57 protein-coding genes (2 of these 57 only partly in view) are annotated in these 55,222 nt (G+C 63.0%); 37 read left to right on the forward strand and 20 right to left on the reverse strand.

Going from position 1 to position 55,222, the window contains the following annotated elements; genetic code table 11:
• From MJ639_RS05345 to MJ639_RS05375, 7 genes are all read left to right on the forward strand, one after another.
• Positions 1–11: the 3' portion of an ABC transporter ATP-binding protein gene (locus MJ639_RS05345; protein ID WP_243369258.1), read on the forward strand. The gene continues 1,078 nt to the left of window position 1, outside the view; the window shows 11 of its 1,089 coding nt (coding positions 1,079–1,089); its start codon lies off the left edge, out of view; it ends in the stop codon at positions 9–11.
• 11 nt (positions 12–22) lie between these two features.
• On the forward strand, positions 23–1,123 hold the full coding sequence (locus MJ639_RS05350) for an ABC transporter ATP-binding protein (RefSeq protein WP_243369259.1): 1,101 nt from the start codon (positions 23–25) through the stop codon (positions 1,121–1,123).
• On the forward strand, positions 1,120–2,016 hold the full coding sequence (locus MJ639_RS05355; protein WP_243369260.1) for a carbohydrate ABC transporter permease: 897 nt from the start codon (positions 1,120–1,122) through the stop codon (positions 2,014–2,016). Before MJ639_RS05350 ends, MJ639_RS05355 begins: the two co-directional genes overlap by 4 nt.
• 104 nt (positions 2,017–2,120) lie before the next feature.
• The gene (locus tag MJ639_RS05360) at positions 2,121–2,897 is read left to right on the forward strand and encodes a carbohydrate ABC transporter permease (RefSeq protein WP_243369732.1); all 777 of its coding nucleotides are present in this window, start codon (positions 2,121–2,123) and stop codon (positions 2,895–2,897) included.
• 10 nt (positions 2,898–2,907) lie between these two features.
• Positions 2,908–3,189 carry a DUF2160 domain-containing protein gene (locus tag MJ639_RS05365; protein ID WP_243369261.1) on the forward strand — a complete coding sequence of 94 codons (282 nt, stop codon included), beginning with the start codon at positions 2,908–2,910 and terminating at the stop codon, positions 3,187–3,189.
• 149 nt (positions 3,190–3,338) lie between these two features.
• Positions 3,339–5,042, forward strand: coding sequence for an ABC transporter substrate-binding protein (locus tag MJ639_RS05370; protein ID WP_243369734.1), 1,704 nt, complete (start codon positions 3,339–3,341; stop codon positions 5,040–5,042).
• Positions 5,043–5,109: 67 nt separating this feature from the next.
• Entirely contained in the window at positions 5,110–5,448 is a 339-nt protein-coding gene (locus MJ639_RS05375) for an antibiotic biosynthesis monooxygenase family protein (RefSeq protein WP_243369262.1), read from the forward strand.
• A 2-nt stretch (positions 5,449–5,450) separates the two neighbouring features.
• On the opposite strand, the gene MJ639_RS05380 is transcribed toward MJ639_RS05375, so the two are convergent.
• From MJ639_RS05380 to hemP, 4 genes are read right to left on the reverse strand one after another with little or no spacing between them, the layout of a single operon-like run.
• Positions 5,451–6,236 carry a heme ABC transporter ATP-binding protein gene (locus tag MJ639_RS05380; RefSeq protein WP_243369263.1) on the reverse strand — a complete coding sequence of 262 codons (786 nt, stop codon included), beginning with the start codon at positions 6,234–6,236 and terminating at the stop codon, positions 5,451–5,453.
• Positions 6,233–7,303 (reverse strand): FecCD family ABC transporter permease, encoded by a 1,071-nt coding sequence (locus MJ639_RS05385; RefSeq protein ID WP_243369264.1) that lies wholly within the window; start codon positions 7,301–7,303, stop codon positions 6,233–6,235. Before MJ639_RS05385 ends, MJ639_RS05380 begins: the two co-directional genes overlap by 4 nt.
• Positions 7,304–7,308: 5 nt before the next feature.
• Positions 7,309–8,172, reverse strand: a complete 864-nt coding sequence (locus tag MJ639_RS05390; RefSeq protein ID WP_243369265.1) for a heme/hemin ABC transporter substrate-binding protein — start codon at positions 8,170–8,172, stop codon at positions 7,309–7,311.
• Positions 8,173–8,182: 10 nt separating this feature from the next.
• A complete protein-coding gene (hemP, locus tag MJ639_RS05395; RefSeq protein ID WP_243369266.1) occupies positions 8,183–8,353 on the reverse strand; it encodes a hemin uptake protein HemP in 171 nt (56 codons plus the stop codon).
• Between the two features lie 243 nt (positions 8,354–8,596).
• Between hemP and MJ639_RS05400 the strand changes: the two genes are divergently transcribed.
• The 5 genes from MJ639_RS05400 to MJ639_RS05420 are packed head-to-tail and all read left to right on the forward strand — an operon-like array spanning position 8,597 to position 13,614.
• Positions 8,597–10,846, forward strand: coding sequence for a TonB-dependent hemoglobin/transferrin/lactoferrin family receptor (locus MJ639_RS05400; RefSeq protein ID WP_243369267.1), 2,250 nt, complete (start codon positions 8,597–8,599; stop codon positions 10,844–10,846).
• Positions 10,847–10,867: 21 nt separating this feature from the next.
• Positions 10,868–11,947, forward strand: coding sequence for a TonB family protein (locus MJ639_RS05405; RefSeq protein ID WP_243369268.1), 1,080 nt, complete (start codon positions 10,868–10,870; stop codon positions 11,945–11,947).
• A gap of 13 nt (positions 11,948–11,960) precedes the next feature.
• Positions 11,961–12,296, forward strand: a complete 336-nt coding sequence (gene hmuQ, locus MJ639_RS05410; RefSeq protein ID WP_243369269.1) for a heme-degrading protein HmuQ — start codon at positions 11,961–11,963, stop codon at positions 12,294–12,296.
• Positions 12,296–12,826 (forward strand): heme utilization cystosolic carrier protein HutX, encoded by a 531-nt coding sequence (gene hutX, locus MJ639_RS05415; RefSeq protein WP_243369270.1) that lies wholly within the window; start codon positions 12,296–12,298, stop codon positions 12,824–12,826. The genes hmuQ and hutX overlap by 1 nt, the downstream gene beginning before the upstream one ends.
• A 20-nt stretch (positions 12,827–12,846) precedes the next feature.
• The gene (locus tag MJ639_RS05420; protein WP_243369271.1) at positions 12,847–13,614 is read left to right on the forward strand and encodes a HugZ family pyridoxamine 5'-phosphate oxidase; all 768 of its coding nucleotides are present in this window, start codon (positions 12,847–12,849) and stop codon (positions 13,612–13,614) included.
• 15 nt (positions 13,615–13,629) lie between these two features.
• On the opposite strand, the gene MJ639_RS05425 is transcribed toward MJ639_RS05420, so the two are convergent.
• Entirely contained in the window at positions 13,630–14,016 is a 387-nt protein-coding gene (locus tag MJ639_RS05425) for a response regulator (protein WP_243369272.1), read from the reverse strand.
• Between the two features lie 137 nt (positions 14,017–14,153).
• On the opposite strand from MJ639_RS05425, the gene MJ639_RS05430 reads away from it, so the two are divergent.
• The 3 genes from MJ639_RS05430 to MJ639_RS05440 all read left to right on the forward strand — a co-directional run bounded on the left by MJ639_RS05430 (position 14,154) and on the right by MJ639_RS05440 (position 17,515).
• Positions 14,154–14,894: a Crp/Fnr family transcriptional regulator gene (locus MJ639_RS05430; protein WP_243369273.1), complete on the forward strand. Its 741-nt coding sequence runs from the start codon at positions 14,154–14,156 to the stop codon at positions 14,892–14,894.
• Between the two features lie 110 nt (positions 14,895–15,004).
• A complete protein-coding gene (locus tag MJ639_RS05435) occupies positions 15,005–16,498 on the forward strand; it encodes a sensor histidine kinase (protein WP_243369274.1) in 1,494 nt (497 codons plus the stop codon).
• Between the two features lie 78 nt (positions 16,499–16,576).
• Complete coding sequence (locus tag MJ639_RS05440) at positions 16,577–17,515, forward strand: YihY/virulence factor BrkB family protein (RefSeq protein WP_243369275.1); 939 nt, start codon at positions 16,577–16,579, stop codon at positions 17,513–17,515.
• Here MJ639_RS05440 and MJ639_RS05445 read toward each other — a convergent pair.
• Both MJ639_RS05445 and MJ639_RS05450 read right to left on the reverse strand, forming a co-directional pair.
• On the reverse strand, positions 17,508–17,669 hold the full coding sequence (locus MJ639_RS05445; protein WP_243369276.1) for a hypothetical protein: 162 nt from the start codon (positions 17,667–17,669) through the stop codon (positions 17,508–17,510). The two genes, MJ639_RS05440 and MJ639_RS05445, sit on opposite strands and share 8 nt — an antisense overlap.
• Positions 17,670–17,779: 110 nt before the next feature.
• A complete protein-coding gene (locus MJ639_RS05450; protein WP_243369277.1) occupies positions 17,780–18,331 on the reverse strand; it encodes a sigma-70 family RNA polymerase sigma factor in 552 nt (183 codons plus the stop codon).
• Between the two features lie 380 nt (positions 18,332–18,711).
• On the opposite strand from MJ639_RS05450, the gene MJ639_RS05455 reads away from it, so the two are divergent.
• From MJ639_RS05455 to MJ639_RS05500, 10 genes are all read left to right on the forward strand, one after another.
• Positions 18,712–19,125: a response regulator gene (locus tag MJ639_RS05455; RefSeq protein WP_243369278.1), complete on the forward strand. Its 414-nt coding sequence runs from the start codon at positions 18,712–18,714 to the stop codon at positions 19,123–19,125.
• A gap of 260 nt (positions 19,126–19,385) precedes the next feature.
• On the forward strand, positions 19,386–19,730 hold the full coding sequence (locus tag MJ639_RS05460) for a hypothetical protein (RefSeq protein ID WP_243369279.1): 345 nt from the start codon (positions 19,386–19,388) through the stop codon (positions 19,728–19,730).
• Between the two features lie 116 nt (positions 19,731–19,846).
• Positions 19,847–20,461 carry a ribonuclease D gene (locus tag MJ639_RS05465; protein WP_243369280.1) on the forward strand — a complete coding sequence of 205 codons (615 nt, stop codon included), beginning with the start codon at positions 19,847–19,849 and terminating at the stop codon, positions 20,459–20,461.
• Positions 20,462–20,565: 104 nt separating this feature from the next.
• Positions 20,566–21,294 carry an LPS export ABC transporter periplasmic protein LptC gene (gene lptC / locus MJ639_RS05470; RefSeq protein WP_243369281.1) on the forward strand — a complete coding sequence of 243 codons (729 nt, stop codon included), beginning with the start codon at positions 20,566–20,568 and terminating at the stop codon, positions 21,292–21,294.
• Positions 21,291–21,914 carry an LptA/OstA family protein gene (locus tag MJ639_RS05475; RefSeq protein WP_243369282.1) on the forward strand — a complete coding sequence of 208 codons (624 nt, stop codon included), beginning with the start codon at positions 21,291–21,293 and terminating at the stop codon, positions 21,912–21,914. Before lptC ends, MJ639_RS05475 begins: the two co-directional genes overlap by 4 nt.
• A gap of 66 nt (positions 21,915–21,980) precedes the next feature.
• Positions 21,981–22,826, forward strand: coding sequence for an LPS export ABC transporter ATP-binding protein (lptB, locus tag MJ639_RS05480; RefSeq protein ID WP_243369283.1), 846 nt, complete (start codon positions 21,981–21,983; stop codon positions 22,824–22,826).
• A gap of 102 nt (positions 22,827–22,928) precedes the next feature.
• Positions 22,929–24,353 (forward strand): RNA polymerase factor sigma-54, encoded by a 1,425-nt coding sequence (rpoN, locus tag MJ639_RS05485; RefSeq protein ID WP_243369284.1) that lies wholly within the window; start codon positions 22,929–22,931, stop codon positions 24,351–24,353.
• 91 nt (positions 24,354–24,444) lie between these two features.
• Positions 24,445–25,020 (forward strand): ribosome hibernation-promoting factor, HPF/YfiA family, encoded by a 576-nt coding sequence (gene hpf / locus MJ639_RS05490; RefSeq protein ID WP_243369285.1) that lies wholly within the window; start codon positions 24,445–24,447, stop codon positions 25,018–25,020.
• 82 nt (positions 25,021–25,102) lie between these two features.
• Complete coding sequence (ptsN, locus tag MJ639_RS05495) at positions 25,103–25,561, forward strand: PTS IIA-like nitrogen regulatory protein PtsN (protein WP_243369286.1); 459 nt, start codon at positions 25,103–25,105, stop codon at positions 25,559–25,561.
• A gap of 78 nt (positions 25,562–25,639) precedes the next feature.
• Positions 25,640–27,631, forward strand: coding sequence for a methyl-accepting chemotaxis protein (locus MJ639_RS05500; RefSeq protein ID WP_243369287.1), 1,992 nt, complete (start codon positions 25,640–25,642; stop codon positions 27,629–27,631).
• Positions 27,632–27,662: 31 nt separating this feature from the next.
• Here the strand turns inward: MJ639_RS05500 and MJ639_RS05505 are convergent, their stop codons facing one another.
• From MJ639_RS05505 to MJ639_RS05515, 3 genes are all read right to left on the reverse strand, one after another.
• Positions 27,663–28,046, reverse strand: coding sequence for a hypothetical protein (locus MJ639_RS05505; RefSeq protein WP_243369288.1), 384 nt, complete (start codon positions 28,044–28,046; stop codon positions 27,663–27,665).
• 181 nt (positions 28,047–28,227) lie between these two features.
• A complete protein-coding gene (locus tag MJ639_RS05510) occupies positions 28,228–28,947 on the reverse strand; it encodes an SIMPL domain-containing protein (RefSeq protein WP_243369289.1) in 720 nt (239 codons plus the stop codon).
• A 91-nt stretch (positions 28,948–29,038) separates the two neighbouring features.
• The gene (locus tag MJ639_RS05515; protein ID WP_243369290.1) at positions 29,039–30,124 is read right to left on the reverse strand and encodes a polyamine ABC transporter substrate-binding protein; all 1,086 of its coding nucleotides are present in this window, start codon (positions 30,122–30,124) and stop codon (positions 29,039–29,041) included.
• Between the two features lie 88 nt (positions 30,125–30,212).
• Here MJ639_RS05515 and MJ639_RS05520 point away from each other — a divergent pair, with 88 nt between their 5' ends.
• Positions 30,213–30,470, forward strand: coding sequence for a hypothetical protein (locus MJ639_RS05520; RefSeq protein WP_243369291.1), 258 nt, complete (start codon positions 30,213–30,215; stop codon positions 30,468–30,470).
• Between the two features lie 4 nt (positions 30,471–30,474).
• Here the strand turns inward: MJ639_RS05520 and MJ639_RS05525 are convergent, their stop codons facing one another.
• Complete coding sequence (locus MJ639_RS05525) at positions 30,475–31,629, reverse strand: aminotransferase (RefSeq protein WP_243369292.1); 1,155 nt, start codon at positions 31,627–31,629, stop codon at positions 30,475–30,477.
• 890 nt (positions 31,630–32,519) lie between these two features.
• On the opposite strand from MJ639_RS05525, the gene MJ639_RS05530 reads away from it, so the two are divergent.
• From MJ639_RS05530 to MJ639_RS05540, 3 genes are all read left to right on the forward strand, one after another.
• Positions 32,520–33,524: a FecCD family ABC transporter permease gene (locus MJ639_RS05530; RefSeq protein WP_243369293.1), complete on the forward strand. Its 1,005-nt coding sequence runs from the start codon at positions 32,520–32,522 to the stop codon at positions 33,522–33,524.
• The gene (locus MJ639_RS05535; protein ID WP_243369294.1) at positions 33,521–34,312 is read left to right on the forward strand and encodes an ABC transporter ATP-binding protein; all 792 of its coding nucleotides are present in this window, start codon (positions 33,521–33,523) and stop codon (positions 34,310–34,312) included. The genes MJ639_RS05530 and MJ639_RS05535 overlap by 4 nt, the downstream gene beginning before the upstream one ends.
• 80 nt (positions 34,313–34,392) lie before the next feature.
• Positions 34,393–36,357, forward strand: coding sequence for a nucleoside-diphosphate sugar epimerase/dehydratase (locus tag MJ639_RS05540; protein WP_243369295.1), 1,965 nt, complete (start codon positions 34,393–34,395; stop codon positions 36,355–36,357).
• Here the strand turns inward: MJ639_RS05540 and MJ639_RS05545 are convergent.
• The 5 genes from MJ639_RS05545 to MJ639_RS05565 all read right to left on the reverse strand — a co-directional run bounded on the left by MJ639_RS05545 (position 36,290) and on the right by MJ639_RS05565 (position 42,876).
• The gene (locus tag MJ639_RS05545) at positions 36,290–37,231 is read right to left on the reverse strand and encodes an NAD-dependent epimerase/dehydratase family protein (RefSeq protein ID WP_243369296.1); all 942 of its coding nucleotides are present in this window, start codon (positions 37,229–37,231) and stop codon (positions 36,290–36,292) included. The two genes, MJ639_RS05540 and MJ639_RS05545, sit on opposite strands and share 68 nt — an antisense overlap.
• The gene (locus MJ639_RS05550) at positions 37,228–38,265 is read right to left on the reverse strand and encodes an MraY family glycosyltransferase (protein ID WP_423790758.1); all 1,038 of its coding nucleotides are present in this window, start codon (positions 38,263–38,265) and stop codon (positions 37,228–37,230) included. The genes MJ639_RS05545 and MJ639_RS05550 overlap by 4 nt, the downstream gene beginning before the upstream one ends.
• Before the next feature lies 1 nt (position 38,266).
• A complete protein-coding gene (locus MJ639_RS05555; RefSeq protein ID WP_243369297.1) occupies positions 38,267–39,274 on the reverse strand; it encodes an NAD-dependent epimerase in 1,008 nt (335 codons plus the stop codon).
• Between the two features lie 76 nt (positions 39,275–39,350).
• On the reverse strand, positions 39,351–40,253 hold the full coding sequence (locus MJ639_RS05560) for an MBL fold metallo-hydrolase (RefSeq protein ID WP_243369298.1): 903 nt from the start codon (positions 40,251–40,253) through the stop codon (positions 39,351–39,353).
• 103 nt (positions 40,254–40,356) lie between these two features.
• Complete coding sequence (locus tag MJ639_RS05565; protein WP_243369299.1) at positions 40,357–42,876, reverse strand: ABC transporter ATP-binding protein; 2,520 nt, start codon at positions 42,874–42,876, stop codon at positions 40,357–40,359.
• 166 nt (positions 42,877–43,042) lie between these two features.
• Here MJ639_RS05565 and MJ639_RS05570 point away from each other — a divergent pair, with 166 nt between their 5' ends.
• The 3 genes from MJ639_RS05570 (at position 43,043) to MJ639_RS05580 (ending at position 44,559) form a co-directional block, all read left to right on the forward strand.
• Positions 43,043–43,597, forward strand: a complete 555-nt coding sequence (locus MJ639_RS05570; RefSeq protein ID WP_243369300.1) for a hypothetical protein — start codon at positions 43,043–43,045, stop codon at positions 43,595–43,597.
• A 13-nt stretch (positions 43,598–43,610) separates the two neighbouring features.
• Entirely contained in the window at positions 43,611–43,997 is a 387-nt protein-coding gene (locus MJ639_RS05575) for a YkvA family protein (RefSeq protein WP_243369301.1), read from the forward strand.
• Between the two features lie 64 nt (positions 43,998–44,061).
• Entirely contained in the window at positions 44,062–44,559 is a 498-nt protein-coding gene (locus MJ639_RS05580) for an MmcB family DNA repair protein (protein WP_243369304.1), read from the forward strand.
• A 6-nt stretch (positions 44,560–44,565) separates the two neighbouring features.
• Here MJ639_RS05580 and MJ639_RS05585 read toward each other — a convergent pair whose 3' ends face one another.
• A complete protein-coding gene (locus tag MJ639_RS05585) occupies positions 44,566–45,123 on the reverse strand; it encodes an ActR/PrrA/RegA family redox response regulator transcription factor (RefSeq protein ID WP_243369306.1) in 558 nt (185 codons plus the stop codon).
• Between the two features lie 48 nt (positions 45,124–45,171).
• The gene (locus tag MJ639_RS05590; RefSeq protein ID WP_243369308.1) at positions 45,172–46,563 is read right to left on the reverse strand and encodes an ActS/PrrB/RegB family redox-sensitive histidine kinase; all 1,392 of its coding nucleotides are present in this window, start codon (positions 46,561–46,563) and stop codon (positions 45,172–45,174) included.
• A gap of 235 nt (positions 46,564–46,798) precedes the next feature.
• On the opposite strand from MJ639_RS05590, the gene MJ639_RS05595 reads away from it, so the two are divergent.
• From MJ639_RS05595 to MJ639_RS05610, 4 genes are all read left to right on the forward strand, one after another.
• A complete protein-coding gene (locus MJ639_RS05595) occupies positions 46,799–48,028 on the forward strand; it encodes a polyhydroxyalkanoate depolymerase (RefSeq protein WP_243369309.1) in 1,230 nt (409 codons plus the stop codon).
• A gap of 109 nt (positions 48,029–48,137) precedes the next feature.
• Complete coding sequence (locus tag MJ639_RS05600) at positions 48,138–48,881, forward strand: M48 family metallopeptidase (protein WP_243369310.1); 744 nt, start codon at positions 48,138–48,140, stop codon at positions 48,879–48,881.
• Between the two features lie 81 nt (positions 48,882–48,962).
• Positions 48,963–50,150 carry a multidrug effflux MFS transporter gene (locus tag MJ639_RS05605; RefSeq protein WP_243369312.1) on the forward strand — a complete coding sequence of 396 codons (1,188 nt, stop codon included), beginning with the start codon at positions 48,963–48,965 and terminating at the stop codon, positions 50,148–50,150.
• Positions 50,151–50,240: 90 nt separating this feature from the next.
• Positions 50,241–50,600: a hypothetical protein gene (locus MJ639_RS05610; protein WP_243369313.1), complete on the forward strand. Its 360-nt coding sequence runs from the start codon at positions 50,241–50,243 to the stop codon at positions 50,598–50,600.
• Here MJ639_RS05610 and MJ639_RS05615 read toward each other — a convergent pair.
• Positions 50,586–52,724: a transglycosylase domain-containing protein gene (locus MJ639_RS05615; RefSeq protein ID WP_243369315.1), complete on the reverse strand. Its 2,139-nt coding sequence runs from the start codon at positions 52,722–52,724 to the stop codon at positions 50,586–50,588. The two genes, MJ639_RS05610 and MJ639_RS05615, sit on opposite strands and share 15 nt — an antisense overlap.
• Positions 52,725–52,860: 136 nt before the next feature.
• On the opposite strand from MJ639_RS05615, the gene MJ639_RS05620 reads away from it, so the two are divergent.
• Positions 52,861–54,102, forward strand: coding sequence for a cation:proton antiporter (locus MJ639_RS05620; RefSeq protein WP_243369317.1), 1,242 nt, complete (start codon positions 52,861–52,863; stop codon positions 54,100–54,102).
• 3 nt (positions 54,103–54,105) lie between these two features.
• Here the strand turns inward: MJ639_RS05620 and MJ639_RS05625 are convergent, their stop codons facing one another.
• Positions 54,106–55,222 carry the 3' portion of a UdgX family uracil-DNA binding protein gene (locus MJ639_RS05625; protein ID WP_243369321.1) on the reverse strand. The gene runs 323 nt beyond the window's last position, so only the last 1,117 of its 1,440 coding nucleotides appear in the window; its start codon lies off the right edge, out of view — the gene reads right to left on this strand; the stop codon is at positions 54,106–54,108.

Consider the following 55,222-nt stretch of genomic DNA (forward strand, 5'->3'; position numbering starts at 1 on the left):
AAGCCGCGTGAGGAGAGATTGAATGGCCCGCATCACCCTCGACCATCTCGCCCACGCCTACAAGCCGAACCCGCAAGGCCCGCATGACTACGCCTTGAAGGAGATCAACCACGTATGGAGCCAGGGCGGCGCCTATGCGCTGCTCGGTCCCTCGGGCTGCGGCAAGACCACGCTTCTCAACATCATCTCGGGATTGGTGCGCCCGACGCGTGGACGCATCCTGTTCGACGACAGGGACGTGACGGATCTGCCCACGGAAGCCCGCAACATCGCCCAGGTGTTCCAGTTCCCTGTGGTCTACGACACCATGACGGTGCGCGAGAATCTCGCCTTCCCGCTCAAGAACCGACACGTGCCGCGAGATAAGACGGCGCAGCGGGTGGAGGAGATTGCACGGCTTCTCGATCTCACCTCCGTTCTCGACCGCAAGGCGAGCAACCTGACGGCGGACATGAAGCAGAAGATTTCCCTCGGGCGCGGTCTCGTGCGGCCCGACGTGGCGGCGATCCTCTTCGACGAGCCGCTCACCGTGATCGATCCGCATCTCAAGTGGCAATTGCGCTCGACCCTCAAGGAGATTCACCGGGCACTCGACATCACCATGATCTACGTGACGCACGACCAGACCGAGGCGCTGACCTTTGCCGACAAGGTGGTGGTCATGCATGACGGCGCGGTGGTGCAGACCGGCACGCCCGACGAGCTCTTCGAGCGCCCGGCCCATACCTTCGTCGGCCATTTCATCGGCTCGCCGGGCATGAACATCCTGCCGTGCCAGGTCGAGGGAGCGACAGCCTTTCTCGGCAGCGAGACAATCTCCCTGCAGCGCCGCTACCGCACCTTGAACCACAAGGAGCAGGTGGAACTCGGCATCAGGCCCGAATTCGTGCAGATACAGCCGAAAGGAGCGGGCCTGCCGGTGCGCATCCGGCGCATCGACGATATCGGGCGCGCGCGCATCGCGAGGGTGGAGATGAACGGGCGCATGATGGCCGCAAGCGTTCCCGAGAACCTCTCCGTCAGCGGCGACGAGGCTTCGCTTCGGCTCGATCCGCGCCACATTCATATCTATGCCGACGGGCATCTGGTCGCCGGCGAGGCTTTGGGAGGGCAGGCGGCATGACGAAAACCCTCAACAACAAGGCCTGGCTCCTGGTCCTGCCGGTGTTTCTCATCGTGGCCTTCTCGGCGGTGCTGCCGCTGATGACCGTGGTGAACTATTCCGTGCAGGATACCTTCGGCAACAACCAGTTCTTCTGGAACGGCGTCGGCTGGTTCCAGGAGCTGCTCGATCCCTCGACCGATCTCGGCGGGCGCTTCTTCGATTCGTTGTGGCGCACGCTTCTGTTCTCTGCGATCATCCTTCTCATCGAGGTGCCGCTTGGCATCGCCGTGGCACTCGCCATGCCGCGCGAGGGTTGGACCGTGGCATTGAGCCTCGTGCTGATGGCCCTGCCGCTGCTGATTCCGTGGAACGTGGTCGGCACGATCTGGCAGGTTTTCGCCCGTGGCGATATCGGCCTGCTCGGCTGGGTCGTGAACCATCTCGGCATCGACTACAATTACACCGGCGATCCGCTGGATGCGTGGATTACCATCGTTGTCATGGATGTGTGGCACTGGACGAGCCTTGTCGCGCTCCTGTGCTATGCAGGCCTGAAGTCGATTCCGGACGCATATTACCAGGCGGCCCGCATCGACGGCGCCTCGCGCTGGGCGGTGTTCCGCACCATCCAGCTGCCGAAGATGCGCCGTGTCCTGCTCATCGCCGTGCTCCTGCGCTTCATGGACTCGTTCATGATCTACACGGAGCCCTTCGTGCTCACCGGCGGCGGGCCGGGCAATGCCACCACGTTCCTGTCCATCGATCTGGTGAAACTGGCGCTCGGACAGTTCGATCTCGGCAAGGCGGCCGCCATGTCACTGGTCTACAACCTGATCATCCTCGCCATCTGCTGGGTCTTCTACACCATCATGACCCATGGAGACGCGCGCAAAGAGGGAGTTGAGGCATGACCGATTCCGTCGCCATCCGGCCCTCCGACGTCAAGGCATCGGCTGCGCCCCTTGCCGCCAACAAGGCTGTGGCGGGCCCACGTGTGAACGGGCGCGTGATCGTCATGACGCTCTATCTTCTGTTCCTGATGCTGCCGATCTATTGGCTCGTGAACATGAGCCTGAAGACGAACACGGAGATCACGTCGGGCCTTACCCTCTGGCCGCAGAACATCACCTTCGATAATTACATCACCATCTTCACGGACCGAAGCTGGTATTCCGGCTACATCAACTCGCTCACCTACGTGCTGATCAACACGGTGCTGTCAATCTCCTTCGCTTTGCCAGCGGCCTATGCGTTCTCGCGCTACCGTTTCCTGGGCGACAAGCACCTGTTCTTCTGGCTGCTCACCAATCGCATGGCGCCGCCGGCTGTGTTCGCGCTGCCTTTCTTCAATCTCTACTCGGCCATCGGTCTCTTCGACACGCCCTGGGCGGTCGCTCTGGCGCATTGCCTCTTCAACGTGCCGCTCGCCGTGTGGATTCTCGAAGGCTTCATGTCGGGCGTGCCGCGCGAGATCGACGAGACGGCGGCCATCGACGGCTATTCGTTCCCGCGCTTCTTCGTGAAGATCTTCATGCCGCTGATCGCATCGGGCGTGGGTGTCGCAGCCTTCTTCTGCTTCATGTTCTCCTGGGTCGAGCTGCTTCTCGCACGCACGCTCACGTCGGTGGCCGCAAAGCCGATTTCCGCCACCATGACACGCACCGTGTCGGCGTCGGGCATGGATTGGGGACTGCTCGCGGCTGCGGGCGTGCTCACCATCATCCCCGGTGCGCTCGTGATCTGGTTCGTCCGCAACTACATCGCCAAGGGCTTTGCCCTGGGCCGCGTTTAAGGAGGACCGCATGCCTGATCTCGCTTGGATGGCCTGGACCTGGCAGACGGGGCTGTTCTTCGTCGGCATCGCGAGCCTGCTCGTCGTCATGACCCTGCTTGCGATCTATCGCCCGGAAACGGAGCGGGTCGGGATCTTGCGTATTCCGACCACGCGCGGCGACCGAATTTTCATTTCTCTGTTGGGCTCGGCCTTCATCCACCTTGCGTGGCTGGGTCTTGTCGGGCCCGACCTGTGGTGGGCCTCGGGCCTGTCTCTCCTTTACGCCGCGTTGGTGTTCCGCACGGTGTGAGGGAGGGACAGACTCCAAAATTCCTCGGATTGCCCAGGCCGAGGAAGACAAGGGCGAAAAGCCTCAAGGGCATCATTCGGGAGGAAGCAATGAAGCACACCCAATCTCACCGGCGCCTGAAGCTCTTCGTCACGACGAGCGTCCTTGCCATGGCGCTCGGCTCCAGCGCCGCTCTCGCGGGCATGGAGGAAGCCCGCCGCTGGATCGACAGCGAATTCCAGCCCTCGACGCTCTCCAAGGACGATCAGCTGAAGGAGATGGAATGGTTCGTGAATGCGGCGAAGCCCTTCGCCGGCATGGAGATCAACGTGGTCTCCGAGACCATCACGACCCATGAATACGAGGCCAAGACGCTCGCCAAGGCGTTCTCCGAAATCACCGGCATCAAGCTCACCCACGACCTGATCCAGGAAGGCGACGTGGTGGAGAAGATCCAGACGCAGATGCAGTCCGGCCGCAACATCTACGATGCCTGGGTCAACGATTCCGATCTCATCGGCACCCATTTCCGCTACAAGCAGGCCATCGCCCTCGACGACTGGATGGCAGGCGAAGGCAAGGACGTGACCTCGCCGACGCTGGACATCGCCGATTTCATCGGCAAGTCCTTCACCACCGCGCCCGACGGCAAGATGTATCAGCTGCCGGACCAGCAATTCGCGAATGTCTATTGGTTCCGCTATGATTGGTTCCAGCGCCCCGACCTGAAGGAGAAGTTCAAGGCCAAGTACGGCTACGATCTCGGCGTGCCGGTGAACTGGTCGGCCTATGAGGACATCGCCGAATTCTTCACCAACGACGTGAAGGAGATCGACGGCGTCAAGGTCTATGGCCACATGGATTACGGCAAGAAGGACCCGTCGCTCGGCTGGCGCTTCACCGATGCCTGGCTCTCCATGGCCGGCAACGGCGACAAGGGCATTCCGAACGGCCTGCCGGTGGACGAATGGGGCATCCGCATGGAAGGCTGCCGTCCGGTCGGATCGTCGGTGGACCGTGGCGGTGACACCAACGGAGCCGCCGCCGTCTACTCGATCACGAAATATCTCGACTGGATGAAGAAATATGCCCCGCCCCAGGCGAACGGCATGAACTTCTCCGAGTCGGGTCCTGTTCCGGCTCAAGGAAACATCGCCCAGCAGATCTTCTGGTACACGGCGTTTACCGCCGACATGGTGAAGCCCGGCCTGCCGGTCATGAACCAGGATGGCACGCCGAAATGGCGCATGGCTCCTTCGCCGCATGGCTCCTACTGGAAGGAGGGCATGAAGCTCGGTTACCAGGATGCGGGTTCCTGGACGCTTCTGAAGTCCACGCCGGTCGATCGCCGCAAGGCGGCTTGGCTCTATGCTCAGTTCGTGACATCGAAGACGGTCTCGCTGAAGAAAAGCCATGTGGGTCTCACCTTCATCCGCGAAAGCGATATTTGGGACAAGAGCTTCACCGAGCGTGCGCCGAAGCTCGGCGGCCTCGTCGAGTTCTATCGCTCGCCCGCCCGCGTGCAATGGACCCCGACCGGCAACAACATCCCCGACTATCCCAAGCTCGCACAGCTCTGGTGGCAGAACATCGGCGATGCGGCTTCCGGCGCGAAGACTCCGCAGCAGGCGATGGACTCGCTTGCCGCCGCGCAGGATGAAGTGCTCGGCCGTCTCGAACGCGCCAATGTGCAGGGTGAATGCGGTCCGAAGCTGAATCCGAAAACCTCTGCTGAGGAATGGATCAAGAAGGCCGCAGCCTCCGGCAACATCGCGCCCCAGCCGAAGCTGGCGAACGAGAAGCCGAAAGGTGAGACTGTGGATTACGACACGCTCATCAAGAGCTGGCCCGCTTCTCCGCCCAAGCGCAGCTAAGTGATCGAGGCCCCGCTCTCAAAGGGCGGGGCCTTTCTTTTTTGGAAGGCAGAAAGAGGTTCTGGCGATGATGGCCGTGATATTCGAGGTCTGGCCCGCCAGCGGGCGCAAGGACGATTACTTGAAAATGGCCGCCGCCTTGCGCGCCGAAGTCGAAAAGATCGACGGATTCATTTCCGTCGAGCGGTTCGAGAGTCTCTATGAGGAAGGCAAGCTCCTCTCGCTGCAATTCTGGCGCGACGAGGAATCCATCCGCCAATGGCGCCATCATCTCAAGCATCGGCAAGCGCAAGCAGCCGGACGAAGTGAGATGTTCGCCGATTACCGTCTGCGCATCGCCGAGGTGGTGCGCGATTACGGGCCGACGGATCGCGTCCAGGCGCCCGACGTTGCAGAAACTCTCTAGCTTTACGCCGTCAGCCGCCACGGGTTCGGCGGGAGGGCAGGCGAAATCAGGCTCACGCCGAAGACCTCTGACAGGCGGTTCGAACTTAGAACATCATCGGCCGACCCACGCGCAACGAGCCGGCCTGAATGCAGGAGCACCAGCCCATCACCGAACTCTGCGGCGAGCTGGAGATCGTGCAGCACGGCGATCACGGTCAGCCCGCCTTGCGCGAGGCTCTTGGCTTTGTTGAGCAGGGCAAGCTGGTGCTTCAGGTCGAGGCTTGCGATGGGCTCGTCGAGAAACAGCACCTGACGCGGCTCGACGGTTCGCCCTGCCGCGAGCTGCGCGAGAACGCGCGCGAAATGGACGCGCTGCCGCTCGCCGCCCGACAAGGTCTGATAGTTGCGGCGCGCGAGATGCCCCACATCGGCCTGATCAAGAGCATCGATGACCATGCGTTGACGATCATTGCGGCTCAGGCCTTGTCCGATTCCTTCGACACCGAGGGAAGCGACTTCGAAAGCGGTGAAAGGAAAGCCGAGCTCGGATGCTTGGGGCATGACGGCGCGGCGATGGGCGAGACGCCAGGCGGGAATCGTACGCAGCGGCTCATGGTTGAACAGAACCTCTCCCTGCGTCGGTGCAAGCTCGCCACAGAGCACGCGTAGCAGCGTCGACTTTCCGGCGCCGTTGGGGCCGACAATGATGGTCAGCGCACCACTGTCGATGGAGAGATCGATTCTCTCGATCAGCGCTCGACCGCCGACCTGGTATGTGACGTTCTTGGCTTCGATCATCACAGTCATAGGGAAAACCCTCCCTGGCGGCGCAGCAGGAGCCACAGGAAGAATGGCGCACCGAAGATGGCGGTCAGAATGCCGATGGGCAGTTCCGCAGGTGCCACGATAGTGCGCGCTACTGTATCAGCCGCAACCAGCAAAGCCGCGCCGAGAAGGCTTGAGGCGGGAAGCAGCATGCGGTGATCGGGGCCTGCGCTAAGGCGCAGCACATGCGGCACGACGATGCCGATGAAGCCGATCATGCCGGCGCAGGCGACCGATACGCCCACCGCCACGGCCACGAGTAGAATCGCCAAGGCCTTCACCCGCTGCACCGGCACGCCGAGATGAAAGGCTTCCGCCTCGCCTAGCGCGAGCGCGTTGAGCCCGCGCGCGAGAAACGGCGTGACGAGAAGAACGGGCAGGATCAGGGGCGTTGCCACCGCGACCTTGGTCCAGGTGGCGCCGCTGAGCGAGCCGAGGGACCAGAAGGAGAGATCGCGCAATTGCCGGTCGTCGCTCAAATACGAGAGGAAGCCCATGAGCGCGCCGGAGAGTGCGCCGAAGGCGACGCCTGCAAGCAGCATCGTGGCAATCGATGTGCGGCCCTGGCGCGTGGCGACGAGATAGAGCGCAAAGGTCGTGAGCAATCCGCCGATGAACGCGCCGATGGGAAGCGCGGTAAAGGGCAACGGTCCGATAAGCGGAGACAGCAGCGCATCGCCGACGACGATTGTGGCGGCTGCCGCAAGCGCCGCGCCCGCCGATACGCCCACGAGGCCCGGATCGGCGAGCGGATTGCGGAAGAGGCCCTGCATCAGCGCGCCCGAGCAGGCGAGCGCCGCGCCGATCAGGAGCCCGAGCATCACACGCGGTAAACGCACCTGCAGGATGACGAGCGCATCGCCGGAGGGCTGTGCCGCCTGCTCGGTGATGATGCCGAGAACGCGCGACAGGGGCACGCCTGTTGCACCCAAACTCATGGCGACGAGGCTGACGATGACGACGAGACAGGCGAGGCCCAGCATCAGCAGGGGCCTGCGGTCACGAAACAGAGAGCTACGCTCTTCACCTTCCAAAGCGGCGGCGATCATGGCTGTCAGCCCTTGCCGATCTGGTCGGGATGGAGAGCCGTCATCAATTCGCGCGCGGCGGCCGGCGTACGGGGACCGAAGCCGAGCAGATAAAGCGAATCCATCACCACCAGCCTGCGCTTGGCGGCAGCCGGTGTTGCCGCAAGAGCTGGGTAGGTGAACGGATCCGACGCCGCGCCGCCGGGGCCGTGATCCATCATCACGATGGCTTCGGGTGCAGCGGCGATGAGGCCTTCATCCGAGAGCGGCTTCCAGCCGTTGAGCGAGGACGCCACATTGGTGGCGCCTGCAAGGGCCAGCATCGCATCTGCTGTGGTGCCTGTTCCGCCGACGAGCGGACGGCCGTTCTGGAACGAGAGCACGAAGAGCGTCTTCGCAGGCTGCGTGATCCGCGCCTTCATTGTATTCAGCTCGGCGAAGCCGCGCTCGATCTCCTGGATCAGGGCGTTGCCTCGTTCGTCGGCACCAAGGGTCTTCGCAACAACCTTCACCCGTTCCACAATTCCCGCAGCGCTCGGTTGATCGGTCACGCGGACGATGCTGACGCCCGCCTGCTCGATCAGGCGTAGCGCATCGGGAGGCCCTGCGCCCTCCGCCGCGATCACGAGAGTAGGATTGAGCGAGAGTACCCCCTCGGCGCCCAGCGCGCGAATGTAGCCTACATTGGCCTTCGTCTTGAGGGCCTCCACCGGGTAGAGGCTGGTGGAATCGACGCCGACGATCTCAGCGTCGAGCCCGAGGCGATAGAGGATCTCGGTGATCGCTCCGCCGACGCTGACGATCCGGCGGGCGGGGGCGGCCTTGGCATGGCGCGCGGCGAGCATCAGCGCGGGGCTGAGCATGAGTGCGCGGCGGGAGAGCAGCGTCATGGCGGGGTCCTTACTTGGTGAGAATGAGTTTGCCGTTGGCCGTGACCCGCAGGCGGTAACGCTCGCCCCGATGCAGCAGCACCACTTCACGTCCCGTTCCGATCAGGCTCGCCACATCGACCTCCTTGGTGGATGCGGCTCTGTCGCCCTTGATTTCCGGGGGTGGCGGGGGGTTAAGCACGGCAATCTCCAGTTTTTACGCGTTCTAAAGTAGATGTTCTGAAAGTTGTTTATGTATTCGCAGTTTAGAATGATGTAAAACTAGCGAATGACGAGTCTCTATTGACGCGGTTACTTGATTTGGATATCGGATGTAAAGCCTCTTCCGTCAGATGGGGAGGCGATAGCCAGCCAGCGTGAATTCGTTTCTGCGCGAGCCAGCCAGTCATCAAGAAAAACATCATTAAAGACTGGGATCGTCAGGATGATTACCTTCCTGCGCGAAGGCCTTCGCGCGTCTACCTCGCCTCTTGCTCTTCTCCTCCTCGCCCCTCTCGCGGGCGTCTCGCTGGCCTCGCAGGCCGGCGCGCAGACCACTTCTTCTCCGACGACCCTGGACGACATCACGGTCACGGCCGAGCGCGTGCCGACGACCGTCTATGACAGCCCGTCGACGGTGAGCGTCACCGATCAGCAGGATATCGACCGCCGCAACATCAATACGCCGCGCGACCTTGCCCGCGAGGAGCCCGGCGTTGCTGTCGGCAACCAGCCGAACCGGGGTGGCGCGACGAACTACGTGATCCGCGGCATCGGCGAGAACCGCGTGCGCGTGCAGGTCGATGGCATCAAGATTCCGGATTTCCCCGAGACCAATATCGGCGCCGGCACCTACACCCGCGACTTCGTGGATTTCGACAGCCTCAAGCAGATCGAAATCATCCGCGGCCCGTCCTCTGCGCTTTACGGCAGCGACGCCATCGGCGGCGTGGTCTCCTACGTGACGAAGGATCCTTCCGATTACCTGAACTTCATCGGCAAGGATTGGTATCTCTCTTCCAAGACCGGCTACGACAGCGAGAACCACAGCTTCCTGCAGACCGCGACGGGGGCCTGGCGCTGGGGTGCGTGGGAATCGCTCATCCTCTACACGCATCGTCAGGGTCATGAGACTCAGCCGAACCTGGACGATGACTCGACGCTTGAGCCAAACCCGCAGGACTTCACCACCGACAACGTTCTCGCCAAGCTCATCTACAATGGTGGCGAGGCGGGGCAGTTCAAGCTCACCGGCGAGTTCCTGAGAAAGCAGGTCGACACGACCCTTCTCAACGACATCACGAGCACGCCCGGCGGCTTCGGCATGCCGTTCTCCCGCGTTTTCAGCTCCGATGCGGAAGACACCACCACCCGTCCGCGCCTCAGCTTCGACTGGACGAAGCCGCTCTCCTGGGCGATCGCCGACACGGTGCGCACGAGCGTGTACTGGACTGAAGTGGATCGCACCGAGAAGACCACGCAGATGCGCGGCCGCTCCTTCTTCGGTGAGCCGACGGAACCCAACCGCGTGCGCTTCTCCGATTTCGGCTTCAAGCAGGAAATCTATGGCGCCGAGATGCAGTTTGCTGGCATTCGCCAGTGGGGCGATTGGGAGCACGCCTTCACCTATGGCATGTCGGTCGATTCCACCTCGACCTCGCGTCCCCGCTACCGGACCGAGACCGATCTCATCACGGGTGACGTGATCAATGTGATTTCGGGCGAGACCTTCCCGAACAAGAACTTCCCCGACACCGACACGGTGCAGGCGGGCTTCTATGTCCAGGATATCGCGAAGTATGGAAGACTTCGCCTCATCCCGGCCGTGCGCTTCGACTATTACCACTTGCAGCCGAACCCGGATCAGGAATTCGCGAATTCCAACCAGAGCGACTTCACGGTGGAAGAGCAGAACGAGTTCGCGGTCTCGCCGAAATTCGGCGTCACCTACGATCTCACCGAGAGCCTTCGCCTGGTCGGTCAATATGCACGCGGCTTCCGCGCACCGCCTTACGACACGGCGAATTTCGGCTTCTCGAACCCGGTCTTCTTCTACGAGATCCTGCCGAACGGAAACCTGAAACCCGAGACCAGCGACGGCTTCGAGTTGGGCCTGCGCGGCCGCGCCACTGACGGCTCCAGCTTCCAGGTGACCGGCTTCTATAACCTCTACAACGATTTCATCGAGACGGTGACGGTGGGCACCTCGCCGGCTGGCCTCACCCAGTTCCAGTATCAGAACCTCTCGAACGTGCGGATCTGGGGTGTCGAGGCGAAGGGCGATTGGCGCTTTGCTCCGGGCTGGTCTCTCTTCGGCTCGCTGGCCTATGCGCAGGGCGAGGACGAGGAGACGGGCGATCCGATCGATTCCGTCGAGCCGTTCACCGGCATGGCCGGCATCCGCTATGAGGATGTGGCTGGCTGGGGCGCGGAGGTTCGCCTGCGCGGAGCCGCGGCGAAGAACGAGACGAGCGATCCGTCCTACTTCAAGCCGGATTCCTACGCCACGGTCGACGCGATCCTGTTCTACAACCCGACGCAGAACGTTTCGCTGAACTTCAGCGCCTACAACCTCCTCGACGTCGAGTACTTCAATGCTCAGGACGTGGTGGGCGTGCCGGCCTCCAGCCGCAGTCTCGATCTGCTGCGCGCTCCCGGCCGCACCTTCGCGGTCAACGCCACGTTCCGCTGGTAAGACATGCGGGCGGTGGCACAGATGCGGCGTGTCTATCGGCCCGGCGGCAGGCGGTTACGCCTGCCGCCGGCTCGTGCGCGCACGATTCCGTCACTGGCCGCCTCCCGTGCCATGCCTCCATCCCGTCCCCGACAGGATGAGGCGCTCAATCCCGAATTGTCCGCTGCGCCCATCGATGCGCGTTGGCATTCTTCCGAGCCGCGCCGTTGTTCCTGGCGCGGAACGCTGCTCTCATGTGGCCTTCATGTCGGCACGGCGGCGATCGCCATCGTTCTGATGCTTCAGTTTTCGGATGGTGGTTCTTCTCCTGCTGCGGAAGAGCAATCCATCGCTGTCGAGATCGTCGGCGCCGATGCTTTCGATCAGGCCTTCAGCGCGTCCGGCGCGCAGCCGCAGCCCGAGACGAAATCCGTCGAGGCGCCCCTTCCCGATATTCCGCTTCCCCCCGATCTGCCGCAGCCGATGGAGCGTGACCTTGTGGCTGAAGCCGCAGAGCCCACGCTTCCTCCTCTGCCCCAGGAGCCGATGCCTGATCCCATGGAAGTGCTCAAACGCGAGATTGCGCAGACAGAGCCGCAAGAGCAGCCTCCTGTTCGCCAGGAGCCCAAGCCCGAGCCGCAAAAAACATTGGCCAAAGTCGAGCCGCCCCAAAAGATTAAGCCAGAGAAGCCAATTCCCAAAGCGCCCGCCAAGCCCAAGCGTGACATGGCGCGCGGACAGAGCGAAAGCGGCAAGGATGCTGATGCGACGTCTTCGCTCGCCGCAACGCGCGGTGCTCAAGGCCGCGCGGGGAGCGCGGGCGGCAATCCGGCTGCCAATCCGAGCTTCCGCGCCAGTGTGATGGCGCATCTGGCGCGCTACAAACGCTATCCTGAGGCTGCGCGCATCCAGCGCATGCGCGGGCGTGTGATGGTCACGTTCTCGCTGGATGCGTCCGGGACGGTTACGGGCGTTTCGCTCGCAGGCTCTTCCGGCCTCTCGCTTCTCGATACGGAGGCGCTCGCCATGGTGCGCCGCGCCTCGCCCTTCCCGCGCATTCCGCCCGAAACCGGGCAAGCCAGTGCGAGCTTCACCGCTCCCATCGTCTACGACATGAATTGATAAGGAGATATCCATGTTCATTGCCATGAATCGCTTCAAGGTCCTGAAGGACGCGACGGAAGAATTCGAACAGCGCTGGTTGACGCGCGAAAGCTATCTTCACGAGCTCGACGGCTTCATGGAATTTCACATGCTGCGCGGACCCGAGCGCGAGGATCACGTGCTCTATTCCTCGCAGACGCTCTGGGCATCGAAGGCGCATTTCGAGGCCTGGACGCGTTCCGAGCAGTTCCGCACATCGCATACCCGCGCCAGCACCGGCTCCAACAAGCCGTTGACTCTCGGCCATCCGGAATTCGAGGGCTTCGAGGTGTTTCAGACGATCCACAATACCTCGAAGGCCGCCTGATGAACATGAGTGCGATGCCGAATATGCAGGATGTCGAAGCCCTCATCCGCGAGGATCTAGCAGTTCGTCCCGATGGCGTGCTGGAGACAATCGCGGAAGCCCGCAACGTGCCGCTGCAGAAGGTGCTCGATTGCCTCGATCCTGCATCTGCCATGCGGGTGAAGGGCAATCTGTTTGAAGAGATCTGGAGCGACCTGACCATCTGGGGCGAGATCACCTTCGTCGTGCATACCCGCGACGGCGTGTTCGAGTGCAAGGGCAGCGTGCCGCCGGGCACCGCAGGTCGTGGCTATTTCAACATCCATGGCGAGAGCCCGATCGGCGGGCATCTGCGCATGGATCGCTGCCGCGCGATCTATTTCATCGACCGCCTGTTCTTCGGCAAACGCTCCTGCTCGGTGCAGTTCGTCAATGAGGAGGGCGGTGTGATGTTCAAGATCTTCGTGGGCCGCAACGAGGACCGGAGCCTGAAAGAAGATCAACTCGTTCGGTTCGAGGCTCTGCGCACACGGTTTGCGGGACAGGCGTAAAAGGCATAAACATGAAGGCCATGGAGAAGAAAGAACCGATCCTGCCGGTGGATGACGAGGCGCGGCTTTTGTCGAAGAAGCTCATCCGCACCGCCCGCTCCGGAGCGCTTGCCACCAACGGTGCCGAGGACGGCATGCCGTTCTCGAGCCTCGTGTCGGTCGGCACCGATCTCGACGGCACGCCTGTGATCCTGACATCCCAGCTCTCGGTTCATACGCGTCTGCTTGCCGCCGATCCGCGCTGCTCGCTGCTGCTCTCCGCCATCGGCAAGGGCGATCCGCTGGCCCATCCCCGCCTGACTTTGCTCGCTGAAGCCGAGCGGCTGGAGCCCGGTTCGGAAAAGGCTCAAGCCGTGCGCGGGCGCTATCTGCGTCAGCACCCCAAGGCCGCGCTCTATGTGGACTTTCCCGATTTCGCATTCTGGAGGCTGAATGTTGCCTGGGGCAGCCTCAATGGCGGCTTCGGGCGTGCCTATCGCATGGCGCGGGAAGACCTGCTCATCGATCTTTCCGCCTTCCCCGATTTCGCGGATTTCGAGGCCGGCGCCGTGGAGCACATGAACGAGGACCATGCCGAAGCGGTGGCGCTTTATGCAACGCGGCTGTGCGGGGGCAAGGAGGGAGCCTGGCGGCTCACCGGAATCGACCCGGAGGGAATGCAGATGGCGCTCGGCGACGAGTTGCTGCGGCTGACCTTTGACAAGCCTCTTTCGGGACCGGGAGAGCTTCGTTCGCTGCTCGTCCAGCTCGCGCAGGAAGCTCGCAGCAAACCCGCTGCGTCCGCCTAAGCTCAATTTCGATTGTTAGGCGTTTCGCACGATTCCCGGCAAGGCCTGGGCGAGAACATCCGGGTTGAACGGCTTCTCCCACCGCGGGATCGCTGCGTAAGCCGGCGGAACCGAGGATGCGTCGTAGCCTGTGGCGAACACTACAGGGATGCGACGCGCGATCAGGGCATCGGCGACAGGGAAGATCTCTTTTCCGCGCAGATTGATGTCGAGGATGGCGGCATCGATTCGCTCGTCGGAGGAGAGCAGCGCCAATGCGTTGTCCGTTTCCGGAATGGGCCCGATCACTTCCGCGCCAAGCTTCTCGAGCGCCTTGGCTATGTCGTCGGCCATGAAATACTCATCCTCCACCACGAGAACCCGGCATCGCGCGAGCGATTCTTGCACGGCGGAATTCGTCATGCCCGTCCTCCTTGCCCAGGCGACCTGGAGCTTTAGCTTTCTTAAATAAGCCTGAGATGTGGCCCTTATGATAACATAGGTTAAGCAGGCGCCGTTCCGGCACCTGTTGGTGAAATCTCCAGAGGGACACCGCACAGATGGCGATCTATCTGATCCGCAAGCTGGAGCATTTCACAAAACTGTCCAGTGAGGAGAAGCGGGCTCTCGAGCAAGCAACCTCCTTGAAAAGACGTCACCTCAACCCCCGGGAAGACCTTATCTACGAGGGTGAGAAGCCGGATAGCGTCAATTTGATCAATGATGGATGGGCCTGCCGCTACAAGGTATTGGAGGATGGACGACGGCAAATCCTGGGCTTTCTCGTCCCCGGCGATGTCTGTGACATGCGCATGTTCATCCTCAAGGAGATGGACCATTCCATCGGAGCCATCTCGCCGGTATCCGTGTCCGAGATTCCAAAAGATACCATCATCGAGCTGACGGATACCTATCCGCGTCTCAGCCGGGCTTTCTGGTGGAACTCGCTGGTCGAGGATTCGATCTCGCGGGAATGGGTCGTCAATAACAGCCAGCGCGATGCCGTCGAGCGCATGGCTCACCTTTTCTGCGAATTGTTCGTTCGCCTGCGGATGGTCGGGCTCACGAATGGCGACAGCTGCGAGTTTCCCCTCACTCAGGCCGAGCTTGGCGAGACGCTGGGACTCTCGACGGTTCATGTGAACCGCACGCTCCAGGAGATGCGCGCTGCTAATCTCGTCGTCTTGAAGGGAAAGTCTCTCACCATTCCGAACCTCGAAGCCCTGCAGGAAGTTGGATTGTTCAATGACAATTACCTGCACCTCGAGCGGAACGGTCATGAGATGGATGCCAATGAGTAGAAGGAGACCGAAGCCTACCGCAGCGAGGCGTTTTCGGACCGTTTGCTCAAGGTAGGCGTATGGAGCAAGTTTCTCCTCACAAGAATGCGTGGCCCTTCGGATCCGGCAGGATGGTGGAGCGAATCCGTGCGTTCGATTGGGCGGCGACACCGCTCGGGCCCATCGAGACTTGGCCTGCGGAACTGAAATCGGCGGCAGGCCTTGTTCTGGAATCCGGCTTTCCGGCGGCCCTGGTGTGGGGGCCAAGCCTCGTCACAATCTACAATGATGCCTTCCGCCCCATCCTGGGTGCCAAGCCCGAGGCGCTCGGCCGCTCCTTTGCGGATGTCTGGAGCGAAATCTGGCACGAGATCGGGCCGCTCGTGGAGAATGCTTTCGCCGGCCAAGCGACGTTCATCGAAGATTATCCGCTCGTCATCAACAGACGGGGCGAGCCCGAGCAGACCTATTTCACCTTCTCCTACAGCCCCGTTCGGGCTGCCGACGGAACCATCCTCGGCATGATCGACACGGTGATGGAAACAACCGACAAGATGCAGGTCGCCCGGCGACAGATTGAAGAAGCCTTGCGCGAAAGCGAAGAACGCTATCGCACTCTCTTCAACTCGATGGATGAGGCTTATGCCGTTGTCGAGGTGATCCGTGACGATGCAGGCCAATGGAGCGATTTCCTGTTCCTGGAGGTGAACCCCGCCTTCATGGTGCATACCGGGATGCCTTATCCCGTCGGGCGCACGGCGGCGCAAATCCTGAAAACCCCCAACCCGCGCTGGGCCGAAATCTATGGCCGTGTCGCCGAGACCGGTCAATCGATCCGTATCGAGGAAACGGAATGGACGCTCGGCCGGGTTTTCGATCTGAACATCTTCCGCCTCGGCGGACCGGAAAGCCAACGCGTGGCGGTGCTCTTCACGAACATCACGCAACGAAAGCAAGCGGAAGAGGCCCTGCGGGACAGCGAGCGCCATGCCCAGCTCCTGCTGGCCGAGCTTCAGCATCGCGTGCGAAACACGCTCGGCGTCATTCGCTCCATTGCTCGGAGAACGGCGGCGACTAGCGAGACGGCGGAGGATTACGCCATGCATCTCGAAGGCCGCATCGATGCTTTTGCCCGAGTGCAGGCAGCCGTAACCCGCGATCCCGAAGCCGGTCTCGATCTCGAAATGCTCGTGGCCGATGAGCTGCGTGCCGTGGCCGCTCACGAAGGCGATCAGGTGAAAAGCATCTCCGGCCCCGAAATCCGCCTTCGCGCCAAGTCTGCGGAAACGCTTGCGCTGGCCATCCATGAGCTTGGGACGAATGCTGTGAAATATGGGGCGCTCTCATCCGAGAGGGGTCGCATTCAGGTGAAGTGGGCGGTCGGGCGGAGAGGCGATGACCCGCAGCTGGTCTTCGAATGGATCGAGACGGGGGTGTCGCTCTCCAATGACACGCCGAGGCGTCGCGGCTTCGGCACCGAGCTGATCGAGAAAGTCTTGAGCTATGAGCTTGGCGGTGAGGCAGTGCTGGATTTCACACCGGACGGCCTCTGCTGCACCATGAGATTTCCCATGGACGATCAGGTTTTCGTGCTCGGCGAGGATCGACGTTCTTATAACCCCTAATGCTAGACTCTGAGGCCCATTCACGACGGCTGGGGCATCTTGGGTCTTGCCATGCGCCTTTTCGGATAGCATCAAGGGATGGTGTTTCATCCCTCGTCCGCCATGCTCCTCGCCATCATCCCCTCCCGTCTTCGCTCAGCTCTCGCCATCATCGCCGATGCGGGAAGGAGCTTTGCGCGTAATGACGGCTTGGCCATGGCGAGCCATGTGGCGCTCTCCCTCGTGATCGCGCTGTTTCCGTTTCTGATCTGCGTGGCGGCGCTCGCTGCCTTCCTCGGCGCGGGGCGCATTTCCACCCATATCGTTCATCTGCTCTTCGATTTCTGGCCCGAAGGTGTGGCGGGTGCGCTGGCGAGCGAGGCGGACAAGGTTCTCGTGCCCAGGCGCAACGTGCTGACGATTTCCATCGCCATCACGCTTCTGGTGGCGACGAACGGCGTCGAGAGCCTGCGCGTGGCGCTCTGCCGAGCTTATGGCGTCACGCGCTTCCGGCCCTGGTGGCAGGCACGCCTGATCGGCATCGGCTTCGTGATCGTGGGTGCGGCTGCGCTGGTGGCGGCCTCCGTGCTCGTGGTGCTGTGGCCTTCGATTTGGCGCACCACCGTATCCTACGTGACGGATCTGAGATCCGTTCGCCTCACCTACGATCTCGTGCGCTATGCGCTTGCTTCCCTGGTGCTCGTCATCGGACTGACGGCCACGCATTTGTGGCTCTCGGATGTAAGGCCGAACCTGCGCGACGTGATTCCCGGCGTCGTGGCGACGCTGGTGCTCTGGCTTGCAGGCGCGACGCTTTATGGCGAGTTTCTCGCCAATGTCACCCATGTGAAGGCAACCTATGCAGGGCTTGCCGGAATTCTCACCGCGCTGATCTTCCTGCAGATCTCCGCGGCGATCTTCATTTTCGGCGCGGAACTCAATGCGGCTTTGCGCCGCCGCGAGCCCGCGGCAGATGAGGCTGTGTCACCTGTAATCGAGATGGAAGCCGCGTCCGCGCCGCAGCCGGAAATCAGCTGACGCCTTCCTCGTGCTTCTTCTCGCAATCCCGCTTCTGCGTTTGCGGAGGCTGTTGCTGTTGTTGAGCAACGACGGTTTTTTCGGAGCTCGGCTCTGCGAAAGACGGGGCGGTGATGACGGTCATCAGGACGGCAAGGGAGATGGCGCGCAGCATGATCTGTCGTTCCTTCATCGATGCTAGATCATGCTAACGACCTGGGGATTGCATGGCCAGCCCGTTCCGGTGCCAATCGCGTGATCGCCGTAGGTGCGTGCCTTCCCGCGTCACACCGCGATGTGCATGAAGAGAGCGGCCTTGACGAGGCGGTCGGGGCCGAGATCGTCATCCGCCTCGAAGTTCATCAGTTCTGCCAGACGCCTGCGCGCGCGATTGATGCGGCTCTTGATGGTGCCGATATTCGTGCCGCAGATCCGGGCTGCATCCTCGTAGGTCAGCCCTTCGGCCGTGACGAGAAGAAGCGCCTCGCGCTGGTCGAAGGGCAAGTGGCTCAAGGCCTTGAGCATGTCGTTGAAATCGAGCCGGGCTCCCTGTTCGGGCATCACGGCCACGCGCTCGGCCCATGCACCCTCCGGATCCTCGACTTCGCGCTTGCGGCGTCGGGCCTGCGTGAGGAAATCGTTGCGCAGGATCGTGAACAACCAGGCCTGCATGCTGGTGCCGGGCTGGAACTTGTCGAGATTACTCAATCCCTTCAGCAGAGCGCCTTGCACGAGATCGTCGGCGCGATCCACGCTGCCGCAGAGAGAGATGGCGAAAGCGCGCAGATGCGGAATGGCGGCGAGCATCTGGTCTTTCATTGGGGTATCAGCCGCCATTCTGTATCCCTTCCGACTCTCACGAACGTGAAAGCAAACGTCTCCTTTGCGAAGGGTGCATTAACCTATGTAAAGCGTAACTGCTGTCATAGGGGTAATATCACGTGCTGGAAATAAGATTCGAGTGGTCTGAACCGAACACGAGCGCTTGCGTATTCTAGAATTCGATCTGTGCGTCTTTGACTAAAAAGAATCTTGATGCAGCTGTGATGACCCAAGATTTCGGCGCCTCTTAAGGCAAAGATTTACATGAGTGAATGTGCGGTGTCCGTCGACGGACAATATTTTATTTGATTGTAAAGATGATTCGTTTGCTTGCGGCGAATATCTCCCGTTCCCGATTTTGACAGGAAAAGAAGGTGATGGCTCAAACGCGCTGCATGATCGTCGAGGATCAGGCTCTGATCGGTATGTCGCTTGAGGCTTCCCTCGAAGAGGCGGGCTTCAATGTCGAGGGGCCATTCATGAGCAATGCCCAGGCCCTGCATAGGCTTGAAAGCGATACGCCGGATATCGCGCTTCTCGACATCATGATCAAGGATGGAACATCCATTGAAATTGCGCGGACCTTGAAGGATCGTGGAGTTCCGTTCGCGGTCTACTCGGGATTACCTCCGAAGGAGGACGGACCACCCGAGCTGCAGAACGTGCTGTGGCTGGAAAAACCCATCAGCCGGGAAACACTGATGGCTACCTTGAACGAGCTTGCCCAGAGGCAGCAGCAAGTGCCGGTTGATAACGGCAAGTCCGTTGATAGTGGCAGGTCTTTTGCGCAAATCCAGAGACATGTCTGAGGATCAGGAAAGGGCGTCGCTGCCTGAGATGATGCTTAAGACTTGGCGGTATCTGCCCCTCCAGCCTTAAGCGGAACATCAAGACACGACATACCGTTGTTCATGCATCATGTGTCCTGGAGGGCTCTATGGGCATGTCGTTCAAAGTTATGTTGGCCACAGTCTGTGTGTTCGGGAGTGCCGCCGCGATACAGCCGAGTCCCGCCTCGGCTCAGACTGGAGAACGTGATTATTACTTCTCCAACCGTGGTGGAATATCCGTGCCCAACTACAGAAGCGGCGGCTACGGCTATCGGCCGTATAATCGCTATTACGGCAATCGTTACTATCGTAACCGTTATTATGGCGGGCGTTATTACGGTCGTGGTTATTATCGCCCGTCCTATTACGGTTATCGAGGCTATGGTTATCCCTATTACGGTGGTGGCTATTATGGTGGCGGCGCTGCCGTAGCCGGGCTCATCGGCGGCCTCGCCCTCGGAACCATCGCCAGCGCCGCAGCGAATCCTCACTATGGCTATGGACCTCGTTGTGCGCTCGAATCCCGGCGTGTGATCAACCGTTACGGACGCCCGGTCTGGCGGCGGGTTCAGGTCTGCTACTAGCCGGCAAAGGTACTATGCTAAAAGCCCCGCTCCGAGCGGGGCTTTTTCTGATCGTTGAAGCGGGGCACAATACAGGCTAGAGCCGATCCAATGGCTTTTCAGGTGATGTTCCTTCCATGACCACGCGCTTCCATCGCGGCGACCTGCCCGCAGATTATCAGCCCGGTTCCGCGATCGCGATCGATACCGAGACGCTCGGGCTCAACCCGCACCGGGATCGGCTCTGCGTGGTGCAGATCTCGAAAGGCGACGGGGATGCGGATGTGGTGCAGATCCTGAAGGACGGGCCGCGCCCTGAGAACCTGATCCGCGTTCTCTCCGACGAGAGCGTGCTCAAGATCTTCCATTATGCCCGCTTCGATCTCGCCGTGCTCTTCCACGCCTTCGCCGTGATGCCGAGGCCCGTCTACTGCACCAAGGTGGCCTCGCGGCTGGTGCGCACCTATACGGACAGGCATGGTCTGAAGGACCTCGTGCGGGAATTCCTCGGGGTCGAGATCTCCAAGCAGCAGCAATCCTCCGATTGGGGTGCCGAGACCTTGAGCACGGCCCAGCTCGACTATGCGGCCTCCGATGTGCTGCACTTGCATGCCCTTAAGGAAAAGCTCGATCAGCGGCTGGAGCGGGAGAACCGGCTCGGCATTGCCCATCAATGCTTCTCGTTCCTGCCCACCAGGGCGCAGCTTGACCTCCTGGGCTGGCCCGAGACCGATATCTTTGCGCATAGTTGACGCAGGCTTAAACTTTCCAGCATAAAACCCATATCCGTCATAACATCGCCATCACCGACGGGCATGGCGCCGGGTCGGGTGAGACGGAAGGGATTGGATCGAAAGTGGCGGGATTCCAGGGCACCACACTCCAAGGTAGCCCGGCTGCGAGGCCGGTTGCGCGCGCGCGCGCCTTCACCAAGGCCCGCCGGCATTCCCGCTGGGTGCGCTTTGCCAAGATCGCCATTCCCCTGGGTTCGCTCCTCGCTGTCGCCGCGGTCAGCCTGTTCGCCTATCTCGAGCCCTTCAGGAAGGTCGAGAACCTGAGCTTCGGCTCCATCGGCGTCAGCGGTACCAACGTGACCATGGAAGCGCCCAAGCTTACCGGGTTCAAGAACGACAACCGGCCCTATGAGGTGACCGCAAGCGCCGCCACCCAGGATGTGAAAAACCCTGATTTCGTGGAATTGAAGGATTTGCGCGCCCGGCTCGTCACCGACGACAAGGGCAGCACCGCCCGGCTCGAGGCCAATGTCGGCATTCTCGACACCAAGAAGGAGCGGATGAACCTGCGCCAGAACGTCCGCGTCAGAACCGATGCGGGCCAGGAGGTCCAGATGCGCTCCGCCCAGGTGGACTTCAAGAGCGGCCTCGTCGTCTCCAACGAGCCCGTCACCGTGATCCTCGGCGGCAATGGCCACATCGAAGCGGAAGGCCTCCGGGTGACAGAGAACGGCAAGGTCATGAGCTTCAAGGGCCGCGTGCGCACCACGTTCCTGCCCGCTTCCGGATCCGATTCATCCTCTCCTGTCGCCCCATCCCAGGCGGCCCAACCTACAAGTGTTCGTCCATGATGAGTTTCGCACGCAACGCGCTCGCCCTCGCGCTTCTCCTGCCGGCGGCAACAACCGCCGCCTGGGCTCAAAAGGCTCAGCAAGCCGAGAAGGAGCGGGCCGTCGGCTTCGGCAATTTCGGCTCCAGCAAGGAGCCGATCAAGATCGACGCCAACAAGCTCGACGTGTTCGACAAGGAAGGGCGCGCGGTCTTCTCCGGCGATGTGGTGGCCGTTCAGGGCGAGAGCACCATGAAGTGCACGGCCATGACCGTCTTTTACGAGCAGCAGAACCGCGAAGGCGGCGCACAGCCTGCCGCTGCTCCGGCGGGACAGGGCCCCAGTGAAAGCGCGATCAAGAAGATCGATTGCCAGGGGCCAGTCACCATCGTGTCGCGCACCCAGGTCGCCACCGGCGACAACGCCACTTTCGACCGGGGCGCCAACAAGATCCTCTTGAACGGCAACGCCGCCTTGAGCGACGGCCCCAACGTGACCCGTGGCGAGCGCGTGGTCTATGACATCAACACAGGCGTGGCGAGCATCGATACCAAGCCCGGCGGCCGCGTGCGGGCGCTGTTCGTGCCGGGACAAGGCGCACCGGCCCCGACCGGCGCCGGCAACGCCAAACCGAAGCCTTAAACACCGATAGGCTAAGCCGGTTTTCTCACCGGCTCTGTCCCGTTGTGCTCTGACGATGGAATTTTCGTGAAATCCCTGTTCAACCGTGCCCCATCCGCTCCGGCGGACACGACGACCTTAAGCCGCCATCAAGGCGGACCGGCGCCGCATGTCTTCGGCCGCTCCGATGAGAAGGGCGTCTTCGGCGGCCCCGGTATCCTGGCCGTGAAAGGCCTTCAGAAGAGCTATCGCGGCCGCACGGTGGTGCAGGATGCGGGCCTGAATGTCCGCGCCGGCGAGGCGGTGGGTCTGCTCGGCCCGAACGGCGCGGGCAAGACCACCATCTTCTACATGATCACCGGCCTCGTTCAGGCGGATCGCGGCCTCATCAGTCTCGACGGGCATGATGTGACGGGCCTGCCCATGTATCGCCGCGCGCGTCTGGGCATCGGCTACCTCCCGCAGGAAGCCTCGATTTTCCGTGGCCTCACCGTCGAGGACAATATCCGCGCCGTGCTCGAGATCGTGGAGCCGAGCCGCAAGGAGCGCGATCGCAAGCTCGATGCTCTGCTCGACGAGTTCAACATCACGCGCCTGCGCAAGGCTCCCTCCATCGCTCTCTCGGGCGGTGAGCGTCGCCGCTGCGAGATTGCCCGCGCTCTCGCGGGCGAGCCCACCTTCATGCTGCTCGACGAGCCTTTCGCGGGCATCGATCCGATTGCCGTGGGCGACATTCAGAATCTCGTGCGACACCTGACCCGGCGTGGTCTCGGCGTGCTGATCACCGACCACAATGTGCGCGAGACGCTCGGTCTCATCGACCGCGCCTACATCATCCATTCCGGCCGCGTGCTCACGGAAGGCGCACCGGACGCCATCGTCGCCAACGAGGATGTGCGCCGTCTCTATCTGGGTGAAGATTTCCGTCTCTAACATTCAAAGGTTGGGACGATCTGCCTTTTGACGGCACGGCAAACGGCGCAGTAAAACAATCGGGCATGCAAGAAGCATGCCCGCAACGCGTTGGGTGCCGTCATGAGTTCGATGCAACGGCTTGAGATGCGCCAGGGTCAGTCCCTGACGATGACTCCCCAGCTCGTTCAATCCATCAAGTTACTGCAGCTCTCCCACGCGGAACTCGTGGCCTATGTCGAGGCCGAACTCGAGCGCAATCCGCTCCTTCAGGAAGCGGAGAAGCAAGGCGATGCGCCGCCGCCGAGCCTCGCTGATTTTCTGCGCGCCAAGGAACGGTATGCGCAGGCCGGCGGAAGAATGATCCCCGGCCCGCCGCCATCGCGCGGGGAGGGCGGAGCCGTGTCCTCGCAAGCCGCATCTTCCGCCCATTCCGAACTGAAACCGGAGCTTGAAGCAACATTGGCGGGCGCGCAGAGCCTGACCGATTATCTCGAGGCGCAGCTCGATCTCACTTCTGTCGAAGGCTCCCTGCGCGAGATTGCTCGGTATCTCATCCACAATCTCGACGAGGCCGGCTATCTGACCGAGGCGCTGGAGCAGATCGCGGACCGTCTCGGCATCCCGCTCGTCCAGGTCGAGACGGCTTTGAGGCTCGTCCAGACTTTCGAGCCGTCCGGCATCGGCGCCCGAAACTTGCGGGAGTGCCTGGAAATCCAGCTGCGCGACCGCGACCGGCTCGATCCCGCCATGCAGGCCCTGCTGGCGCGTCTCGATCTGGTGGCGCGCCAGGATTTCGCGGCGCTCGAGAGGATCTGCGGCGTCGACCGGGACGATCTCATCGACATGCTGGCTGAGATCCGCCGCCTGGAGCCCAAGCCGGGACTTGCTTTCACCGCCGCGCCCATCGAAGTGCTCGTGCCCGACGTGCTGGTGCAGCCTTCCGCCGAGGGCAGCTTCATCGTCGAGCTCAACCCCGACACCCTGCCGCGCATCCTTCTCGATCGCACCTATTATGCCGAGGTGGCGAAGGCGGTTCGCAAGGCCGAGGACAAGAGCTTCCTCTCCGATTGCCTGCAGGTGGCGAGCTGGCTCACCCGCAGCCTCGACCAACGGGCTAGGACGATCCTCACGGTGGCGACCGAGATCGTGCGCCAGCAGGAGGGCTTCTTCCGCGATGGCGTCGCCTCCTTGAGGCCCATGACCCTCAGGAGTGTGGCCGAGGCCATCGGCATGCATGAATCCACCATCTCCCGCGTGGTGGCGAACAAGGCCATCGGGGCCGGCGGCGTGACTTACCCGATGAAGTTCTTCCTGAACGCGGCGACAGGCGAGGGCGAGCACGCGGCTAAAGCGGTGCGTCACCGCATCCGGCAGCTGATCGAGGCCGAGAAGCCCGATGCGGTGCTCTCGGATGAGGCACTTGCACAAGTCTTGAGAAGCGAGGGCATCGATGTTGCCCGCCGAACCATCGCCAAATACCGGGAAGCCCTGCGGATCCCCTCCTCCTCCGAGCGCCGCAGGCACCATCGATTCAGAGCGTCATGACATAGCGCAATGAGGCTTGCTTTGCCCGTGCGTAAGCTCATGATGCTTGAAGTCAGTCCCAGGCAAATGGGCGCATAAAAGGGAGGTCTCCATGACGCTGAGGGTTTCGGGAAAGAATCTCGATATCGGGGAGGCCCTTCGAGCCCAGGTGACGGACCGTGTCGCGGGCGCCATGGGGAAATATTTCGACGGAGGCTATTCCGGCCATGTGACGGTGGCCAAGGACGGCACAGGCTTCCGCACCGATTGCGTGCTCCATCTGACCTCCGGCATCACCATCGAAGCCTCGGGTGCAGCCCAGGACGCTTATTCCAGCTTCGACCAGTCGGCGATTCGCATCGAAAAGCGCCTGCGCCGCTACAAGCAGCGGCTCAAGGAGCACGCCAATCCCGGAAATGGGCGGGAAAACAGCCTCGAAGCACCCTATGCGGTTTTCGAGGCGCCTACCGACGAGATGGTCGGGGGGGAGGGCTATCATCCTGTTGTCATTGCGGAAACCACGAAACCCCTTCATCGCTTATCCGTCAGCGATGCGGTGATGCGGCTTGATCTGACCGGCGTGCCCGCTCTCGTGTTCATCCACGCTAGCACCAGCCGCGTGAACGTCGTATACCGCCGCGGCGACGGAGCGATCGGTTGGGTCGACCCGCCACCCGCTCAGCCTTGATGGGGGTTACCTCTCTTGGCCTGGTTTTTGCCTGGAACGGTGCGAGGCCTTGAAGGCTTCTCACTCTAATGCAGCGTGATCGATGCCCTTGCTGGATTTCCTAGACCCCCAGGCGGTTCTTCCCGCCCTGCGCGTGAGCGGCAAGAAGCAGGCTCTTCAGGAGCTGGCTATCCATGCGGCCAAACTCACGACTTTGCCCGAAGGCGCCATTTACGAGGCGCTGCTTCAGCGCGAGCGCCTCGGCTCTACCGGGATCGGTGAGGGGATTGCCATCCCCCACGGCAAACTGGCCGGCCTCACCCGTATCTTCGGGCTTGTGGCGCGCCTCGATAAGCCGGTCGATTTCGAGGCCCTCGACGGCCAGCCGGTGGACGTTCTCTTCCTGCTCCTGGCGCCGGAAGGCGCAGGAGCGGACCACCTGAAGGCGCTCGCCCGGGTAGCCCGAGTGCTGCGCGAACCCGGCCTGATCGAGCGGGTGCGCGCCACGAAGGACGCCACCGCCCTCTATGCAATCATGACCGAGCTGCCGAAGGCCGCCTGATCTTCAGTCTGTCCCGACGCCAACTTCGCGCAAGCAAGCTTGGCTAGCGTTCCCCAAAAATGAGGGAGAATCGGGACAATGGCGTCTCTTTCTGGCTTGCGTTGGCCGTCTGTCAGGGTGCGTGTTGCTGCTTTGAGCGGCATCATGGGGATTGGGTTCGCGGTGATCGCCGGCGTGTTTCAAACCGGCCGGGGCGAGGTCGAGGGCGCTCTTCATACGCAGCAGATCTACTTCAACTTGGCCGAGAAGGCCTATCAGTTCCGCGGCCGCGCCGATGCCTTGAAGGCGGTGACCCTCGAATGGACCTCAACCCGCCAGGGTCATCACGGCCAGGCCTTTCTCGATCAGCAGAAGGCCCTTGCCGCCCAGCTCGACGAGATCGCCTCCGCTCCCGGGGCTGCCCTGATCGAAGCCGAGGTGAAAGAGCTCAAAGGGCGTGCCGGCACCCTGAGCGAGCAGGGCACGGCACTCGACAAGCTCTATACGGCCATCGGCTACAAGGCTGACGAGGGAGCCTTGGGGCAATTGCTGTCCACCGAGGAGCATCTGGAACGAACGGTCAGGCCGCTTGCCGGAAATGGCGAGGCGGCCACCATCCGCCTGTGGGCTGCGACACTTGGCATGTTCAGGCAGGAGGCTCGCGCCCGTCTCGTGCTCGACGAGAGCCTGCTGGGCGCCTTCGATGTCGATCAGGGCCGTTTCACTCGCGCGCTGGCTCAGCTCTCCGGCGAGGCGGAAGCCGAAAAGCCGAATGTGCAGCAGGCAGGCGAAGCCTATCAGACAGCCTTCCAGTCCTGGGCAGCGTTGGAGCAGCAGGTGGCGGGTCAGGGCGAGAAGCTCAAAGGCCAGTTCGATCTGCTCGTGCCGATCCTCGATCAACTCCTGTCCAAGGTGGAAAACGAGGCTGCAAGAACCGCCGAGGCCCTGACGGCCTCGCAGCAGCGCACCTTCACGCTCATTCTCTGGGCGATGGGCCTGACGCTGGTTCTGGGCCTGGCGCTGAACTTCCTCGTCGGGCGTTCGATCTCGCTGCCCTTGGGCCGTCTTCAGCAAGCCATGAAACGTCTGGCCGATGGCGATGCTGGCGTGGAGATTCCCTCCACCGCCGCGTCGGATGAAATCGGCGCCATGGCGCGCACAGTTCTGGTCTTCCGCGACAATGCCCGCGAACGCGAGCGGCTGACGCAGGAGCGCGAGGGCCAGGCGGCCTTCGAGGCCCGGCGCGCTCAAGCCATCGCGGAAGCGATCGCCAGTTTCGATGCCTCCGTGGAGCAGATTCTCGGCGAGGTGCGTCGCGCCACGGGTGATCTCACCACGGCTTCCGGCGAACTGGAGGGCTCGGCCAATCAGGTCACGCAGCAGGCTCAAGTTGCGGGCTCCGCTTCGTCGCGCACCTCGCAGAACATGGCGGCGGTGGCGAGTGCGGCGGAAGAGCTCGATGCATCGCTCGCCGAGGTCGCTTCGCAGACGCAGGCCTCGACGCAAGCTTCCGAGCGCGCTGTAACGGAAGCGCGGGGCGCATCCGGCAGCATGACGGTTCTGGCGGAGGCCACGTCCCATATCGGGCAGGTGGCCGACCTCATCCGCTCCATCGCGGCGCAGACCAATCTGCTGGCGCTCAACGCCACTATCGAGGCGGCGCGCGCGGGCGAAGCCGGCAAGGGCTTTGCCGTGGTCGCTAGCGAGGTGAAGGACCTGGCGGGGCAAACGTCGAAAGCTACCGAGGAAATTGCGCGGCAGATCGAGGCGGTGCAGGCTGCCTCGCGCGAGACGCTTGTGGCTCTGGGTTCAGTCCAGGTTTCGGTGGACGATCTCGCAGGCGTAGTGTCGGGCGTTGCCGGAACCATCAGCCAGCAGACGGTGGCGGTGTCCGAGATTGCCCGCTCCGTGGCCCAGGTTTCGACGGAAGCGCAGGCCGGGGCCTCCGCCATCGAGACCACCGAGAATGTGGCGGTGCGCTCTCTCGATGCGGCACGCACGGTTGCTCATCTCTCCGCCGCTCTGGACGCCCAGGCAGAACGTCTCGGACGCGAGATCCATCAGTTTCTCACCAGTGTCAGGGCCGCCTGATTCTGGTCGAGAAAGCGCGTCGGGGAAACGCTTATTCCTGCATCGGGCGGTTCTGGTCGAGCGGTTGGATGCGCGCCCGGCCATGGCCTGTGGGCTCTTCCGATCCTTCGGAAATTCCGGAGGCGCGCTGCTCGTCGAGATCCAGCATGCCCTCGTCGTCGAGGATATGGACCACCCGGTCGACCTCGTCGTCGGGGCAGCTCACGATGACCACGGAGCCGCCGTTGAGAACGCCCTCCATATAGGCTTCCGTGTCGGACCATGACACGCCTGCATCCGCCAGCATGGGGCCGAGGTTGATCGAACTGGACCAGATGTCGATGCCATCCTTCGGGATGCCAGCCTGTTCCAGGCGGCTCGCTGCTGTCGCGGCGTGCTGCCCGCTATGGAAGAGGGAGGTGACGGTCTTCGTCATCGGGTCGATCTCCTGCAAGGTGTTCTGGCCTTGCCTGCAAAGAGATGAGCCGGTCCTGCTCGACGGCAGGCATCCTCGTGAGCATGGGCGGGACGACCGGATGAAGGGTCCCGGTCGTCCAGGCTGATCGGCTCAATTGACGATTTCGCCAATCTACCACGATGCGCCGGTCTTGCCGAGGCTACTGCGCCAGCTCCCAGACGAGCTGCACGTTGGCGATGTAGCGGATCGTGGCGGGGGGCACGAGCGGCACCTCTTCAGGGCCCTTCGCGGCAGCCATGCGCATGCGCATCATCTCGGGCTGCGGCTCGACGGGCTGGGCAGAGCCGTCACGGATCTCGATCAGCTTGCCCAGCGTGACACCAGCCGCATTGGCATAAACCCCGGCCTGGCGCTTGGCATCGCGCACGGCGGCCTCGCGCGCCTTGTCGCCGCCTTCCTCCTGGCGGTCGAGACCGAAGGAGACGGATTGGAAAGTCATGTCGCCGCTGGCGAGGATTTCGCCTGCGAGCTTACCGACGCCGGCAAGATCGCGGGTCTTGATCCGCAGTCGGTGATTGGCACCGAACTTCAGCGCGTCCTTGTCTGCGGAATTGAGCTTTTCCTCAGGCGGCTCGATCTTGAAGACCTGGAAATTCACCGTCTGAATATCCTCGCGCTTGATGCCGAGGCTCTGGATGCGCGCCAGCACCCGCTCCGTGGCGGTATTGTTGGCGGCGGAAGCCTGCGCGACGGTCGGCGCTTCGGTCTGAACGCTGACGAAGAGATTGGCGAAATCCGGCTTCAGCTCGGCCTCGCCCGTTCCCATGACGCTGATCGTCGGCTGGCGGGGAGCGGGTGTCTGGGCGAGAGCCGGAGCGGCAAGAGCAAGCGCAAGAGCGGCTGCGAGGGCGAGGCGCATGATGGAACGTCCTTCTTTCAAAAGACAACTCCGCCCGTAGGCGGAGTTGAAAGGGCGTAACATCTTTGCCGGATGAAACCTGAGCGGGCGATTAACGGCCCGTCTTCACCCGGGTCCACAGGCGGGTGACGGTGCGCTGCGAGCGCTCGTCATAGGCCGTGTTGGTGAAGAGGCGCTTCATGGTGGCCTCGTCGGGATAGATGCCGGGATCGTTGAGGATCGCGGGATCGATGTCCTTCTTGGCGGCGAGGTTGCCCGATGCGTAGGACACGTAGTTCGTGTTCATGGCGGCGATCTCGGGCTTCATCATGAAGTTGATGAACTCGTGTGCCTCGTTCACGTTCTTGGCATCCGCCGGGATCACGAAGCTGTCGAACCACATGAGCGCGCCTTCGCGCGGAATCACGTAGGCGATCTCCACATTGTTCTTGGCTTCCTCGGCGCGCTTCTTCGCCTGCACCATGTCGCCCGAATAGCCCACCGCCACGCAGATATCGCCGTTGGCGAGCGCGTTGATGTATTCGGAGGAGTGGAACTTCTGGATGTTGCCGCGGATGCGGAACAGGGCATCGCCCGCCTTGGTCAGATCCTCGTTCTTCTTGGAATCCGGGTTGAGGCCGAGATAGGCCATCACGCCGGGGAAGAGGTCTTCGGGGCTATCCAGCATGTAGATGCCGCAAGCCTTGAGCTTGGAGGCGACCTCGGGCTTGAGCACCAGATCCCAGGTGTTGAGCGGCATGTCGCCGAGGATCTCTTTCACCTTCTTCACGTTCACGCCGATGCCGGTGGTGCCCCACATGTAGTTGACGGCATATTCGTTGCCCGGATCGAACACGGCGAGGCGCTGCGTCACCTCCGGCCACTGGTTCGACAGGTTCGGCAGCTTCGCCTTGTCGAGCTTCCGGAACACCTTGGCGCCTATAAGGCGCTGCACGAACGGGCCCGAGGGCACCACGATGTCGTAGCCCGACTTGCCGGCGAGCAGCTTCGTCTCGACGATCTCGTTGTTGTCGTAGGTGTCGTAAACCACCTTGATGCCGGTCTGTTTCGTGAACTCGTCCAGCGCCTTGGGGTCCACATAATCGGACCAGTTATAGACGTTGACCACACGCTCTTGAGCGGCGGCGGCGGTGACAAGGCCAAGGCCCAAAGCAACCGAAGCGAGGAGACGGATCATCAGGGGAGGGAACTCCTATAAGGTTAGGTATTATCGATGCTAAACGCATCCTAAACTCAGAATAAAGTCAAAGGGATAATTAGCAAGAATGAGTGACAGGCATTTAGTTTATAAGCTCCTGGCCCGTGCATTGCTGGATATGCGGGTCGCCGCCTATCAGGAGAAAAACAAAGGGATTTTTGATTTAGCGGATCTCTTCCATAACATCCCCTATCATTTGGATAAGGCGCAGACCGAGCACGAATTCAAAGAAATCGTCGAGTTTCTCGAAGCCAGAGCCCAGCAAAAGGGAATGGCTGCATGGTTGAACCATGCACGGTCAGAAATCTCCAGCAACGAGGCTTAGCTTTCTACGCCGCCCGCTTCACCACATCCGCCAGCCGTTCCAGGCCTGCGTCCAGCGTCGAATCCTTCTTCGCGAAGCAGAAGCGCACCACGTTCTTCACCGCGCCTTCCGCATAGAAGGCTGAGACCGGGATCGCGGCGACGCCGTGCTCCATGACGAGGCGGCGGCAGAAGGCGACGTCGTCGGTCTCGCCCAGGGCTGAGATGTCGATGTTGAGGAAGTAGGTGCCCTGGCTCGGGATCACGTCGAAACCGAGCGTCTTCAGGCCGTCGGTGAAGCGGTCGCGGCTGCGGGCGAAATTCTTGCGCATGTCCTCGAAATAGCTGTCGTCCTTGGCAAGCCCATAGGCGACCGCCGTTTGCAGATTGGGCGCGGTGGTGAAGGTGAGGAACTGGTGCGATTTCGCCAGCACCTTCATGATGTGGGGGGCGGCGCAGACGAAGCCCACCTTCCAGCCCGTGAGGCTGAAGATTTTTCCGGCCGATCCGATTTTCACCGAGCGGTCGCGCATCCCATCCAAGCCCAGCACCGGCTGATGCTTGATGCCGTCGAACACCACGTGCTCCCACACCTCGTCGGAGATCGCGATGGCGTCGAACTTGCGGCAGAAATCCGCGAGCAACGCGAGGTCTTCGTTCGAGAACACGGTCGCCGTGGGATTGAGAGGATTGTTGAACACGACAGCCTTGGTCTTCGGCGAGAAGGCTTTTGCGAGCGCTTCCTCCGTCAGACGGAAATGCGGCGGCTGGAGCGTGACGAATTTCGGAACGCCGCCGGCCAATCGCACGAGCGGCAGATAGGCGTCGTACATGGGCTCGAACAGAACCACCTCGTCGCCCGGCTCCACGATGCCGAGGATCGCGCCGGCAAGAGCTTCCGTCGCGCCTGACGTCACCATGACTTCCGTGTTCGCATCGAGATCGAGACCCTGCCAGTGCTTGTAATGCGCGGCGATCCCGGAGCGCAGCTCAGGCAGACCCATCATCGACGGATATTGGTTGTAGCCGTTGAGCACCGCCTCGGCGGCTGCGCGCCGCACGTCCTCCGGACCCGGATCGTCCGGGAAGCCCTGGCCGAGATTGATCGCGCCGGTTTCGCGGGCGAGGCTCGACATGACTTCGAAGACGGTGGTGGGCAGGTTGGCGAACAAACGGTTCATGCCGGCTCCTCAAGCAATCGCAGCAATCTGAATGGGGCTTCGTATCATGGCGGGAGCCAAGATCGAACATCAACTGAAGAGGAATAAGCGCAGCTATGTTTCGGATTGTGCAAGTGGCGCTTGTGAGATGTCAAAGAGCGAGCGGGAATGGCCTCGCGGCTTGTGTGGCCCGAGGTATGGGGTGAGGGAGGCGCGAGAGGCCGTCCGGTTCGCTTGTGAGAGTGAGAAGAACCTGACGGCCCCTCGCGCACGGTTCTTTTAGGCGGACATCGTGTCTTGCAACGATGGGCCTCCCGGCCCGGCTTGCGAGACCGAACCGGGACCGTTCCCGGCTCCGACACATGCGACGCCTCGCGAGCGCGCCCCTCATCGAGCCAGGACACCAACACATATAGCCCAGCTTAGGACCACAGTCAAGAACAAAAGCGGAACATGCCTCATAGGGCGTCCTCCCGGACGGCGCAGCCGAGCCGGGATCGCGAGCCGAATAAGGCGCTGGAATACCTCTCCCGGGCGGGAGAGGTCGACGCGCGCCAGCGCGGCGGGTGAGGGTCACCGCCTTTCCGGAAAGACCCGTAACCCGTCACCCCAGGCCTCTCCCTCAGGGAGAGGGAGAACCCGCGCCATTCTCGTCACGCGATCCCGGATCTTCGCTATGCTTCGTCCGGGATGACGCCAGTCGTTTTCCGTCATGGCCGGTCCTGTCTCGGCCATCCCGATTATGAAAAGCGCTGCGCGTCACGAACCGATCACCGGCTCAAGGCCGGGAATGACACCGTAGTGGTTCAAGCGTCATTCTCGTCTTGCGATTCCCAACCTCACTCCCGCAGCTCCAGGATGACAACGCAGAGCAGGGTTGCTATCGCGGAGGCGACAACATCGAAACTTGCATGCGTTCGCCCCGGCCTCTCCTCATCTCAAGCCTCATTCTCCTCATCGGAGCCTTGAGCCTTGCCTCGCTCGTGGTCGGTCCCGCGCCGATCGGGCCGTGGCAGGCGCTGACCGCGCTCGTGTCGGATCAGGGCAGCGCCACCATCGTTGTGCGCGACATCCGTCTGCCGCGCACGCTGCTCGCCATTCTCATCGGCTGGATCTTCGGGCTCACAGGCGCAGGCTTGCAGGGCCTGCTGCGCAATCCGCTGGCTGATACGGCGGTGTTCGGCGCGCCGCAGGCCGCCGCCTTCGGGGCGGTGATCGTGCTCTATTCGGGCCTCGTGGGAGCCTTGTCCTGGGTGCTGCCGGTGACTGCGATTCTCGGGGCGCTCATCTCGGTCGCCCTCGTCGTGGCGGTGGCGGGACGCCGGGCCACCGTGGTGGTGCTCGTTCTCTCCGGTCTCGCGGTGGGAAGCCTCGCGGGGGCGGGCACGTCGCTCGCCATCAGCCTCTCGCCCAATCCCTTCGCCGTCACCGAGATCGTGTTCTGGCTGCTCGGCTCCTTCGAGGATCGTTCCATCGTCCATGTGGGGCTCGCCAGCCCCTTCATTCTTCTCGCCTCGCTCCTCGTCCTCTCCGCCTCGACCGGGCTTCGAGCGCTCGCTCTCGGCGAGGAGACCGCGCGCAGCCTCGGCATCAACCTCATGCGCCTGCGCTTCCTGCTGGTGGCGGGAGCGGCCATTGGCACGGGCGCGTCGGTGGCGGTGGCGGGCTCCATCGGCTTCGTCGGCCTCGTCGCGCCGCATCTGGTGCGCCCCTTCGCGGGCTATGATCCCGCCCGTACCCTCGTGCCTTCGGGGCTGGCGGGCGCGGCCCTGCTGCTCGCCGCCGATTGTGCGGTCCGGCTCATCCCGTCGCAGACGGAGATCAAGGTCGGCGTGCTCACCGCCATTCTTGGGGTGCCGTTCTTTCTCTGGGTGATCGCGCGCCGCAAGGCCGAACTCGCGGAGATGCCCGTATGAGCGAGCTCTGCGCCCACGACCTCGCCGTCGATCTCGGCCGCCGCCATGCGCTCTCGCGGGTCGATCTGACGATACCGTCCGGTCGCCTCACGGTGATCGTGGGGCCCAACGGCGCGGGCAAGACCACGCTGATGCGCAGTCTCGCAGGCCTCCTGCCGCCCACCAGCGGGCAGGTGACCCTCGACGGGCATCCGGTGGCGCGCATGAATGCCGGCGACCGGGCGCGCGCCATCGCCTATCTGCCCCAGGGCGGAAACGTCGCCTGGCCTCTGCCGGTGGCCCAAGTGGTCGCTCTCGGCCGTCTGCCCCATGGCGAGAAGCCCGATAGCCTCTCGCAAAAGGGCGAAGAGGCCGTGGCCGAAGCCATTCGGGCCGTGGGACTCAAAGGTTTCGAGGCGAGGCCCGCCACGGAATTGTCCGGCGGCGAGCGGGCGCGGGTTCTGCTCGCCCGCGCTCTGGCGACGCAGGCCCCGGTGCTCTTGGCGGACGAGCCCGTCGCCGCGCTCGATCCGCGCCATCAGCTCATCGTGCTCGACGTGCTCAAGGATCAGGTGCGTTCGGGACGGACGGTTGCCGTCATCATGCACGATCTCACCTTGGCGGCACGCTTCGCAGATGAGATCATCCTTCTCGATAAGGGCGTTGTGGCAGCCTCCGGAACTCCTGCGGCCGTTCTGACGGAGAAGAGGATTGCCGCCCATTTTGGAATTCAGGCGCATGTGGCCCATGACGGCGGCTACCTCATCGTCGTGGCGGATCGTCCCTTGCTGGAAGAGCAGGGAGAGTAAGTCGCGGATCGAGGTGACTTTACTACATTGACAAAGGGTTGGGCCGGGCCGATACCCCCGGTTCAAGTGATGGCAGAGCAATGAATCGGCAGGATTTCAAGAAGACGGCGATCGTGTTGCACGACCTCGCGATGACGGCCATTGCCGTCGCCGTGACCTTTGCCGTGCGCTTCGAAGGAGCGCAGCTGAACGAGCGGCTGTTCTATCTGCCGCGTTTCCTGCCGTTCTTCGTCGTCTTCGCGGGCGTGGTTTACTGGGTCTTCCACCTCTACCGCTCCAAGTGGCGCTTCGCCTCCCTGCCTGACCTCTTCAATATTTTCCGCGCCACGACGGTTCTCGCGCTGTCGCTTCTCGTCGCCGATTACGTGCTGCTCTCGCCGCAGCTCTTCGGTTCGTTCTTCTTCGGCAAGATCACGATCGCGCTCTACTGGCTGATCCAGATGTTCCTGTTGGGCGGCCCGCGTCTTGCCTTCCGCTATGTGAAATATGCCCGCTCCCGCCATACGCTCGACCGCGACTCGAACACGCCGACCCTGATCCTGGGACGCGGCAACGATATCGAGGTGATCCTGCGCGCCATCGAATCCGGCACGGTCAAGAAGATGCGCCCGCTCGGCATCCTCTCCTACCGCGCCGACGATCAGGGACAGTCGATCCGCGGCGTGCCGGTTCTGGGCACCTTCGCCGATCTCGATCAGGTGGTGCAGGATTTCCAGGAACGCGCCCAAACGATCCGCCGTCTCGTGGCGACGCCGAGCGCCTTAGCGTCGGAAGCCAATCCCGACATGCTGCTGGCGCGCGCGCGCCGTCTCGGCCTGCCGCTGGTGCGCGTGACGAGCCTCGGCGAAGGCATGCGCGATGCCGAGCTGGCGCCGCTGGAGATCGAGGATCTTCTCCTGCGCCCCACGGTGCAGATCGACCGGCAGCGTCTCGAAAACTTCATCCGCGGCAAGCGCGTGCTCGTGACCGGCGGCGGCGGCTCCATCGGTTCGGAAATCTGCACCCGCGTCGTGGCCTTCGGCGCCAGCGATCTCATGGTCCTGGAGAGCTCCGAGCCGTCGCTCCATCACATCCTGGAACATCCCTCGCTCAACACCGGCGACACGAATGTAGACGGCGTCATCGCCGACGTGCGTGACCGCGTGCGCGTGCAGGAGGTGATGAACGAGTTCCGGCCCGATGTGGTTTTCCACGCCGCAGCCCTCAAGCACGTGCCCTATCTCGAGCGTAACTGGACGGAAGGCATCAAGACCAATGTCTTCGGTTCCGTGAACGTGGCCGATGCGGCCGTGGAAGCGGGCGTGTCCGAGATCGTGATGATCTCCACCGACAAGGCCATCGATCCCGTCTCCATGCTCGGCGCCACGAAGCGTCTGGCAGAAATGTACGGTCAGGCGCTCGATGCGGAATTCATGGGCCGCAACGGTGCGACCCGCATCATCGCCGTGCGCTTCGGCAACGTGCTGGGCTCGGTGGGCTCGGTGGTGCCGAAGTTCAAGGCGCAGATCGCGCGCGGTGGTCCCGTCACCGTCACGCATCCCGACATGGTGCGCTATTTCATGACGACCCGCGAGGCTGCCGATCTGGTGCTCACCTCGGCTTCACACGCGGGCGAGAGCCGCCCCAGCATCGAGGTGTCGAACAACGACGAGCGCGTCTCCGTCTATGTGCTGAAGATGGGCCAGCCGGTGCGCATCTACGATCTCGCCGAGCGCATGATCCGCCTTGCCGGATACGAGCCCGGCGAGGATATCGAGATCTCCGTCACCGGCACGCGCCCCGGCGAGCGCCTGCACGAAATTCTCTTCGCCCGCGAAGAGCCGCGCATGGAGATCGGCATCGACGGCGTCATGGCCGCAAAGCCCATCTTCGCGGACCGCGCCAAGGTCGATCTGTGGCTCGATGCGCTCGACAAGGCCATCGCGGCGGGCGACCGCGCGGCGGCGGAGCGGGTGTTCGAGGATGCGATCCCCGAATTCAAGCGCCGGCACCAGACTCCGAAACCTGCCGCGCCAGCCGAGCCAGCCCGTCTCGCGTCTCATTGACCGCCTGCCAGCCCAAGCCCTTGAGGGCCGCGGGGCTTGCGACCAGCGAGCCCGACAGGCGCTCATAGACTTCCGCCTTTCCCATCATCGCTGCCGCCGCGCCGAGCGCGAAGGGCGGCACCGGGATGAGGCCGGGGCCGCGCCCGAAACCCTTGCGCAGGGCGGCGATGATCTCCGGCACGGTCATCGGCTCCGGATCGGCGGCGATGAACGGACGCCGCAAGGAACCTTGCGCCTTCAGCAGCGTGTCGAGAGCAGCTGTCAGATTATCGAGAGACAGAAGTGAGCGCTTTGCTTTCAGTCCGCCGAGCGGCAGCGGCCAGGGCGATTGCGCGAGCTTTAAAAGCGCTGCCATGTTGCCCTTCACGCCGGGGCCGTAGACGAGCACCGGGCGAAGCGCCGCCCAGTCGAGCCCGAGTTCGCCTAAGCCCTTCTCCGCTTCAAGCTTCGAGCGCCCATAGGCATCGGTCGGATGCGGCTCCATCTCTTCATTGAGCACTCCCTGCGCGGACGGGCCGCTCTGCGCGCGGATGGAGGAGAGGAACACGAAGCGCTTCACGCCCGCGCGCTCGGCGGCCTGCGCGAGCTTGATCGTCGCCTCGGTGTTGATGCTGCGGTAATCGTCCTCGGGCTTGCCCGACATGGCATGCGCGAGACCCGCGGAATGGATCACCATGTCCACATCGCGCAAGGCGGCCGCCATGTTGTGCGGCGAGGCAATGTCGCCGATCACCGCGCTCGATGCGCCCTCCGGCACCTCCGAGGGGCGGCGCAGCAGAACGCGCACGCGATAACCGCGCTTCGGGAGTTCGCTCAGGATGTGACGGCCGATGAAACCCGTTGAACCGGTGAGCGCGATCAAGGGTGCATTCATCGGGAAACCTCCAGGGGAACTGACACACGGGGCTGGGAGAAGCGCCGGAGAACGAGGGCGACGAGAACGAAGCCTGCAGCCAGGGCCGCAATCTGCATGATCTCCGAGGTCCACACGATCGTCACGCCAGCCAGCGCTGCGAGCGCGAGATTGAGCACGAAGACATGGGTGACGACGGACATGACGGAGAAGCCGTTATCCGTGGCACGCTGATAGAAATGGCTGCGATGCGCCTCCCACACCCGCTCGCGTTTCGCGAGGCGGCGGAACAGCGTGATGGTGGCATCCATCAGATAATAGAGCGGCAGCAGGAGCGCAGCGGCGAGTGCGTCGGAGCCAGCCAGCTGCAGCAGCATCCAGCCTACGAGGAGGCCGATGGGAAGCGAGCCCACATCGCCGAGAAACAGGCGCGCGACGGGCTTGTTGAACGGCGCGAAGCCGAGAAAGGCGCCGCAGAGCGCAGCCGACGTAATCGCTGCCTGTGTCGGCATGTCGGCAAACCACAGCAGGGCAAGGAAGGCCGTGACCGGCACCATCTCCGCCACCGTGATCCAATCGAGCCCGTCCATGAAATTCACGAGATTCACGAACCAGACGCCGCCGAAGATCAGTAGGGCCTGCTCGAGGCTCAAGGGAATCCATTCGGGAAGGATGCGCAGCTCATTCGTCAGAACGACAGCAGCGACGGCGATGATCTGAAGCAGAAGCCGCAAGGCTGCCGGCAGAGGCCGGATGTCGTCGACGGCGCCGACGACGGCAAGCCCTAGAGCTGCTGCGGCAACGATCAGAAAGGAGCCGAGAGGAAAGCCTGTGCCGACAAGCACGATTCCCGCCACGATGAGACCTGCCCCGACAACGGCGATGCCGCCGCCTTGAGGTGTCGGCACCTTGTGGCTCGAGCGCGCATTCGGACGCGCGAGCGCATAGCGCACCAGAAGGGGCTTCAGAATCACGATCAGACAGGCGCTGAACAGCGCCCCGCCGAGCAAAGCCACCGCGAGAACGGTGAGCATGAAGGGTACGAAATTGAACATCTCAAGTTCCGTGATACGCGCGATACCATTCAACGAACCGATCCACGCCGTCCTTCAGCGATGTCGAGGGTGCGAAGCCCACATCGCGGCGCAGATCCGTCACGTCCGCGCGCGTCTCCAGCACGTCGCCGGGAGGCAGGGGCACGTCCACGCGGTTCGCCTTTTTGCCGAGCGCGTTCTCGATCAGCGCGACGAGATCGTTCACCTCTTCCGGTGAATCGTTGCCGATATTGTAGACCCGGTGCGGCGCGGCGCTGGTGGCGGGATCGGGGTTTTCCGCGTTCCAGTTCGGATCGCCCGCGGGCGCCTTCTCCACGAGGCGCACGATACCTTCCACGATGTCGTCGACATAGGTGAAGTCGCGCCATACCTTGCCGCCATTCGCCACCTCGATGGTGCGTCCCTCAGAGATGGCGTGAGTGAACTTGTAGACCGCCATATCGGGCCGGCCCCAGGGACCGTAGACGGTGAAGAAGCGCAGGCCCGTGCAGGGCAGGCCGAAGAGCGAGGCGTAGGAATGCGCCATCATCTCGTTCGCCTTCTTGGTGGCGGCATAGAGGCTGATCGGATGCTCGGTGCCGTCATGCTCGGAGAAAGGCAGCTTGCGGTTGGCGCCGTAGACCGAGCTCGAAGAGGCATAGACGAGATGCTGGATGCCGCCGTGGCGGCAGGCTTCCAGCATGTTCATGAAGCCCATGAGGTTCGACGAGGCATAGGGCATCGGATCGGTAAAGCGCACGCCGGGCTGGGCGGCGAGATGGATCACGCGCTCGAAGCGATGGCGCTTGAACAGATCGCGCGTGGCTTCAGGATCGGAAAGATCGACACGCTCGCCCTGAAAGCTGTTGCGGGGCGCAAGCCTCGCGAAGCGGGCTTCTTTCAGGCTGACGTCGTAATAGGGGGTGAAACAATCGACACCGACCACCTGATGGCCCAAGGCCAGTAAGCGTTCGACCACGTGGTAGCCGATGAAACCGGCCGCGCCGGTTACGAGAATCGGTGAGGACATCAAAAAAAGCCCGCATATGATTGTGTTGAAGCATTACCTTATCGGCGAACCGGCAGCCACTTCGCCGGGCAATGCTCTAGACGGCGGGCACCTTAACGGCCTTGGGGCAATCCGCAACTGCCAGCTTTTCAGACGTATCGAGAATGATGGATTGGCGCTCGCGGGCGACGAAGGCGGAGGGCATTATCGTCTGCATCTCGGCTTCCTGGGCACGGATGAAGGCGTCGTCGTGGCCCGGATAAAGATGGAAGATGGCCAGGGACTTCACCCCTGCATTCTGGGCGAGATCCACGCCCTTCTGCCAGGTGGAATGGCCCCAGCCCCGGCATCGCGGATATTCGGCCTCCGAGAACATTCCGTCATAGATCATGAGATCGGCGTCGCGGACGAATTCGGTCAGCGATGCATCCGGCCAGGCTTCGCTGTGCTCCACGTCGCTGATGTAGCAGACGCTGCGGTTGCCATGCCGGAAACGATAGCCGGTCGCTCCACCCGGATGGTTCAGGGAATGGGTTTCCACGCTGGCGCCGTCGTCGAAGGTCAGTGTCTCGCCGGCCTTGAAGCCCACATGCTCGAAGCGGGCGGGAAACTGTCCGAGGCGCACCGGAAAGAGCGGCGGCGAAAACAGCTTATCCAGCGAATCCATCGCGCTTTCGCCGTCGAGGTTGCCGCAATAGGTGCGCACCAGCCGTTCCTTGGTGAGCGCAGGCTTGAAGAAGGGCAGGCCGCCCACATGGTCGAGGTGGAGATGGCTGAGGAGAATGTCGATGGTATCGGGGACGTCGTCGCCCAGCGCCATACCGAGCGCCGAGATGCCCGTTCCGGCATCCACGATGAAAAGGCGCTCGCCGCAGCGGATCTCGACGCAGGCGGTATGGCCGCCGAACTCCACGAACTGAGGCCCAGATGCGCAAGTGGAGCCGCGAATGCCCCAGAAGCGGACCTGTAGCTCGTCGGAAGATGCAACTCGGCTTACCATCGATGGACCATGCCCGATTGAAAACCCCGTCTCTGTGCGATAGCGCACATCCGGGAGAAGACCCCAGGCGCCGCCGGATGGCAAGTAAGGCCTTTCACGGTCATCAGGCCCTCAAGGCTTCCAGCTGCCTCTCGCGAGGAACCATCACCGGTTCGCCCCGCTCGAAACGGATAACGGCGTCGAAGGGCGGATGATCCATGGCGGGGGAAATCGTCGGCGTGACGATGATCAGGCCGCGTCCCACCATGGAGCGCCGCAGGGCTGTCACCAGCCTGTCGGCGGCGGGGCCGGGCAGGCCGTCGAGGGCGCGCTGAACCACCAGGATGCTCGGACGGCGCACGAGGCAGCGCACCAGATCGACGGCGGCGATATCGGTCAGGCTCAAATCGTCACCCTGCGGATCGATGGGCAGGTCGAGGCCGATGCGGGAGACCTGACCATCGAGGCCGCGCTCGGTGAGCACACGGCGGATCACGCCCTGCACGGCCTCCGCCGCGCCGGCCTGATCGGCGGCGATGCGCCCGAAAAGCAGATTGTCCTGCACGCTCGCCGCCGAGCAGAAGAGCGCCTGATCGTAGAACTCGATGGCGGGCTTCAGGCTCACCGGCAGCATGCGGGCGAAATCGGCGCGGGCGACGAGAATGCGTTGTTCGAGGGCCTCATCGAGAAGGCCCAGGCGGTGACGGCTTTCGTTGTAGCGCAAAGCGAGGCCGATCAGGCGCTCCTGATCGCGCCCAGGCCGACGCTGCTCGCTCTGGCGCTCCACGAGATCCTGGAAGTAAGCGCGGTCGGCTGCGGAGAAGAACGAGAACCGCTCGAACAGCGGATGCCCGTCCGGGATGTCGGTGAAGATCTCCACCATGCTGGTGGCGATGGACAGGCCGATCCGGCTCAACGTCTTGGTGAGGTCGTTGGCTTCGAGGAGGGCGCGTACATAGGGATGCGCCGACAGCCTGTCCTCATGGAACGTGTCGCCGACGGGTTTTCCGAACAGCAGGTTCTCGCCGATCGTGGCGTAGCGGTTGTAGCGCGTGGCATCGAACGGATCGACGAAGCGGTCGAGCTCTTCCCGCGCCAGTGCTGCCTGCACGAAGCGGCGCGCTTCCACGATGGCGGCGGCAATCGCGGGCTCGCGCTTCGGGTCGAGTGTGCCGGAGAGGCCGCGCGCATGGGTCAGGCGGTCGAGGCCCGTCACCGCGATGGCGTCCGACAGGCGATGCTCCAGCTCTTCCGCCGACGCCTGACAGCCATAGAGCAGGTTGTCCTTGAGGCTGCCTTCGATCAGCACCGTATCTCCTGCAAGAGCAAGCCGCTGGCTGCGCTCGAGGGGATTGGCCTCGATCAGATTCACGCCGCCATAGGTCAGGTGCCCGACGGAGGGATGAATCTGCCCGGCCATCAAAGCGGCGAGCAGGCGCGGACCCGCATCGCCATCTCCGATGAGCGCCACATGGGAGGGAAAGGCGAGGTTCAGGTTCACGGAAGCGATGCGCGCGCCACTCGCGGGATCGTAAGCCGAGACGCCTTGAGCCACGAGCGCGCCGTTTTCGGGCAGCGAGGCCTTGCCCTTCTTGATGTCGCGAGGCTTGAGCGCGGCGAGGCTGCGCGCCACGTCCGTGAGCAGGGCGCGGGCGCGCAGGGCCTGCCGTTGCCATTGCACGATCTCGCGCACGCCATAGGCCGCGAGCGCCGAAGCGAGCGCGCAGGCCGCCACCATGCCGGCGGTGAGCGGGCGCGATTGCGCGAACCATGCGCCCAGCGCCAGCACCGCGACGGGCGCCAGCATCAGCACGATGGCGGCAGTGGAATCGACGAGCGCGAGCCGGTACTCGCGCCTCGCGACGGGGCGATGGCCTTCGATCAGGAGATTGCGCACCCGGTCGCGCTCGTAGAAGCCCGTGCCGTGGGCACGCATGGCAGGGATGCGATGTTCGAGATCGGCGAGAATGCCTTCGGCGGTTTCGCCTTCCCGGTGGCGCGCGGCGGTGGCATCGAAGCGCAGAAGCGCGCGGCGCGCGTTGAGGATCGCGCCCATAGTCAGAACCACGGCAAGGACCGCGCCGAGATACCAGTCCATCACGAGCACATAGGCGAAGGCCAACCCGATCATGCCGCCGAGCTTGACCGGAACGAACAGGCTGAGGCCCAGAACCGAGTTCTCGCGGGCAAGGCCATGGGCGGCGAGCGCGGTTGCGGTCGATAGATCGTCCTGGGCCTGGGGCGGGGCCTTCAGGATGGCCTCCAGTGCCTGGGCGCGCAAAGCCGCGAGCGCCCGCGCGCCGATGCCGACCGCAATCGCATCGAGGGGGATCAAGAGAAGCGCAATCAGAACCGGAACGAGCAGGATGCTGCCGATGGAGGCGAGCGTGAAGCTTTGCGGGCCGAGCACGATCCCGGAGAACAGGACGATAGGCTGCGGCCAAAGCGCCGAAGGTGGCGTCAGGACGATAGGTAGAAGGGCCGCCGGTGCGGTGGCGTCTCCCGCCACGGCCCGGTCCACCACGATGCGGATCAGTTCGAGGCCGACAAGCAGGCACAATCCCGCCAGAACCAGCAGGCAAAAGCCAAGGGCATGGCGTAGCGGAGATGTCTTCCACGCCAGGCGCAACGGGTCGCGCTCCATGAATTCTCCCTTGGCAGTCTTCTCGAGGGTCGAGCTTTTGGGGATGAAACTAGCGAAGCACCCTGCGTCCGACCAGCCCAAACCTGAATTTGCCTCTCGCCGCCCCGGCCTTCGCCCCTATGTCACCCTGTACCTGTCCATTCTGAGAGGGTGTTCGGTCTAAGCGATGTCGTCGTCCCTGCCGGTCGATCCGGTTTTTCAGCTCATCCTCGAATCCCCCGGCCGCACGCCTTCGGCGGCGCTGCCGAGCCGTCTCGAGCGCCTCTTCAAGGAGCTATCCGACGCGGAGCCGGAGCGCTCTGCGGAAGAGATCGAGGATCAGATCTGGACGCTGTGGGGCTCGCATGAGGACCGGTTGGCGGAAGAAACCCTGGCGGCGGCCATCGAGGCCATCGCGTCCGGTGAATTGCAAAAGGCCAGGCCCTTGCTCGATCACCTCGTGATCAAGCACCCGGATTGGGCGGAGGCGTGGAACAAGCGCGCGACGCTCGCCTATATCGAGAAGCGCGATGCGGACAGCCTGCTCGACATCGCCCAGACCTTGCGGCTGGAGCCCCGCCATTTCGGCGCAATCTCCGGCTTCGGCAATGTGTGCCTGCGCAATGGCCATCTCAACGAGGCGCGCGCCGCCTTCCAGATCGCGCTTGCCATCAATCCGCATATGGACGAGCTGCGCGACATGCTCGATAACCTGTCGCCGCATAATCTGATGCTGCATTGAGCAAAATGGAATCATGACAATCGGGATGCGCTTGAAGGACTGGGCTCGCGCCATCAGGAAGGACGTGATTGCCCTCTACATCGCAGCCCGCGATCCGCGCGTTCCGTGGCATGTGAAGGCAGCAGCGATGGCGATTGCGGCTTACGCCCTCAGCCCCATCGATCTCATTCCGGATTTCATCCCGGTACTGGGTTATCTCGACGAGATCATCCTTCTGCCCGTGGCCATCGCCCTCGTGATCAGGATGATTCCAAGCCCGCTCATGGCGGAATTCCGCGAAGAGGCACAGAGACGTTCCGAGCGACCTGTCAGTCGTGCTGCTGCTGCCGTCATCGTTCTCCTCTGGATCATGGCTGCCGGATTTCTTCTCTGGGCTTTCTGGCCGAGATCGGCTGCCTAGAGATATCGCGACACGCGACATTCCTGCCGTTGCAGGCTTGGAGAGAGAGGGTACTCTGCCCCTCATGTCCGATTCGCCCGCAACTATCCGCTCCAGCATCGTCCTTCCCACCGATGGGCGGCAATCGCCTGTCGCCGCCGGCATCCAGCGCGGCGTGCGCCGGCTGTTTGCCGAACTCGGTCATGTGACGCTGCCGGAATTCACGCTCGCCAATGGCAGGCGCGCCGATCTCATTGCGCTCGCGCCGGATGGTGCGCTGACAATCATCGAGATCAAGTCGAGCGTGGCGGATTTTCGGGCCGACCGGAAATGGCCCGATTACGAGGATTTCTGCGACCGGTTCTATTTCGCGATTCCGGAAACGGTGCCTTTCGATCTGCTGCCGGAGGATCGCGGGCTCATCATCGCCGACAACTTCGGCGCGGCGGTGATGCGGGAATCCGCGCATCATCCGCTCGCCGGCGCGCGCCGCAAGGCGGTGACGTTGCGCTTTGCACATGCGGCGGCGTCAGCTCTTCACTTCCTTGCCGATCCGGACAGGATTGCAGACGGTCGTCTCTGACAGGCTCTAGCGCGGTGCGCGCTTGGCGAGGATGCGTTGCAGCGTGCGCCGATGCATGTTGAGGCGGCGCGCGGTTTCCGAGACATTGCGGCCGCACAATTCGTACACCCGTTGAATGTGCTCCCAGCGCACGCGGTCCGCCGACATGGGATTCTCCGGCGGCAACGCGCGCTCGCCCGGCTGCGCCATGAGGGCCGCATGAATCTCGTCCGCATCGGCGGGTTTGGCGAGATAGTCGAAGGCACCCATCTTCACCGCCGTGACGGCGGTGGCGATGTTGCCGTATCCGGTGAGAATGACGCCGCGCGCATCGGGACGGCGTGTCTTCAAACGCTCGATCACGTCGAGGCCGTTGCCGTCGCCGAGACGCATGTCGATGACTGCGAAGGCCGGAGGCTCGGTGTCGATAGCGGCGATGCCGTCGGCCACGCTTTCGGCCACGCGCACCAGATATCCGCGGCCTTCCATGGCGCGGGCGAGACGGGTCGAGAAGGGCCGATCGTCATCCACGATCAAGAGACTCTTGTCGGCACGGTCCTCGAACGCAACAGGCGCGTCGGCCATCAGAACATCTCCTTGCATTTGGGAACAATTCCTTCATGAAACAGGCCGTTACGGCCCATCCTGAATATGGGAATTCTTCCCCTGTTCTTTGAGAGACCCCTTGGATTCTCCCTGCGGCGAAATTGCCGCACCCTTTTCAAACGCATGACGCGGCCAAACGATCCGCGCGACCGCTCCCGTGGCGGGCGGAGCGGCATTGGTGAGGGTCAGTTCCGCACCGGATCGTTCGATCAAAGTCTTGGCAATGAAGAGGCCTAGGCCCAATCCACCTCCTTCGTCGTTGTCGGCTTCCGCGCGCTCCGCGGCGGAGCGCGTCGTCACATAGGGTTCGCCCACCCTCAGCAGAATATCGGGCGCATAGCCCGGCCCGTCATCGCGGATCTCGATGAAAACCTCGTGAGGCGACCAGCAGGCCTCGATGATCACCTGGGTCTCGGTAAAGTCGGTGGCGTTGTCGAGGATATTGGAGAGGCCATAGACCACGCCGGGATTGCGCCGCCCCATGGGCTCGGGGCCCTCGCCATGAGCACGTACGCGCACGTCGTAGCCCACTGCCCGCTGCGGTTCGACGATCTCCTCGACGAGGTGGCTCAGCGAAACGTTCTCCAGGAAGCCTTCCTCGTCTTCCTCCCCCATCGAGGTGAGCTTGGTGAGGATCGAGCGGCAGCGATCCACCTGCTCCTTCAGAAGCCGCAGGTCGTCTGCCACCGATCCCTCCTTCGGCAGCGCGTGGGCGAGTTCCTTCGACACGAGCGCGATGGTGGCGAGCGGCGTTCCGAGCTCATGGGCGGCGGCGGCGGCGAGGCCGTCGAGCTGCGAGAGATGCTGCTCGCGGGCGAGCACGAGCTCGGTGGCGGCCAGCGCCTGCGCGAGCTGGCGTGCTTCTTCCGCCACGCGCCAGGCATAGATGCCGGTGAACACGGTTCCGAGGAGGATCGCGGTCCAGATCCCCGACACGTAGAGAAACGGCAGGCTTAAGGATTGGCCCGGGAACCACGGCAGGGGCTGGTGGGAGAGCACGAGGAAGGTGGCGCAGCCGACGGCGAGAAGGCCGAGGCCCAATGTGCGCTCCGGCGTCAGGGCCGTCGCCGAGATCAGCACCGGCGCGAGAAACAGCATGGCGAAGGGGTTTTCGAGCCCGCCGGTGAGATAGAGCAGGGCCGCCAGCTGCAGGATGTCGAAGCCCAGCAGGGCGGTGGCCGCGTTCTCGCCGAGCCGATGGCTCGCCGGGTACTGGATGCGCAACATGAGGTTGGTCCAGACCGAGGCGGCGATGACGACGAAGCACAGCTCGAAGGGCAGGGGAAAGCCGAGGCCGAATCGCACCGCCGTCACGGCTGTGGCCTGCCCCGCGACCGCCAGCCAGCGAAGCCTCACCAGGGTGTCGAGGCGCATGTGATGCGGGAAGGTTTTGAGACTATTGGCTGGGATGGCGACCATACCCGAACAGAATAGGGTGACGAATCCGTTCGCCAAGCAACACAAGCAGGCAGAAAATCCTACAGCCGCAACGGCTCAATGCTTCCAAGGGGGTTAGAGCGCAAGGGATTTCGGCTAAAACGACAATGTTGTTGCAATAAACGAGAGGAACTTTAAGCTTAAAATTACGGTTGAGGATAAAGCCTACCCCGTGATGCGGGAGAAATGAGGCACCCGGCCTTTTGGGGACATGTAAATGAATTTTTCTTATTACTGGTACGATACCGCCCATTGGCTGTTGAGCCCCGCTCGCGCAGCATCCGACATCACGAAGCTTTTCTTCGACAATCCCGTCAATCCGCTCACCAATACGCCCTACGGCCGCACCGTTTCCGCTGCCTGCGAGCTTTTCGAGCGTACCACCCGCCGCTACACGAAACCCGATTTCGGACTGCCCACGACGACCCTCGGCAACGAGGAGGTCGCTGTGACCGAAGAGATCGTGTGGGAGCGCCCCTTCTGCCGCGTGATTTCGTTCAAGCGTGACCATGCGCTCGCCGCGAATCAGCCCAAGCTTCTCATCGTCGCTCCCATGTCCGGACACTATGCCACGCTGCTGCGCGGCACGGTGGAGGCTTTCCTTCCCACCCATCAGGTGATGATCACCGATTGGGCCGATGCGAGCATGGTGCCACTCTCGGAAGGCCGCTTCGATCTCGACGATTACATCGACTACCTGAAGGCCATGTTCCGTGATTTCGGGCCGGACCTTCACGTGATGGCCGTGTGCCAGCCGGCGGTGCCGGTGGCCGCCGCCGTGGCGCGGCTCGAGGCCGAGAACGATCCCGCCATCCCGCGTTCCATGATTCTCATGGGTGGTCCCATCGATACCCGCCGCTCGCCCACCGCCGTCAACCGGCTGGCGGAGGAGCGCGGCATCGACTGGTTCGAGCAGCATTGCATCGTGAAGGTGCCCCCATCCCATCCGGGCTTCTGGCGCGACGTCTATCCGGGCTTCCTGCAGCTTTCGGGCTTCATGGCCATGAATATCGACCGGCACCTGAGCGCCCATTGGGAGATGTTCAACCATCTCGTGGAAGGCGACGGCGATTCGGCCGAGAAGCACCGGGACTTCTATGACGAATATCTCGCCGTCATGGACCTGACCGCCGAGTTCTACCTGCAGACGGTGGAGACGGTATTCGTGAAGCATGCTTTGCCCAAGGGCGAGATGATGCATCGGGGCGAGAAGGTCGATCTCTCCGCCATCCGCCGCTGCGCCATCATGGCCATCGAGGGCGAGAAGGACGATATTTCGGGCGTTGGCCAGACCCTGGCGACCCTGGACTTGACCCCCAATCTGCCTTCGGACAAGAAACTCTATCACCTCCAGGCCGGGGTCGGTCACTATGGCGTCTTCAACGGTTCGCGCTTCAGGGCTCAAATCGCTCCTCGAATCGTTGAATTCATTCAGAATCAGGCCTGAGAACGAGCCTTCCGGAGCGCGTCAAGAGCCCAAGTCTGTTCTTGATGCGTTCTGGGGAGCGGCAAACGGCTGCGCTGACAGAATCGACGTAAACGGGCAGATTGCGGACATGAAATCCGCTCTGTTCCGCCGCGTTCCTGCGGACCCCATTCATTTGAAAGTTTCCCATGAGGGCCAGTCATTTAAGGTGGCTCTCAAGCGTCGTCCCACGGCCAAACGCATCACGTTGCGCGTCTCCCACGCGACCGGCGAGGTCGTGCTCACCATCCCCGAGCGCACCGATGTGGGCTTGGCGCAGAAATTCGCCGACAGCCACAGCGAATGGATCGCCAGCCGCCTTGCCAAGGTGCCAGACCGGGTGCTCTTCGAGCCCGGCGCCCATGTGCCCCTGCGTGGGGTGCTGCACCGGATCGTCCATTGGTCCTCGGTTCGCGGCGTCACCCAGGCGACCCGCGACAGCGAGGGCGAGCCGATCATCGCCGTGACGGGCGAGGCCGCCCATGTAGCCCGCCGGGTGCGCGACTTCTTGGAGGCCGAGGCGCGCCGCGATTTTACCGTGGCCGTGAAGAAGTACACGGCCCAGCTCGGCGTTCCGGCCCGGCGCATCACCGTGCGCGACACCAAGAGCCGCTGGGGCTCCTGCTCGGCCAATGGAGCGCTCAACTTCTCCTGGCGCCTCATCATGGCCCCGCACTTCGTGCTGGATTATCTCGCCGCGCACGAGGTGGCTCACCTGCGCGAGCTCAACCATTCCCCGCGCTTCTGGAAGATCACCTACCAGCTCTGCCCGCGCACGGATGATGCGGAGGCCTGGCTGAAGGATTACGGCAGCGCGCTGCACCGCATCGGTTAGGCTCGCATGAGATCAGCAGATGACAGGCACGGCTTTTACGCTTAGTGCCAGCCTGTCATCCGCCATCTTCCGAGCCGCTCCATGCTCAAGCCCGACACGCTCGCTCTCACCGTCGTCCTCGCGCTGCTCACTGCGCTCGGGCCGCTTTCGACCGACATGTATCTACCCTCGCTGCCGGCCATCGCGGCGGGGTTGCAGGCGACGACGGGGCAGGCGCAGCTCACCCTCTCGGCTTTCCTCTTCGGCTTCGCGGCGGGACAATTCTTCTACGGGCCGATTTCCGACAAAGTCGGACGCAAGCCGGTGCTGCTCTTCGGACTTGGGCTCTTCACCTTCGCCAGCCTTATCTGCGCGCTTGCACCCACTATCGAGGTGCTGATTGGGGCACGCTTCCTGCAGGCGCTTGGCGCGTCAGGCCCCATCGTGCTCGGGCGCGCCATCGTGCGCGACTTTTATGAGGGCCCGCGCGCCGGTAAGGAATTGTCGCGCATGGGCTCGATCATGGGCGTCGTTCCCGCCGTCGCGCCGGTCTTCGGCGGACTCATCGCGCAGTTCTACGAATGGCGCGTCACCTTCGGCGTGATGCTTCTCTGCGGCATCGCTCTCGCCGCAACCGTTTTCTTGCGGCTGCCCGAGAGCATCCGCGCGAAATCCGCAAACCCGATTTCCTTCGCCTCGATCCTGAAAGGCTTCGGATCGCTTCTGCGGCATCCGGGCTATCGCACCTATGTGAGCTTTTCCATGCTCGCCTATGGCGGGTTGTTTGCCTTCATCTCGGGCTCGTCCTTCGTGCTGCAGGGTGTCTATCAACTCGACGAATTGTCTTATGCCTTCTCCTTCGCCTTCATGGTCGTCGGCTATATCGGCGGCACGTTCCTGGCGCAGCGGCTTGTTGGAAAACGCGGCCTCGACGGCACGATCCGCATCGGCGTGATCAGCCTTGCCATCGGCGGCGCGCTGATGCTCGCGCTCGTCGTTTCCGGCGTGCCGTCCTCCTTCGCCATCACCGGGCCGATGGCGATCTACGCGATGGGCGTGGGGCTGACCATGCCGCAGGCCATGGCCTCGGCGCTGATGCCGTTTCCGGATCGCGCGGGCGCGGCCTCGTCCTTGCTCGGCATCTGCCAGATGACGTTTGCCGCCATTCTCGGAATCGTGCTGGGCCAGAATCTCGGCGGCTCCGCGCTGCCCTTGCCCATGGCCATTGCGGCGACCGGCCTGTCGGCGCTGATCGTGTTCGCCGCGACAGGCCAAACGCGAAAGAACTAGGCGCCTCTTACAAAACGTCCAGTGCCCGGCGGCACATCCTCAATCGATGGTGCAATGCTAGGTCGATCGTCATTCCAAAAGATCGACCCCATGCACATGTCCTATGAGTACCTTATCTTCCGGCCGACGCACCGGCTTTCGCATCACGACGAGATCAATGAGAGCAGCATCGTTCCTTTCGTGTCGAACGATGCGATCCTGAGGCTTCTGCGTCAGGCCTATCCCGATGCGCAGATCGACTCGAAGGGCTACGGTTGGCTCGATCCGGTCGCGTATGACGGCGAGCTGCGGTTCTCAAAAGGGAACCCGCTGACATTCTTTCTCGCTTATATCACGCGCGCGGACGTGCAGGCGCTCTGCACGTCTCTCGATCTGACCGCTCTCGATATTCAAACCAGAGAGTTGATCCATCCTGAGAAGGAGGACGCTCTCTGGTCAAAGGCCGAATAGCTTCTCGAAGAAGTTCTTCTCGCGGGAGCTGGCGCGGCGCTGCGGCTGCGGCGGAGCCCAGGCATCGCCGCCATTGCCCGCATTGGCATAGCGCGGATCACCGCCCGCACCGGCCACCGGCACGTCGTCACGGAAGCGTTCTCCGCCGGGCAGGCCGACGGGCTGCTTGTCCTTCAGCGCGACCTTCATGAAGTTGTGCCAGACTTCCGTCGGCAGGTTGCCGCCGGTGACACGCTTCGTCAGCTCACCGTCATCGTTACCGAGCCAGACGCCGGCCACGAGATTGCCCGTGAAGCCCACGAACCACGCATCCTTGTAATCGTCGGTGGTGCCGGTCTTGCCCGCCATGGGCCAGCCCGGAACCTGCGCCTTCTGCGCGGTGCCGATGACGAAGGTGTTGTGCATCATGTCGTTCATCATCGCGACCACGCTCGGGTCGATGACGCGGCCGAGGCCGCCCGCATTCGCCGGACGCTTGTAGATGATTTTGCCGTCGAGCGTCTTCACCTCGGAGATCACGTAAGGCGTCACGCCGATGCCGCCATTGGCGAAGGGAGCATAAGCGCTCACGAGTTCGAGCGGCGTCACTTCCGAGGTGCCGAGCGCGAGCGAACCGTTGGCCTGAAGCGGCGAGGTGATGCCGAGCCTCTGCGCCGTCTGCGCCACGGCCTTCGGCCCGACTTCCATGTTGAGCTTGACGGCGATGGTGTTGAGCGACAGCGCCAGCGCATCGCGCATCGCGATCGGTCCGCGATACTTGCGGTCGTAATTGTGCGGCGCCCAGCCCTTGTAGTTCACGGGGCCATCCTCGAGAACCATGTCGGGCGTGTAGCCCCGCTCCACGGCGGTGAGATACACGAAGGGCTTGAAGGACGAGCCGGGCTGACGGCGCGCCGCAGTCGCGCGGTTGAACTGGCTCGTCTCGTAATTGCGGCCGCCGACCAGAGCCTGCACGCCGCCATCCGGCTTCATGGCGACGAAGGCGCCCTGGCTCACGTTGAACTTCTGGCCCTTGGCGTTGAGCTCGTCCACGAGCGCACGCTCGGCGGCAGCCTGCATCATCGGGTCGATGGTGGTGAACACCGCCACGTCCGTGTCGATATTGCCGACGAAATCGTCGAGCACATCCATCACGTAATCGGCGGCGTAATTGGCGGATCCCGCGCCGTTCGGCTTGACCGCATCGGCGGGCTGGCCGAGGGCCGTCTTCGTCATGTCCGGCGTGATGAAGTTGAGCTCTTTCATCGCCGCGATCACGAGTTCGGCGCGCGCCTGCGCGGCCTTCGGATTGCGGTTGGGCGCAAGACGCGAGGGCGATTGCACGAGGCCCGCAAGGACGGCAGCTTCCGAGAGCGACACATGGCGCGCGGACTTGCCGTAATAGCGCTGGGAGGCAGCCTCGATGCCGTAGGCGCCCGCGCCGAAATAGACGCGGTTGAGATAGAGCTCGAGGATCTGGTCCTTCGAGTAGTTGCGTTCGAGCCAGAGCGCGAGGATCGCTTCCTGGATCTTACGCGAAGCCGTGCGCTCCTGCGTGAGGAAGAGGTTCTTGGCGAGCTGCTGCGTCAGCGTCGAGCCGCCCTGCAGGCCGCCGGAGCGGCTGAGATTGCGATAGACGGCACGGGCAATGCCCTGTGGGTCGATGCCGAAATGGTCGTAGAAGCGCCTGTCCTCGATGGCCACGAAGGCCTTCGGCAGATAGGGCGGCAATTCCTTCAAGGTGACCGTGCGTCCGCCGGTCTCGCCGCGATTGGTGATCAGCGAGCCGTCATTGGCCATGATGGCGATGTTCGGCGGGCGCTTGGGGACGGTGAGCTGGTCGATGGGCGGCAGCTGCGAGGCGTAATAGGCGACGATGCCGCCGACCGCGATGATGCCCCAGAGGCCCAGCACCACGCCCGCATAGACGAGCTTGCCCAGGAACGAGCGACCCTTGCGCTTGGATTTCTTCTTGGAGCGCGACGGACGGCGGGGCGGCCTGTCGTCGTCATCCTGCCTGGAAGCGCGCCGCCTTGCCATGGATCCCCCTGCCCGGTCCTCGGGCGAGAGGGTGAAATCCATCTCCCCCGCTTCCGCAGCGGGCGCATCGAAAACCGGCTCCCGCCGGCCACGTCCGTTCGCCACGATTCTTGAAACCCCGCATTGCCTGCCGGTGCTTCCGGCCTTTGATGTTCTGGAGCACCCTAATTGTGGCGGTTTAAGGGGCGGTTAAGCCCTCATAACACTGGAACTGCCAAGCCTGCACAGCGTTCGCAACCTTATGAGCGCCTATATCGTCGTGCTGGCCGGTTTCGGGGCCGTGGTTCTCCTCACGGCGTGGCTGCCCATGGTTCTCAAGGAATTGCCCCTCTCCCTGCCGATCTTCTGCGTGGGCCTGGGCGCTCTCATCTTCGCCATTCCGGACCTTCCGGGCGTCATTCCTCATCCCATCGAGGAACTCTCCCTCGTGGAGCGGGCAAGCGAATTCGTCGTGATCATCTCCCTCATGGGCGCAGGCCTGAAGATCGACCGGCCCTTCGGCTGGGACAGGTGGCGGCTGACCTGGCGGCTTCTCGGCATTTCCATGCCCCTGACCATTCTGGGCCTCGCCTGGCTCGGCTCCAGCATGCTGGGCTTGAGCCTTGCCGCCGCCCTCCTGCTCGCGGCGGCGCTCGCGCCCACCGATCCGGTGCTCGCCAGCGATGTGCAGGTGGGACCGCCCGGCGGCGGAGAGGAGGACGAGGTGCGCTTCACGCTGACCTCGGAGGCAGGCCTCAATGACGGCCTCGCCTTTCCCTTCGTCCTGCTCGCCATCGCCTTCACCCATGAGGTGACGCTGACGACGATAACCGAATGGTTCGCCTACGCGATGCTCTGGAAGATCGGCGCCGGTATCGCCATGGGCTATGTGGTGGGCCGCGCGCTCGGCTGGCTCACCTTTCATCTGCCTAACCGCGCCAAACTCTCACGCACCGGTTCGGGCTTCGTGGTGCTCGGCATCACCTGCCTTGCCTATGGCCTGACGGAGATGGTGAAGGGCTACGGATTTCTCGCGGTGTTCGTGGCGGCTCTTGCGCTGCGCGCGACGAAGCGGGAGGACAAATACCATCAGAAGCTCCACGATTTCGCGGAGGAATTGGAGCGCCTGCTCATGATGGTGCTGCTCGTGCTCCTCGGCGGCGCGATGACGGGCGGCTTGCTGTTTCGCGCCTTGAGCTGGGAGGCGGTTGCCTTCGGTCTTCTCGCGATCTTCGTCATTCGGCCTCTCGCCGGATGGATCGGCCTGATCGGCACCGATCCACCACCTGGCGAGAAACTGGCGATCAGCTTCTTCGGAATCCGTGGCATCGGCTCGCTCTATTATCTGGCTTACGCCATGAATCACGCAGCATTCGACAATGCGGATCTTCTCTGGAGTGCTGCGGGATTCATCATCCTCGTCTCCATCGTGCTGCATGGCATCACGGTCACGCCCGTGATGCGCCATCTCGATCAACGGCGTAAGTCCGTACTCGGGGCTTAAAGCTTATTCCGCCGCCAGCGGCAGCTCACCCGTATCGGGATCAGCTTCGGCCAGATCATGGATGCGGCGCAGGTCGGCGAGAAAAGCCTCATACGCCTCGCGCTTCGTCGCCTCGTCAGGCAGACGCAGCAGATAGCTCGGATGCACGGTGATATAGCCGCGATAGGGCCCGAACTGCGCATGGCCGCGCGAGCGGGAAATCGGCGTCGACTTGCCGGTGAGCGCCAGAAGAGCCGTTGCGCCGAGCGCCACCACGAGCTTGGGTCGCACGAGCTCCAATTCCTTCATCAGCCAGGGCCGATAATGCTTCACTTCGCCGTTTGTGGGTTTGGCGTGGATGCGGCGATGGCCGCGCTGCTCGAATTTGAAATGCTTCACCGCATTGGTGAGATAGGCCTTGGAGCGGTCGATGCCCACTTCCTGCATGGCCTTGGCGAGAAGCTTGCCCGCAGGCCCCACGAAGGGCTTTCCCTGCAGATCCTCCTGATCGCCCGGCTGTTCGCCCACGAACACGATATCCGCATGTTTCGGGCCTTCGCCAAACACGGCCTGCGTCGCGCCGGGCACCAGCGGCCCCGCTTTCGCGATGATGGCGTTGAGTTCGTCGAGGGTCTTAGGCTCCTGATCCCACATGGCCTCGAGGGCCCGTTCGGGCGTGCGTTTTGAGGGCATGGTCGCCTCCTGTTCGATCATGGCGTCAACGCGTTGGGAGGCGGTTTGGATCAAACCGGGAATGGAAGCGGTTTCCGGCAGGTTGCGCCAGTATTTCTTGGGCATCTCGGCGCGCATGGCGTTGGGATTGACCCGCGCCGGATTGAACACGCTCTCGTAATAGCCGCGCCAGCCCTCCTCGAAGCTGTCCTCGTCCGGCGCATCCTCGCGCTGCGCGGGCGGACCGAAGGTGAGGTCGCGCCGATCCCAACGCATGGAGCCAATGGGTGTCAGGATCGTCCAGTCGAGCGAGCGGAACCGGTCGATGAAGAACGGGGCCGCAGCTTCCAGGATGAAATGGTCCGGCTCGAACCAGGCGGCGAAGCGCTCAAGCTCGCCTTGCATGCGCCGGAAGCGCACGAAGGCATACATCTTGTGCAGGTCGCGCCTGACCGCGCGCGCCATCATG

The sequence above is a fragment of the Microvirga solisilvae genome (assembly GCF_022808595.1).
In the GTDB taxonomy this organism is placed as follows: domain Bacteria; phylum Pseudomonadota; class Alphaproteobacteria; order Rhizobiales; family Beijerinckiaceae; genus Microvirga; species Microvirga solisilvae.

Excerpts from the sequence above, each read along its gene's own strand:
- MJ639_RS05350 (WP_243369259.1), top strand. The coding sequence starts at position 23 with ATGGCCCGCATCACCCTCGACCATCTCGCCCACGCCTACAAGCCGAAC.
- MJ639_RS05355 (WP_243369260.1), top strand. The coding sequence starts at position 1,120 with ATGACGAAAACCCTCAACAACAAGGCCTGGCTCCTGGTCCTGCCGGTG.
- MJ639_RS05360 (WP_243369732.1), top strand. The coding sequence starts at position 2,121 with ATGACGCTCTATCTTCTGTTCCTGATGCTGCCGATCTATTGGCTCGTG.
- MJ639_RS05365 (WP_243369261.1), top strand. The coding sequence starts at position 2,908 with ATGCCTGATCTCGCTTGGATGGCCTGGACCTGGCAGACGGGGCTGTTC.
- MJ639_RS05370 (WP_243369734.1), top strand. The coding sequence starts at position 3,339 with ATGGCGCTCGGCTCCAGCGCCGCTCTCGCGGGCATGGAGGAAGCCCGC.
- MJ639_RS05375 (WP_243369262.1), top strand. The coding sequence starts at position 5,110 with ATGATGGCCGTGATATTCGAGGTCTGGCCCGCCAGCGGGCGCAAGGAC.
- MJ639_RS05380 (WP_243369263.1), bottom strand. The coding sequence starts at position 6,236 with ATGACTGTGATGATCGAAGCCAAGAACGTCACATACCAGGTCGGCGGT.
- MJ639_RS05385 (WP_243369264.1), bottom strand. The coding sequence starts at position 7,303 with ATGATCGCCGCCGCTTTGGAAGGTGAAGAGCGTAGCTCTCTGTTTCGT.
- MJ639_RS05390 (WP_243369265.1), bottom strand. The coding sequence starts at position 8,172 with ATGACGCTGCTCTCCCGCCGCGCACTCATGCTCAGCCCCGCGCTGATG.
- MJ639_RS05400 (WP_243369267.1), top strand. The coding sequence starts at position 8,597 with ATGATTACCTTCCTGCGCGAAGGCCTTCGCGCGTCTACCTCGCCTCTT.
- MJ639_RS05405 (WP_243369268.1), top strand. The coding sequence starts at position 10,868 with ATGCGGCGTGTCTATCGGCCCGGCGGCAGGCGGTTACGCCTGCCGCCG.
- hmuQ (WP_243369269.1), top strand. The coding sequence starts at position 11,961 with ATGTTCATTGCCATGAATCGCTTCAAGGTCCTGAAGGACGCGACGGAA.
- hutX (WP_243369270.1), top strand. The coding sequence starts at position 12,296 with ATGAACATGAGTGCGATGCCGAATATGCAGGATGTCGAAGCCCTCATC.
- MJ639_RS05420 (WP_243369271.1), top strand. The coding sequence starts at position 12,847 with ATGGAGAAGAAAGAACCGATCCTGCCGGTGGATGACGAGGCGCGGCTT.
- MJ639_RS05425 (WP_243369272.1), bottom strand. The coding sequence starts at position 14,016 with ATGACGAATTCCGCCGTGCAAGAATCGCTCGCGCGATGCCGGGTTCTC.
- MJ639_RS05430 (WP_243369273.1), top strand. The coding sequence starts at position 14,154 with ATGGCGATCTATCTGATCCGCAAGCTGGAGCATTTCACAAAACTGTCC.
- MJ639_RS05435 (WP_243369274.1), top strand. The coding sequence starts at position 15,005 with ATGGTGGAGCGAATCCGTGCGTTCGATTGGGCGGCGACACCGCTCGGG.
- MJ639_RS05440 (WP_243369275.1), top strand. The coding sequence starts at position 16,577 with ATGGTGTTTCATCCCTCGTCCGCCATGCTCCTCGCCATCATCCCCTCC.
- MJ639_RS05445 (WP_243369276.1), bottom strand. The coding sequence starts at position 17,669 with ATGCTGCGCGCCATCTCCCTTGCCGTCCTGATGACCGTCATCACCGCC.
- MJ639_RS05450 (WP_243369277.1), bottom strand. The coding sequence starts at position 18,331 with ATGGCGGCTGATACCCCAATGAAAGACCAGATGCTCGCCGCCATTCCG.
- MJ639_RS05455 (WP_243369278.1), top strand. The coding sequence starts at position 18,712 with ATGATCGTCGAGGATCAGGCTCTGATCGGTATGTCGCTTGAGGCTTCC.
- MJ639_RS05465 (WP_243369280.1), top strand. The coding sequence starts at position 19,847 with ATGACCACGCGCTTCCATCGCGGCGACCTGCCCGCAGATTATCAGCCC.
- MJ639_RS05475 (WP_243369282.1), top strand. The coding sequence starts at position 21,291 with ATGATGAGTTTCGCACGCAACGCGCTCGCCCTCGCGCTTCTCCTGCCG.
- rpoN (WP_243369284.1), top strand. The coding sequence starts at position 22,929 with ATGAGTTCGATGCAACGGCTTGAGATGCGCCAGGGTCAGTCCCTGACG.
- hpf (WP_243369285.1), top strand. The coding sequence starts at position 24,445 with ATGACGCTGAGGGTTTCGGGAAAGAATCTCGATATCGGGGAGGCCCTT.
- ptsN (WP_243369286.1), top strand. The coding sequence starts at position 25,103 with ATGCCCTTGCTGGATTTCCTAGACCCCCAGGCGGTTCTTCCCGCCCTG.
- MJ639_RS05500 (WP_243369287.1), top strand. The coding sequence starts at position 25,640 with ATGGCGTCTCTTTCTGGCTTGCGTTGGCCGTCTGTCAGGGTGCGTGTT.
- MJ639_RS05505 (WP_243369288.1), bottom strand. The coding sequence starts at position 28,046 with ATGACGAAGACCGTCACCTCCCTCTTCCATAGCGGGCAGCACGCCGCG.
- MJ639_RS05510 (WP_243369289.1), bottom strand. The coding sequence starts at position 28,947 with ATGCGCCTCGCCCTCGCAGCCGCTCTTGCGCTTGCTCTTGCCGCTCCG.
- MJ639_RS05515 (WP_243369290.1), bottom strand. The coding sequence starts at position 30,124 with ATGATCCGTCTCCTCGCTTCGGTTGCTTTGGGCCTTGGCCTTGTCACC.
- MJ639_RS05520 (WP_243369291.1), top strand. The coding sequence starts at position 30,213 with ATGAGTGACAGGCATTTAGTTTATAAGCTCCTGGCCCGTGCATTGCTG.
- MJ639_RS05525 (WP_243369292.1), bottom strand. The coding sequence starts at position 31,629 with ATGAACCGTTTGTTCGCCAACCTGCCCACCACCGTCTTCGAAGTCATG.
- MJ639_RS05530 (WP_243369293.1), top strand. The coding sequence starts at position 32,520 with ATGCGTTCGCCCCGGCCTCTCCTCATCTCAAGCCTCATTCTCCTCATC.
- MJ639_RS05535 (WP_243369294.1), top strand. The coding sequence starts at position 33,521 with ATGAGCGAGCTCTGCGCCCACGACCTCGCCGTCGATCTCGGCCGCCGC.
- MJ639_RS05540 (WP_243369295.1), top strand. The coding sequence starts at position 34,393 with ATGAATCGGCAGGATTTCAAGAAGACGGCGATCGTGTTGCACGACCTC.
- MJ639_RS05545 (WP_243369296.1), bottom strand. The coding sequence starts at position 37,231 with ATGAATGCACCCTTGATCGCGCTCACCGGTTCAACGGGTTTCATCGGC.
- MJ639_RS05550 (WP_423790758.1), bottom strand. The coding sequence starts at position 38,265 with ATGTTCAATTTCGTACCCTTCATGCTCACCGTTCTCGCGGTGGCTTTG.
- MJ639_RS05555 (WP_243369297.1), bottom strand. The coding sequence starts at position 39,274 with ATGTCCTCACCGATTCTCGTAACCGGCGCGGCCGGTTTCATCGGCTAC.
- MJ639_RS05560 (WP_243369298.1), bottom strand. The coding sequence starts at position 40,253 with ATGGTAAGCCGAGTTGCATCTTCCGACGAGCTACAGGTCCGCTTCTGG.
- MJ639_RS05565 (WP_243369299.1), bottom strand. The coding sequence starts at position 42,876 with ATGGAGCGCGACCCGTTGCGCCTGGCGTGGAAGACATCTCCGCTACGC.
- MJ639_RS05570 (WP_243369300.1), top strand. The coding sequence starts at position 43,043 with ATGTCGTCGTCCCTGCCGGTCGATCCGGTTTTTCAGCTCATCCTCGAA.
- MJ639_RS05575 (WP_243369301.1), top strand. The coding sequence starts at position 43,611 with ATGACAATCGGGATGCGCTTGAAGGACTGGGCTCGCGCCATCAGGAAG.
- MJ639_RS05580 (WP_243369304.1), top strand. The coding sequence starts at position 44,062 with ATGTCCGATTCGCCCGCAACTATCCGCTCCAGCATCGTCCTTCCCACC.
- MJ639_RS05585 (WP_243369306.1), bottom strand. The coding sequence starts at position 45,123 with ATGGCCGACGCGCCTGTTGCGTTCGAGGACCGTGCCGACAAGAGTCTC.
- MJ639_RS05590 (WP_243369308.1), bottom strand. The coding sequence starts at position 46,563 with ATGGTCGCCATCCCAGCCAATAGTCTCAAAACCTTCCCGCATCACATG.
- MJ639_RS05595 (WP_243369309.1), top strand. The coding sequence starts at position 46,799 with ATGAATTTTTCTTATTACTGGTACGATACCGCCCATTGGCTGTTGAGC.
- MJ639_RS05600 (WP_243369310.1), top strand. The coding sequence starts at position 48,138 with ATGAAATCCGCTCTGTTCCGCCGCGTTCCTGCGGACCCCATTCATTTG.
- MJ639_RS05605 (WP_243369312.1), top strand. The coding sequence starts at position 48,963 with ATGCTCAAGCCCGACACGCTCGCTCTCACCGTCGTCCTCGCGCTGCTC.
- MJ639_RS05610 (WP_243369313.1), top strand. The coding sequence starts at position 50,241 with ATGCACATGTCCTATGAGTACCTTATCTTCCGGCCGACGCACCGGCTT.
- MJ639_RS05620 (WP_243369317.1), top strand. The coding sequence starts at position 52,861 with ATGAGCGCCTATATCGTCGTGCTGGCCGGTTTCGGGGCCGTGGTTCTC.